Raw genomic sequence first — 57116 nt, 5'->3', positions numbered from 1 at the left:
ACCGTGCCGTCGGGCTGGGCCACGCATACGCTCGCGTCCTGGAGGCAGCCACACGTCAGTTGCAACTCGGCTGCAATTTTACCCGCCCCGCCGACATAGAAGTGCAGTGTGCAGAAACCTTTCTCGAGACCATCCCTGGTGCGGAAATGGTGAAGTTTTGCAAAGATGGATCAGATGCAACATCCGGTGCGGTCCGTTTGGCAAGAGCGGTGACGGGACGAGATATGATCGCACGCTGCGGCGATCACCCGTTTTTTTCCACAGACGACTGGTTCATCGGTGACACCGAGATGAACGCAGGCATCCCTGATGCCGTGCAGAAACTTACCGTCAGTTTTAAGTATGATGACCTCGACAGCGTACGGGCGCTATTCAACAGGTTCCCGGGGAAAATCGCGGCGCTAATCCTTGAGCCGTCGCGCGGTGATGATCCGAAGAATAATTTCCTTCATGCAGTGCGTGACCTTTGCCACAGCAATGGAGCCTTGTTTATTCTGGACGAAATGATCACAGGTTTTCGTTGGCACAAAGGTGGCGCCCAGCAGCTCTATCGCATCGAGCCTGATTTGTCTTGTTTCGGCAAAGCGCTAGGCAACGGATTCTCAGTCTCTGCGCTTGCTGGCAAACGCGAATACATGAAACTTGGCGGACTTGAACAAACGGGTAGTCCGCGCGTATTCCTGCTTTCCACAACTCACGGCGCGGAAACACATGCCTTGGCAGCAGCCATTGCTACAATGCGCATCTATCAAGATGAACCTGTCATCGAACACCTGTACCATCAAGGTGAGGCTCTGCGTACCGGCATAAATCAAGTTGTTGTTCGTCATGGTCTTAATGAATATTTCCGGGTCACCGGTCGATCCTGCTGCCTCGCCTATGCGACGCTGGATCAAGGCAAGACGCCGTCTCAAGCATTCCGGACGTTGTTCCTGCAGGAAACCATCAAGCGCGGGGTGCTTATGCCGTCGCTGGTAGTCAGCTATACGCACAGCGATGAAGACGTCGCCCGCACGGTCGACGCCGTCGATGGCGCGCTTGGTATCTACAAGCAGGCTCTCGAGAACGGTGTTGACAACTATCTCATAGGCAAGCCATCGCAAATCGTATTCCGGCGCTTTAATAGACCGCCGGTCGCCGAACGCGCGCTGGAACTAGCAGGCAATGGCTGACTGGGTTGAAAAGAGCTTTTTCTGGCTATTTCTTGTGTCGGCGATGTGTTGCTCATTCGTCGCCCAGGCACAGCAGCCGGCTTTTCCCCTGCAGATCTCCGAAAACCATCGCTACCTCCAGGATACATCAGGTCGCCCCTTTCTCCTGACAGGCGACTCGGTGTGGTCGTTGATCGGAGATTTGTCGCGCGAGGACGCGGACAGGTATCTCGCCGATCGCCAGAGTCGCGGTTTTAACACGATATTGGTGTCTCTGATCGAGCATCGCTTCAGCCGAAATGCCCCGCAAAATTACTATAAACATGCTCCATTTGCTTCCGGCGGAAACTTCACAAAGCCGAACGAGGCCTATTTTGCTGATGCGGACTGGATTCTGGAGCGCGCTCGAGAACGGGGATTTCTGGTTCTTTTGACACCAGCGTACCTTGGAACCAATGGCGGTGACGAAGGCTGGTATCAGGAGATGCACGATGCGGGTGCGGATGCACTCAGATCGTACGGGCGTTATCTCGGCCAGCGCTACCGCCACTTCGATAATATTATCTGGGTCCAGGGGGGCGATTGGGACCCGCCCACAAAAACCTTGGTGGATGCTCTTGCACAGGGAATCAAGGAGACAGATCCTGAAGCCCTCCAAACGGTGCATGCGGGACGCGACACTGATGTCCTTCACAATTGGGACGAAAAATGGCTCGGCCTCGATACGGTTTACACCTATGGCGATGTCCGCACTGCCACTCTTAAACGTTATCTTTCGGGACAAGCGCGCCCGTTTTTTTTCATCGAGGGTATGTATGAAGGAGAGCACAACACGACCGAGCAAAGCATTCGAGAGATCGCGTATGGCGCAATTCTTTCGGGAGCCGCCGGCCAGGTGTTTGGCAATAATCCGGTCTGGCATTTTGCAGGTCCGGCTCTTTTCCCAAGGCCGTTAACCTGGCAGAAGGCGCTTTCCAGTCGCGGTGCTCAAAGCATGAGTCATCTCAAGACCTTCTTCGACGCCATTGCCTGGTGGACGCTCGATCCAGAGCAGGGGAAACTTCTCGTCGCGCCGGATCCACCGCTTCCTGGATATGTCATTGGCAGTCGCTCGGCAAAGGGCAACCTTGCAGTGATCTACCTGTCCGACAGGAGCAGCGTCACCCTCGACAAATCAGCGCTAGCGCCAACAACGCAACACGCTCGCTGGTTTGATCCTTCATCCGGGCAATTCAGTGAAGCGCTCGCGAAAAGTGACTCCAAGGCTAACACCATCGCATTCGAGTCCCCACAGGCGCAAAATTCGGCGGGTTTTTCAGACTGGCTCCTTCTGCTCACCGATACCGACTGAGCGCGTTAGCGTTCAGATGATCGTATCGGACAAAAGGCGTAGCACATTTGCCGAAAGTGTAGTTCGCATCGTCGATGATCCTCCGAACTCCTCTCTCGCCGTTCTGCCCGCCCGCAAGTACCGTTTACCAGAAAAACATCTATGCGCAGAAGGACGATACACAATGAAAGTACTTGTGACAGGGCATCGCGGTTATATTGGAACGGTCATGGCGCCCTTCCTGATAAAAGCCGGCCACGAAGTTCACGGCTACGACGCCGAGCTTTATCGCAGTTGTTCCTACGCCCCAGGGGGCGCCATCGCCGACATTCCCGCGGTCTGCAAGGATGTACGTGACGTGACGGTAAGCGACCTCAAAGGCTTCGACGCGATTATTCATCTCGCGGCATTGTCCAATGATCCGCTGAGCAACCTCAATCCGGATATCACATATGAAATCAACCATCGTGGCAGTGTAAAGTTTGCCGAAACGGCAAAGAAGGCTGGCGTTTCCCGGTTTCTCTTTGCTTCGTCCTGCAGCAACTACGGCAAGTCGGGCGAGGGCATGATAGACGAGACCGGACAGCTCAATCCCGTTACGGCATATGGCTCGTCCAAAGTGCTTGCCGAGAAGGACATTGCAAAGCTCGCCGACGACAACTTTACACCTGTCTATTTGAGGCCTGCGACCGCATATGGCCTGTCTCCGATGCTGCGATTTGATATTGTCCTGAATAATCTCGTCGCCTGGGCGGTCACTGAAGGTGTCATCCTGCTGAAATCCGACGGGTCGCCCTGGCGTCCGATCGTCCACATCGAAGATATTTCGCGCGCCTTCCTAGCCGCTATGGAAGCTCCAAAGGACAAGGTGCACAACGAAGCATTTAACGTCGGTCAGTCGGCGCATAATTACCGCATTCGGGAAATTGCAGAGATCGTGGCGCAGGTCGTGCCTGGTTGCCGGCTTGAATTTGCAGATGATGCGGGTCCCGACACGCGTTCCTACCGTGTAAGCTTCGAGAAAATTGCCCGGGTTCTGCCAGCATTCAAACCGGTCTGGGACGCAAAGGCCGGTGCAGAACAGTTGCATGCAGCTTACATGAGTGCCGGATTGACCCTCCAGGAATTTGAAGGGCCTCGTTATCAACGCATCAGCAACATCCGGAAGTCGCTGGACGAGGGCACGTTGAACCAGAGCCTACGCCGTATTCCGTCGTCATCTCGGCATCCGGCCTTGGCCGATGCTGTCATATGACCATCCGTGTCTGCCATGAACAGCTTTATGGTATCGTTTGATACGATCAGGGCGACGGGCGACGTCGAGGTTGATGTGGGGATCCGCATCTACGCGCTCGCCGCCCGGCTTTTTCCGATCTGCCGGAGCATAACCGGGGACGGCGTGCGTGAAACACTGCAAGTTCTCGGTCAGCACATCGATCTGACACAATACGAGGTCCCGACCGGGACGCAGGTGCTTGATTGGACTGTGCCGCAGGAGTGGAATACCCGCGACGCTTATATCAAGGACCCATCCGGCCGGAAGGTTCTCGACTTCGCTGACAATAACCTGCACGTACTGGGATACAGCGCGGCCGTGCGACAGACGATGCCCCTCAGCGAACTGAAATCCCATATCCATACCTTGCCCGAACAGCCAGACCTTATTCCCTACAGAACGTCTTACTACAGCGAGCAATGGGGCCTGTGTATGGCGCACAATGAGCTCCTGCAACTGGAGGAGGGCGAATACGAAGTTCTGATTGATTCCGAGAAGCGCGACGGACATTTGACCTATGGCGAATATGTCCACAAGGGTCAGTCAGAAAGAGATGTGCTGCTTTCCGCCCATATCTGTCATCCATCCCTGGCCAATGATAATTGTTCCGGCCTGGCACTATTGGCCTGTCTGGCCAAAGCGTTACGTGCACGCAAAACACGCTACAATTATCGCTTCCTTTTCGCGCCCGGAACGATCGGTGCGCTCACGTGGCTTGCCGGCAATGAAGACAAGATCCCACGGATCGACCATGGACTGATCGTTTCTTGTGTCGGCGATGGCGGCGGACCCAACTACAAGCGGAGCCGCCGCGGCAATTCTCTCATAGATCAAGCAATGCAGTACGTACTGAACGCGGACGGCAGGCAGGGAAAGATTAGCGATTTCAGCCCTTATGGCTACGACGAACGCCAATATTGTTCGCCCGGATTCAATCTTCCGGTTGGGCTGTTCCAACGGAGCGCCTTTGGAACATTTCCAGAATATCACACCTCTGCTGACAACCTGGATTTCATCTCGCCAGAGCATTTGGGCTCGTCCTATCGGATGATCATGGATGCGATCGATATATTGGAGATGAACTGGACCCCGATTAATCTTTTTCCGAAAGGCGAGCCTCAACTTGGCAGGCGTGGTCTCTATTCTGCATTAGGCGGCGACAAGTCTGCCGGGGAAACCGCCATGGGGTATCTCTGGGTCCTCAATCTGGCCGATGGCAACCACACACTGCTCGATATCGCACAGAAATCGCACATGTCCTTCCGCGATATCGCCCGGGCCGCGCAGTTGCTGCTCGCAAACGGCCTGCTTGCCGAGGCGCCGGAACAAGATCAGGCGGGTGAGGCGTCCAGCAGCGGCCAAGCTTGATCTTTGTCAGATAGGACGGTTGGCTTCGCTGGCCAGTCGATTGCAAATGCCCGATCGTTCCACCTAACGCCGGTCGAGGCCTGCGGATTGTAAAACTCCGATATGAGATAGGAGACAGTCGCGTCGTCGCGCAGCGTCTGGAAACCGTGGGCGAATCCCTTCGGGATATAGAGCTGGCGGCAATTGCTGTCGGAAAGTTCGTAGGCAGCCCAGTGCCGGTACTGAGGCGAGTGAGGACGAAGATCGATGATCACGTCCAGTATTGCGCCCCTTATGCAGGAAACGACCTTCACCTCAGAGTGCGGTGCCGTCTGAAAGTGCATACCTCGCAAAGTATGTTTGGTTACCGAATGCGACATGCTGTGCTGAACAAATGTTGTTTCGAGTCCATGTTCTCTGAACTCGTCTACGCAAAACGTTCGGGCGAATGATCCGCGTGCATCCGAGATCGGAACCGTCTCGACGAGCCACGCACCATTCAGTTCTGTCTCGGTAAATCTCATTCTGTTCGCCTCATTTCAACCATTTCTGAACCACCAATTTTGTCAAACTCCGCGTACACGCGAAAGTCACAATAAGAGGTAGGCCAGCCATCGCCGATGTTCCTGCCACGTGGATTGAACGCTTGCGGAGCAGCAAGGGCCACACTCCGTTTGACGGACACCATATGGAGACGTTCCACCGTTCGGATGAGCCCACTGATCGCATTGTCATATCGCCCGCGCGTGTTGAAGGCCGTAACTTCATAGCCTGAGGATGCCGCTTGTCCCGAGAATCTCATGCGGACAGGGGAACACACGTGGTGATCAGGAGCCAAGGCATGAATATTCAAACCAGTACTCTCTTATTGGCGAACCGCCCAAGCGACAAAAAACATTCCTGTCGCCTGTGCGGCACCAGTTTGAAGTACACTTTCATTGATCTCGGAATGTCGCCTCCCTGTGAGAGCTTTGTTCCGCGCGAACTGATCGATTCGATGGAAGCATACTATCCGCTCCACGCTTATGTTTGCGAAGAGTGCCTGCTGGTGCAATTAAGCGAATATGTCAGCCCACAGGCCATTTTTGAAGAGTACGCGTATTTCTCTTCCTATTCCACCAGCTGGGTCGCGCATGCGAAGAAATACTGCCATCAGATGGCCGAGCAACTCCAGCTTGGTCGCGATAGCCTTGTCGTCGAGCTCGCCAGCAATGACGGTTACCTGCTTCAGCACTTCCTTCCGTTGAACATTCCCGTGCTCGGCGTCGAGCCGGCGGCCAATGTTGCCAAGGTCGCTATTGAGAAGGGTATCCCGACACGCGTTGAATTTTTCGGTGAAAAATATGCTCAGGCGCTGGTGAATGAAGGACTGCGCGCAGACCTCATCGCCGGCAATAACGTATTGGCGCAGGTTCCGGACCTCAACGATTTCGTCGCCGGCATGAAAATCCTGTTGAAGCCCGAAGGTGTTATCACCCTGGAGTTTCCTCATATCGAGAAACTGATCGCCGAAAACCAGTTCGACACGATCTATCACGAGCACTTTTCGTATTTCTCACTTCTCACAATTGAACTCATGGCCGAACGACACGAGTTGAAAGTCATCGATGTAGAAGAACTCGGTACGCATGGTGGCTCGTTGCGCGTTCACCTCGCGCATGCGGCTAGCGAGCGTCCGACTCAGCCAAGTGTGGCCCGAGTTGTGAAGAATGAGATCAATGCAGGCCTCGACAGGATCGAGATATACACTTCGTTCGTGGAGAATGCCCGCCAGGTAAAGCGTGAGCTTCTATCGTTCCTGATTGAAGCAAAAAAGGCCGGCAAGACCATCTGCGGATATGGCGCACCCGGTAAGGGCAACACGCTGCTTAATTATTGCGGTATCGGAACCGATTTCCTCGATTTCACTGTGGACCGGAATCCCTACAAGCACGGCCGCTATACACCAGGCATGCATATTCCGATCGAACCCGTTGAAGCCATCGACCTGGTGAAACCCGACTACATCCTGATCCTGCCTTGGAATCTCAAGGACGAGATCGTTGCACAGATGCGGCATGTCCAGGAATGGGGCGCAAAATTCGTTGTTCCCATTCCAGGTGTGGCCGTCATCGACCCGAAGGAGCTCAAGCCATGAAAGTTGTTCTGTTCTGTGGTGGTATGGGCACCCGCATTCGCGAATATTCGGAAAACGTTCCAAAACCCATGATCCCGCTTGGCTCTCAGCCGATCTTGCGGCATGTCATGCAGTATTACGCTGACTACGGACATGATGATTTCATCCTTTGCCTTGGCTACAAAGCCAACGTGGTCAAGGACTTTTTCCTCAATTGCCGCCCGCAGACATTCTCTGACTGTGTGGTTACCGGTGATGGCAATGTGGAGGTGTTGGGTGAGTCGCAAAAAGATTGGCGTATTTCTCTGATCGACACGGGCATCTGGCGCAACATCGGTGAGCGCCTCTGGGCTGTGCGCAATCAAGTCAGAAACGAAAAGATATTTCTCGCCAACTATAGTGACGGCCTGAGCAATGTCGATCTGGACGACATGATAGAAAAGTTCGAAGCCAGCGGAAAAATTGCATGCTTTCTCGCCGTTCGTCCACCGCTTACCTATCATCTGGCGGACATAGCCGAAGACGGACGTGTGCGGGAGTTCCGCTCCTCTGACCGTTCCGACATCTGGATAAATGGTGGTTACTTCCTCTTCCGTGGCGAGATATTCGATTACATGCGGGAATCCGAGGAACTCGTACTCGAACCCTTCAGCCGGCTCATCGCCGATGACATGCTGATGGCCTACAAGCACGAAGGCTTCTGGCGTTCGATGGATACGCTGCGCGATTGGCAGGCTCTCCAGGAAATGGTTGAGCGCGGTGAAATGCCTTGGACAGCTCATGGCGCTTTGAAAGATGGCTCCAACATCCGTCTGGTCAAGGCGTTATGAGGCAGTTGCCTTTGGCGAGACGCGGAGAGCGCCTTTCTGTCCTTTGTCTTGGAGCGCATTCCGACGATATCGAAATAGGTGCAGGGGGCACGATCCTGCGTCTTATTGCCGATGGTGTTCTGCTTGACGTCCACTGGTGTGTGCTAAGCGCACCCGGAATCCGCGCGGGTGAAGCAAATGCTTCAGCTGTTGCTTTTCTTGAAGGCGCTGCCAAGAGCAATATCGAACTTGCCGAGTTTGAAGACAGCTATTTCCCCAGCCAGTCCCGTGAGATCAAACAATGGCTCAATGCTGTACGCGAACGCGTCTCGCCCGACGTGATTTTCACGCATGCGCGCGACGACTCGCACCAGGATCACAGGGAAGTGAACCGTCTGACAACCAATGTGTTCCGCAATCATTTTGTGCTCGAATATGAAATTCCAAAATGGGATGGGGATCTCATGCAGCACAACACATATATGCCCTTGCCGTCCAAAATCATGGACCGGAAAACCGAACTTCTTCTGGAGCACTTCGGGACGCAGCGCTCGAAAGACTGGTTCGATGAATTGACTTTCAAAGGCTTGGCTCGCCTACGGGGCATGGAATGTCGCGCTGAAGAGCGTTTCGCCGAAGCCTTCACAAATCGCAAATTGGCATTGACTATAGGATAACCCTTGGTCGCTCCAGCTGCGTTAAAAATGCAGCCCGTTCTTCCATTCTCGACAACATCTCAGAATCTAACGAATCACGTGTTTAAAGCGATGCGAATCACTGCGTTCGCGTCGTTCAGCGCCCTGCGCGACACTAATCTCAAGTATAAGCCTTTCTTTATATGTTTAGTTCACCGACCCCTGCGGGGGAAACGAACTAATAAGCATCCTCGACGAATTAATCCAGCCTATGGGATCGGGCTATAGCTGGCTACACCGTCAAATTTTTTACAATCGAAGGAATTATAAGAGGATTAAAGACACTAACAAATAAAGAGCGTAAATTAATATTCGTGAAAAAGAAGTGCGGCTGGACGTGTTTAGGTGCGTTCAATAGATCAACTCGCAACAAAAGATAAAAATTGGGGTTAATACAATGGAGAATATTCATCCATCCCGTTTGGGCAACAATGAACAAGAGCCATATGATCGTGAGATCATTGTAAATAACAGCCAACAATCCAACGATAAATACAACGGTAATCGTCAATTCCAAAAATACAGTACAGAAGATTACTTGGCTATTGTCGACAAGCGCGCTTTGGAACGCGAATGTCTCGCTCAGGCTTTGATCAACCATCACATAGGCCTCAAAGTATTTACATTTGGTAGCCTGGAAGAATGGCAAGCCTCTAAAAAAGAACTATCCAATTTGCGCGCCGTGTTGATCAACACTGGCAATCGCACGCTGGACGATGCCAATCTAACCGCTGAAATCAGCGAGCTTGTCGCGACTTTCCAGACTGCAGCTGTCGTTGTCGTTGCCGACAATGATGATCTGACCTTTATTCTGAAGGCATTGGAACTCGGCGTTCGTGGATATATCCCGACAACAGTTGGCATCGAGATCTGCATGCAGGCAATTGAACTGGCAATCGCCGGTGGAAAGTTTGTACCGGCAAGTAGCGTTCTAACTTTGCGTAAGCTCCTGGGTGGCCGAAGCGACGAGTTTCGTCACATCACCACTTCGTTTACAGCGCGGCAGTCGGCCGTTGCGGAGGGTCTTCGTCGTGGCAAGGCAAACAAGATTATCGCCTATGAGCTCAACCTCTGCGAAAGCACGGTAAAGGTCCATATTCGCAATATCATGAAGAAACTGGGTGCTACTAATCGGACGGAGGTTGCGTACAAAATTAGCGACATGATTCCGCATGAATCCAGATTCTGAACGGCCTACCAGCTAACCGATATCTGATTTTCAGAGGTATTGATCATGATCGTTTCTGAAGTTTTGCCTCCCCAGGGCGGAATGCCATTGTCGCGAATCCTTTCGCTCCTGATGAACAGATGGCTTACAGTTCTATCAGCCATTGTTCTGTGCTTGGGGTTGGCGATAGTGGGCTATATGACCGCCCCGGCCAAGTACAGCTCCGAAGCGATCTTGGCCCTAAACGTTCGCAAATTGCAGGCACTTCCAAATGAATCGGTCGTTTCACCGCTTCCGCAGGAAAGTCCGGTTTTGCGGACGGAACTCGACATTATCAGCTCGCGCTCCATGGCCGAGAAGGTACTCGCCGACCTAGACCGTCAAGGTTTTGACTCCAAGGGCAAAATCATTGTGCCCGGCCAAGGAAATCTTGTCGCGACAGATGAGGAAACGCCGTCCGATCGGTCAAGAATTGACGAGCTTCTGTCAAATCTTAATGTTCTCAACGATGGCAGATCATACACGATTTACATCAGTTACCGTGCGAATAATCCGGAATATTCTGCTGCCGTCGCGAATGCGTTCGGTGAAGCGTACCTCAACTATCAAATCGATTTGCAAACCTCGGCCACACGCCGTGTTAGTGATTGGCTTGGCGGAAAACTCACCAGCCTGCGGGCAACGCTCGAACACTCTGAACGCGCCGCCGCCGATTTTCGCGAGCAATCAGGACTCGTGAAGGCCAACGGTATGACGCTGCAGTCGCAGCAAATTGCTGCGCTGAATGCGGAACTCGCGACCCTGCGGGGAAAACTTGCAGGTGCTGAAGCCCGGCTCTCAACCGCAATCGAAGCGTCAAAGAATAACTCTGGCGTGGCTTTGTCGGAGATTCTCAATTCCCCGGCCATCTTGGCACTTCGGACGGAACAATCCCGGATCGAGAGGAATATTCAGCAAATCAAGGAGAGCGGGGCAACTCAAAGCGTCCAGCTCCCGCAGTTTAACTCGCAGCTTGAATCGCTGAAGGGCCAGATTGGTGCGGAGGTTCAACAAATTCTGGATAGTCTCCGAAACGAGATAAATGTCACGCATCTTCAGCAAGCGTCGGTTGAGGCAAATCTGAAAGAGCTACAGGACAGCATGTCGACGGCCAACAAAGCCACTGTCCAGGCCGATCAGCTGGATCGCGAAGCTTCGGCAAACCGCGCTATATATGAAAGCTACCTGACACGTTACAAACAAACGATCGAGCAGGACGGTATCGCCACTGCCGAAGCGCGTATGATTTCGCGTGCTGTTCCGGCAAGATCGAAGGTAAGTCCGCGTCTTTCGTCATGGCTTGCGTTGGGTGGAATTGGCGGCATCTGTTTCGGGATGGCGGGCGCGTTTCTTATGGAATTGCGTGACAAATCCATCCGATCGAGCGTGGCTCTCGAAACAGCGGTGCGGCTGCCCATTATCGGCCGGATACCCCAATTGTCAGTTCGGGAGCGGAAAGAAGCCGCACGAATGGTTACCGACGGCAATTCGGGCTTTGGCCGCGCGATCGCCGACCTTCAGGCCCAGCTATTGCTGTCGGCGTCGACGAAAGCTGCTCGGGCAATTGCTATTACTTCTGCTGGCGACCAGGAAGGCAAGACGCTGATCGTAGCAGGCCTTGCGAGATCACTATCAGCTACAGGGATACGGACTGTCGTCGTGGACGCCAATTTCCGGAATCCGATGGTGGCCCATGAGTTCGGCGATCAATTCGGTCCCTATCTGGAAGAAGTGATCCGCGGCCGGCATACACTTGAAGCGGCGGTGCAGCACGACGCGGAATCCGCAATCGACTTTGTGGCGACGCAGACCTGTCAGGTTCCGGCAGAATTCTTGCTAGGCCACGAGCAATTCGCGAAAATGATTGCAGAGCTTAAGCGACAGTACGACATCGTTCTTATTGATACGCCAGCTATCGCCAACAGCGCGGATGCCATACGTGCGGCGTCGCTTGCCGACACGACGGTATTGGTCGTGCGCCGTGACGTCGCCAGGATGGAGGACGTCGTGACCGCCGTTACGAAACTACGCGCCGACGGCCGGAAAGTCAGCGGTATCGTTCTCAACAGCGACCACGAAAGCCGAGGTCCGGTCGCCTTGAGCGCCCCGCTTGCTCCCACCAAACTCGTCTCCGGGCGTGTCGTCAAGGAGCTTGCCGATTACGCAAAAACCCGCTCTTCCACCGCAAAGGCATGAGGTCGACAATGTTGATCAAACAAAAAAATAGCCGCCCGGGATTTGCTTACCGGATCAACAAGCTGATGACCGCTTGTGCGTTTTCTTCGATCCTCTTGTTGTCGCCAATGGCTTCGGCGGCGTGGGCGGACGAGCCATATAAAGTTGCATCGGGCGATGTCCTCCTGATCACCGTTTATGGCGATACTGGACTGTCAGGGACATTTCCCGTCAGCGTGGAAGGAACGATAGGATATCCCATTCTTGGCAATATCCCAGTAGCAAATCAAACCATTGCGGAAATCAGCAGCACCATCAGCCAGAAGCTGCTTCAACACATTCCGGGTCTCTCAGTTTCCGTGGCAATGAAGGAATATGCGCCAGTGTTTGTCATTGGCGATGTCCAGAAGCCCGGTAAATATGAGTTTCGCCCCGGCATGATTGCGCTCGAACTGTTCGCACTGAGCGGTGGGTTGAAAGAGGCGTTGGACAAGATGGACACAGCAGGGACCCAGCTGGTCACTGCGCGTCAGGACTATTCGGACACGTCTCTGCAATTGTTCGCCCAAGACGTGAGGCGTGCGCGCCTCCAGGCGGAGCTCGACGAGAAGCCGTTTGAATACGTTCTGGACAAAGAAACTATTACGGATGATTTGCCGGCCCGCCAACAGGTGGTCGACTCCGAGCGTCGGGTTTTCGATTTGCGTTTGGCAGCCTTGCACAGCGAAGAAAAAGCTCTTCAGGACCAGAAACAGAATTATCGCGAAGAGATCGATACACTGGAAAAAAGTACCAAGCTTCGTAACGAGGAAATTTCTCTTCTGGAACAGAATGTAGGATCTTCCGAGAAGCTTGTATCGCAGGGGCTCACGGCACAGTCGACATTGAGGGACAGCCAAAGGCAACTTTCCGCCATGCGCCGCGATGCCCTTGAATTCGGTTCATTTCTCGCACGCGCCCGGCAAAACGAAAACGCTATCGGGCAGCGCTTGCTAGCTCTGAACGAGCAGCGGGCAAACGACGCCGCCAATCAATTGCGTGACATTGAGCTGGATCTCATTCGCCTGAGAAAGCGACTGGCCTTCATCGTCCAGACGATGGCTGAGATTGGTGCGACGGCGCAGCGCGCAACAACGCGCGACCAGTCTGTGAGGCTGACTTTCTCCGTCGCGCGGATTGTAAACGGTGAGTATCAGGAATCGGAGTTGACCGAACATGATCCGATCAAGGCGGGCGATATTCTACGAGCCCAATTGGCAGTTCCGAAAGATGTGGCAGCAAACAGCATCAACCCGCCCGGTTAGATCAGCCACGAGCGGTCCTTGTACACAAAAAAGCAGCCAGGTCATGACCTGGCTGCTTTTTTAATCCCTGGCGTTAATCTAACGTGCGGCCGAAGCAATAGGCGCGACGTTGGTTGATGTGAGCATCGACTGTTGCCAACGCATATAGAGATCGGTCAGTCCGGTCTCGAGGTCGATGCTCGGCTTCCAGCCCATATCCTGCAAACGTGTAGGATCGACCAGCTTTCGCGGTGTACCGTCCGGCTTCGATGTATCGAACACGATGGACCCGTCATAGCCAACAATCTTCGCAATCAAGATCGCGGCATCATGAATCGAGATTTCGTGTCCCGACCCGATATTGATAAATTCAGGCCCAGTATACTGCTTCATAACGAATACGCAGGCGTCGGCCAGATCATCGACATGCAGGAATTCGCGCCGTGGTGTCCCCGTACCCCACACAACAACTGTCGGACTTCCCGAGATTTTGGCCTCATACATTTTGCGTATAAGCGCCGGAAGAACATGGGAATTCTGCGGATCGAAATTGTCGTTGGGGCCATAGAGACTTGTCGGCATCGCGGTCAGGAAATTCTGTCCATATTGCCGCGCATAGGCTTCGGCAAGCTTGAGTCCAGCGATCTTTGCTACCGCGTAAGCTTCGTTAGTTGGCTCTAGCGCGCCGGTGAGCAAGGAACTCTCCCGGATCGGCTGCTCGGCATATTTCGGGAAAATACAGCTCGACCCCAGCCACAGTAATTTTTGAACGCCAAGCTTATGTGCGGCATGCATGATGTTCATGCCGATCATCGCGTTGTCGTAGAGAAAATCAGCTGGGTATGTCGAGTTTGCAATGATTCCGCCAACTCTCGCCGCAGCGATGAAGATGGCATCGGGACGCGCGCTGGCCATCCATTCTTCCGTTTCAAGCTGCCGCGTCAGATCGAGATCATCATGGGTAACTTCAAGCAGTTCACAACCTTCGGACTGCAGGCGCCGTGTCAGCGCCGAGCCCACAAGGCCGGTGTGCCCGGCTACCCATACTCGTTTACCCCGGAGATCGAAGTGGTGATTTTCTGACTCAACCATGGAGATCATTCCGCCCTTCTTCGTGCGTGATGTTTCGCTTTTCGAAGACAGCTCATCGAATGTGGGCCGTGACCATGGTCCATTGCACACTCTCGAAATGCAGTCGGAGGAAGCGAGTTGTTGGATTCCAGTATATATGGCGCACAGCGCGACACACTTCGGCAATAGGGATAAGATCGGCTCCCAACCCGAGGGAATACAAGGCATATCGAGCACGTTGGGGCCTCTAAAAGGGGTGGAAATTGAGCGTGACCTCTCCGGAAGGAGTAGGCGGGATGATCAGTCGCGAAGGGCCGTAGTGCCTTTGTTGAACTTGTTCGCCAACTGCGAACTGCGACAATCAAGGCCAAGAATCTGTGTCTGACAGACGGCCCGGGCTTGAGGCATCCACAAATGAAGATCGTATTCGCAAACCGCTATTTCTCACCTGATCAATCAGCGACCAGCCGAATGGTATCGGGGTTGGCGTTCGCATTGGCGCGTCGCGGTTTTGAAGTCGCGGCAATCGCTAGCCGCACACCGCACGATCAACCTGACGTGACATTGCCGGCGGAAGAAATGGTGTCAGGGGTTAAGGTAAGTCGTCTATGGGCTACACGGTTCGGACGGAGCAATGTTCTCGGGCGGGCTATCGATTATCTCACCTTCCACGTCTCTGCATTCCTCTGGTGTTTGTGGAACCTCAAGAGCGGTGACGTCTGCGTAGTCTGCACCGATCCACCCTTGCTCTCCGTCACTACTTCCTTGCCCATTCGCTGGCGTCGCGCGCGAATGGTCAATTGGATCATGGATCTTTTCCCTGAAGTCGCCATGGAACTTGGCATGCTGTCGAATAAAAGCTTGTCAGGGACGGTCAGCCGATCAATGCGCAACTGGTCGATGCGCAAATCGGCCATGATCGTTTGTCCGACCGCAACGATGGCAGCCTATCTCACCGACCGCGGTTTCTCCGAGAAACAGGTTTTTGTCATGCACCATTGGTCCGATGGCGATGAGATCTATCCCGTAGAACCGGCGTCCAACAGCCTGCGGACGAACTGGGGTTTGCAGGACAAGTTCGTTGTTGGCTACTCGGGCAACTTTGGTCGCGCCCACGACTTCTCGACGCTGTTGGAAGCGGCGGTGCTTTTGAGTGGGCATGACGATATTCAGTTTCTAATGATTGGCGGCGGCCAGCAGAGGGCCCACGTCGAAGAGGTTGTGCGGAATCGTAATTTGACGAATGTAGTTTTCAAGCCACTTCAGCCCGCCGAACATATCGCTGAAAGCCTGAGCGCGGCCGATGCTCATATCGTGTCGCTTTTGCCTCGGCTCGAACACTGCATCGTTCCGAGCAAGTTTTATGGAATCCTGGCGGCTGGCCGGCCAACTCTCTTCGTCGGCGATCCAAACGGCGAGGTAGCGCGCGTGGTGGCCGCTGAAGACTGCGGCGCGGCTGTAGAAATTGGCGAGGGAAGAAGACTCGCGGATGTCATCCTCGAGATGAGAAACTCCCCCGAACGTCGTTTGCAGAACGGTCAAAACGCAAGACGTGTCCTGGAGACTCTGTTTTCACGGGAGAGCGCCGTGGCTGCATGGTCGGACGTCATGCTCAGATTCGATAGACCGACGGGGCTTCCATCAAAATCTTCTGTTTATGAGCCCGCAGAATGAGCGGTACTGTTGTCGTTAGCCAACTGGGTGCTCGCATGCATTACGCCGTGCCCCGCATCTTTGCATCCGAAAATCAGCTCGCGCATTTTTACACTGACATTTGCGCGACCAAGAGCTGGCCGCGCCTTGTCAATGGTCTCCCAAAAAACCTCCTTCCTTCTTCGGTTAAGCGCCTCGTTGGACGCGTCCCAAAAGGTGTAGCACCGGAATTGATCTCGACCTTTCCTGGTTTCGGTCTCCGCTCGGCGGTCCGCAGGCTTCGCCTTGCGAACGTTGTCGAGGAAACGGAACACGCCGTGTGGGCCGGATCCGAATTTTCGCGTTTGGTGGTTGCAAGCGGCTTTCATGGCGCAGCGGGCCTTTACGCTTTTGCCGGCGATGCGCTGGAGCAAATGGTTGCGGCAAAACAGCAAGGCATGTGGACTGCAGTCGAACAGATGATTGCCCCGCGTGAAGTTGTTGAAGAGCTGGTTGGGAGCGAGCAGCAAAGTTTTCCTGATTGGGCCGGACCACATACTGACAATGCACATGCCAAGATTTTTGCAGAGCGTGAGAAAGCCGAGTGGGAGCTCGCGGACATTATCATATGTCCTTCGGAATTCGTCCGACGCAACGTCATTGCACGCGGCGGAAAAGCTGAACGATGTGTGGTCGTTCCATATGGCATAGATCCGCAATACCCGCCTCAGGACATTATTCGAATTGGCGGGCCTTTGCGCGTGTTGACCGTGGGACAAGTCGGTCTTCGAAAGGGTTCACCTTATGTCGCAGAGGCAGCGCGTTTGCTCGGCCCATCGGCGATCTTTCGCATGGCAGGCCCGAGCAGCCTTCCCGAGCGTGTTACGACTCATCTTTCGAAGCATGTCGAACTCCGGGGAATCGTCCCGCGTGCAGAGATGGCTGCAGAGTATGAGTGGGCCGATGTCTTCCTTCTTCCCTCCATTTGCGAAGGCTCGGCAACTGCTGTTTATGAAGCGCTTGCCGCCGGACTCCCCGTCGTCTGCACGGAAAATGCGGGCAGTGTGGTCCGCGACGGGATCGATGGCTTCATTGTTCCTATTCGCGACGGCACGGCGATAGCAAAAGCGATCACTACGTTGGCAGACAATGTCGGGATGCGCGCGGCAATGTCGGAAAGCGCTGTGGCGCGCGCCGCGGACTTCACTGTTGACCGTTACGGCAAACGGTTGCTTTCCGCACTATCGAGCCTTACTGAGCAGCGCGTGCCCGTGTGTGTCGCATGAAAATTGTCCATGTCATATCTTCGATCGATCCTGCCCAAGGAGGCCCGCAGAGTGCCTGTGTGCGATTGGCAGCTGCCCAGGCGGCACTGGGTCACGACGTTCACATCATGAGCTATGGCGGCATCGAAGTTGAAAAGCGAGCATTCAAATCTGCCCAAGATGTTCCATTTGTTGCGCTTGTTCACTGGCACTTGCTGGACGATCCGGACCGGATGGAACAGATATTGTGCGTCGAAGGTTCCCGCCAGTTGCGCCAGGTGTTGAAGGGCGCGTCGTTCGTCCACATTCACGGCGTGTGGGAGCCTATTCTCAGAAAGGCTGCAAACACGGCAAGATCGAACCGCATCCCGTACTGCGTCCAGCCACATGGTATGCTCGATGCCTGGAGCATGAAGCAAAAACAATTGAAGAAGCGGATCGCGTTGCTTCTTGGGTATCGCAAGATGCTTGATCAGGCAAAATTCTTGGTGACGCTCAACAACGACGAATCCCGGCTGCTTGAGCCACTTCGTCTTAAGGCACCGACTCTCACTATACCGAACGGCATATTCCTGGAAGAGTTTTCTGATCTTCCAGGGGCAGGGTTCTTTCACGAGCGGCTTTCTCTTGCCCGTGGAAAGCGTGTCATTCTCTTCCTGTCCAGACTTCATACCAAGAAGGGTTTGGACATTCTTGGGGATGCTTTCAAGCTGATCGCTGAGTCTCACCCAGACGTCGATCTTGTTGTCGCTGGCCCGGATGGCGGAGCCCGGGAAGGCTTCGTATCCCAGATCGATCGGCTGTGTATCGCCGATCGGGTTCATTTGATCGGCCCTATCTACGGCGAGGACAAATTGCGCGCATTGGTCGATGCCAGCTGCTTTTGTCTTCCGAGCCGCCAAGAAGGTTTCAGCGTCGCTATTACCGAGGCTCTGGCCTGTGGCCTGCCAGCAGTAATTAGCGATGCGTGTCACTTTCCAGAAGTGGAAACGGCAAATGCTGGCTTGGTGGTTCCACTTGATCCGGCCGAGGTTGCTTCCGCGCTCGCAAGTGTCTTGGACAATCCGGCAATGGCATCGACTATGGGGCAGAATGGTCAACGGCTTGTGCGCGAGAATTACACATGGCCGCGCATCGCCGAATTGACGATCCAGGGATATGCTCCCAATCACAATCCAAAGACTCTATCTAGAACAAGTAGACTTGTGGCTGTTACGGATCACTGAGCTGCAGCATCCCGGTTGCGCGTTTTGACAGCTTTTGCCGGATTTCCAACGTAAATCGTCCATGGATCGAGCTTGCTGAAGGCAACTCCCCTGGCACCGAGCACCGCTCCCTCGCCAAAGACGACTCCGGGTCCCACAAACGCTTCGGCTGCGATCCAGGCATTGGATCCAATTGAAATGGGCCTGCTCTTCAACGGAAATCCTGGATCATTGACGTCATGGGTGCCCGTGCACAGATGGGAACGCTGTGACACGATAGCGAAGTCCTCAAGCGTGATTTCCGCGACGTTGTAACAGATAACACCCGGTCCCATGGAAGCGTGCCGTCCCATGGTGAGGTTTCCGGGCCACCATATCTTCACGCTGCTGCGCACGATTGCGGTCGAATGAATGCGCGCGCCGAACCGCCGGAGGAGCCAGCCTCTCCAGGGATATAAAAACGATGGCGTCCAGGCTGCAAGCAATATCCAGCAGATCGTCCAGAATAGTCTCATCAGCCGGAAGCGAAATGCAAACGTGGCACCCCCCACGCGCGGCAGGGGCTGCGCCGTGCTGTCGAATGTTGGATCGCTGTAGCGTGACCGCATGATATGACTTTCCTTATCGGGCTGTTGCCACGCCAAAGTTAGCAGGAAGCGACAATCCGCTCGAATAATACGGATGGAGATCTGGCGAACGACTCCGGCACCACACCAATGTCGGCAGCAAGAATATCAGCATGTGAACCCAAACAGTCAGAACCCAGTCCGTTTGGTGTGATATGGCATGAATGGCGGGTACAATCGAAAATATGTAGACGAGTTGCGCCGACATCTCTCCGCTCTTCGCCGAGGCCCACAAGCGGCTCATCAGATAGGCGAGGAGAAGAAACTTCAGGGCGCCAAAATACCAGAAGGACTGAAACGCATCGGCCATACCCGTTTCAGTCGTACCTGTCAGCGGATCGTAATCGCGTGCCGCGACAGGCATTGTCATCATGAGTGACTCTTTGAACTTCGCTCCGACGAGCTGTGCTGGTACATAATTGAAGACCAGCCTGTTCCAGTGGAACTTGCCATAGTCGAAGTCCATCGTCTCTTCTGTATGATGAAGGCGCCAAATGGCATTCCGCATTTCCGGACCACCATTTTTCAGCAAATCATCGAAATTGGCGGCAACGTTGATTTGAGCGATGTCCTGCCACACAGGTGCCGAATTGGCCCTCGTAATCGTGCGATAATCACCCATGCTATTCAGCAGGACCGTACCGATAAGAACGCCCGCCAGCATGATGGTGCGCGGTATGACCCACCCCTTATAATACCAGAATGCCAGCGCAAAAATGATAATTAGCTCGACTGCTTCTGCGCGCTTTCCGGTAACGACAATCCGGTCAAAATAAAATATCAGATCGACGCCTATGATGAACGCAGCGGTCCACGAATAACGGCGGGCAAAACACAGAACGGCGATGGCCATGCCATAGCTCATGAAGCGTGCGAAAAAGAGCCACGCGACCGGCGCGCCGCTGATCTGCACGCCAACCATCATCTCACCCGGCAACCGGCTGAGCTTGTAGTAAAAGTACGCGCCTGTGAGAGAAAGAAAAAAAGCCGCGATTAACAGGCGTTTTTCATCGAAATCCCAGCGAAAAAAGGCAAAGGGCCTGGCGTTTGAAGACCACCCCAACCAGCACATCGAAAGACAAAGGATCGTGAAAGCGATCGTCTTCGCATACCCGCCCTCCGGAAGAAAACGATCATCCGCCAGTGCCGGAATCTGCGGAAGAATAAAAGCGAAGGTGATAACGCCCACCAGAAAAGGAAACTGATAGATGCGCTCTGGCTTCAGCATGCCCCACAATAGCAGCATCAGCACCGTTCCCAGCATTAGCCATGTCAGTAGCCAGTTCATGTTCTCGCCTCCCGCGAGGGAAATGCAGCAGGGATACGGGTGGATTCCAAGCCGAGAAAATGGCGAATGGCGTACCAGACCGTCTTTGGATACTCTTTCATGATCTGAATTCCATCGGGACCAAATGCGACCTTCTCGAGTGGCTGGCGTGGTTCCACCGGAACCGACATCCAGCGGATATCTTCGGACGCGGCCTCAAAGCTCGCTATGGCTCGGCGCGAGTGATACCAGCTCGTCACGAGAACGGCGCTGCGCACATTCATCTGCTTGAGGATCGGTGATGAGAAAAGCGCATTCTCCCAAGTCGTTCCCGACTGGCACTCGACGGCAATGGCGCTTCTGTCAACTCCTTGGTCGATCATTGCCTCCCGTATCCAGTAACAGTCGCCGTCACCGCTGACCAAGACCTTTGGCGCGACACCCGTCTGCCACAAGCCTGCGGCTCTGGTGGCCCGTGAGGGACCATCTCCGCCAAGAACGACGATCACGTCAGCTTTGCCGATTGGATCGCGAATCGTCAGGAGCGGGTCGGCCAGGAAAAGCGCCAAGGGGGCGGCGGATATCGCCAGCACCGCGGCGAGACCAAGGCCGGCGAAGAACCACTTGCGCGATCGCTTGCGAGCGCGCCGTTGCCGAATGCTCAATCCAGGGTGAGTTTGGGCACGTGTCATACGGAAAGGCCGAGTTCTCGTCGCTGCAATTCTCTCATCTTGATAACGATCATGTATTCATATGATGCGATGAGCCGACAGTAATGATAACCCTGCCAGCCGTCGAGGAAACCGCCGCGGAGAAAATACATATAGGCGAATCTGGCAGCCGGACGAAATGGCAGGCGATACGAGAACTCCTTGAGCGCCCGCCGTCTGGCTTCTGGTGTGGCGCTGAAGAAAGAGGTCCATGGAATTTTCTTGCTGCGCAAGATCTGCAAGGACTCGCGCGCTTCGAAACCCGAATAGCGGTTATGCTTGTCGAACCAGGCGGTCATTCCCTTGTTGAAGCTGTAGTGAACGAAATGCGACTGCAGACGCCCGGTCGGACCATCGCCAACGGGACGCGAATGGCATTCGCGCTCATACTGGATACGTTCCGGTCGGGCGAGACGCGTAATCCACGTGGGGTAAAGGCTGCTATGCTTGATCCAGCGACCCATGAACATGTTCTTGTAGCGAGCGCTGAACATTGCTTCGGGTCTGTCCGGATCGGCAGCTATCGCCAGCATTTCGTCGCGTAGGTCCTCGGGAGTGATCTCGTCAGCGTCGGGCATATAGACCCATTTATGCTTGAATTCGATTTCCTTCAGTCCATACATGCGCTGTTTTGTTTCGGTCTCATACTTGTGTTGATAGACGCGCGCGCCGGCGGCCTTGGCAATCTCGAGGGTTTTGTCGGTACTATAGGAATCCAGCACGACGATATCGTCGCACCATGTCAGCGAAGCCAAACATGCCGGCAAGCTCTCTTCTTCATTCAAGGTCATGATCAGGACGGATATTGACAAGGGATTACTCCACACTTTTGGCTAATTTAAACGGCGTCTGAAAACATGCCGGCGTTGTTGTTGGCATTAGGCGGCGGAGGCGTGTGAACGATTTCTGCACGTATGGGAGCAGGCGGCATCGGGTTCAACTGGGCGACCGCCACTGAACGCGACTGCTGAACCCAATCTGTGCCCGCCTCGCTCGAGAGAAACACGAAGGCGGAATGCGCAGCTAACGGTATCAGCAAGGCCACCGTCATCAGATAGTTTGAAGCTTCGATAATGATGCCGAAAGATCCTATCCCACCGCACAGTGCCGAAGCTGCAAGAATGATATTGGTCGTCGTCCGTGGCGAAATCGACCTGTCGAGCAAGAGATGATGAAGGTGCGAGCGGTCAGCCGCCAACGGGCTGCGGCCTGCATAAAGCCGCCGGACGATCAGGCTGAGCGTATCGATCACGGGAATTGCGACGATCCACAGGAGCACGGAAAACGCGATGTGGGTATGGGTCGACAAGCGGATTATCAGATAGGCGATTGCGGCGCCCAGCGTCGTGCTGCCGGCATCTCCCAGAAATATCTTGGCACGCGCGATCCAGGGGCTGCGCATATTGAATGCAAGGAAACCGCTGACTGCAGCCAACAGCACGACGATCGGCAGCACCAATTCGCCCGCGCCTTTCCATCCGGCGACCACAGCGAGCCAGAAAAGAGCCACGGCCGCACTCCCGCCCGCCAAACCATCTATGCCATCGATCATGTTCCAGGAATTGATCAGGCCAACTACGAACAAAATAGCCACGACCGTAAGGAGCAGGAAGGATATGTCGAGAAGGACAGGCGGAAGTGCGATGCCGGTCACAATGGTCGATCCTGACAGCGGATTGACCAGTATAATTGCTGCAACAAATTGCGCGGCGAGCCGCTTCGTTGCCGAGAGTTCGTTGCGATCGTCGATCACGCCAACAATGATTGTGATAAGGAGGCCGACCCAGAAGTTCAGGGCGAGCAGCGGCTCGTTTCCCTGAACGAGCATGACCATTGCGAAGGCGGCGAATATCGCGATTCCGCCGCACAGAGGCACGACGCCATCATGCAATTTTCTCCTGTCAGGATAATCGACGAGAGAACAGGCGTGCGACACCTTCTTCAAAACAACGATCAGCAAGGCACTGACTGCCATAGCTGCGAGACAATTGGTGATCCAAACAAACAAGACACACCTCCAGCTGATTGTGCATCCCTCGTGCAAGATGTTTTCACCTCGTCACGGCCGTACGGAATGCTTTTCATGGAGAATACCGCTGCCATTCACGCGGCACCATTTAGGAGAAGTGAGAAGCAGTTCCTCCTGAAGGATGAGCCCCGCTGTGTCCCTTTGGACTAATAGAATCGCGCGTATAAAGGGCTATTCTGGGTAAATTGGGTACTGTAAGGCTGCCATCGTTACTCCGTGTCACGGTCGCGTCACGTTTGGTTACATAGCCTTGCTGATCCGCAAGTATTTGCAGCATAAAACAGAATTGAAGTAGCCTTTCAAAAATTCCTTTCGAAATAAGACAAGTACAAGGGGAATACTTCTTTCACCAGGTGGCGTAGGGTATGAACATGAGTGTAACAGTTGCGCGTAGGGGAACTGACCTTATTCAGCAAGGATCCCCGGTTGACGGCGGATCGAAATTTCGTGGCGGCATATTTATTCACGCCGAGGCCGGAGTTGTTTTCCAGGGGTTGATGCAATCTCTCGAAAGAACATTCCCGGATATTCAGGTCAGCCTCTCGAATAACGTTGGGGACACGGGCACACCCGATCCCAATGTAGGCCTTGTGCTGCTTCACGCCGACTTTGCTTCCGACGTGGTCGACTGCATTGCCCGTTGCAAAATGCGGTTCCCGAATGCATCGGTTACGCTGATGATCGATGAGAACAGCCCTTCCACCCAGGAACTCACTGGTCTTTTTGACAGCAAGACAATCCAGGGGCTTCTGCCCTTCAGCTTGAAACTTGATGTTTGGCTCGCGGTCGTCTGGCTATTGCTTAACGGGGGCGATTACTATCCCTCCACCATCATCCGTTCGATGGAAAAGTCACCCAGCGTGTCTGGTAAGGTACCGCAGCTCTATACTCAGCCAGATAATGCTTCCAACAGGGCGTGGCCCGTCAAAACGCTGACATTGCGGGAACACGAGATTCTGCAGCTTTTATCGGAAGGCCTGCAGAACAAGATCATTGCAGATCGCCTCACACTCTCGATCCATACGGTCAAGGTTCATGTGCATAATCTGATCCGCAAGTTGCGGGCGCATAACCGCACACAAGCGACGGCGATTTATCGCAACAGCATGAACCATCATGGAATGAAACCCTTCGACACGACAGTCGTGCACTGACCCAACGGTCAGTCCGGCTACCCCTAATGCAGGACTTCTACCTCAAATTGGCGCCTTGTACGGTCTCATACCAGATGTAAGATCATAGCATGACGCTATTCCAGCCACATAGATTCGATGATCAATCGAACAGAACCAACGAATGCAAGAACGCCCTCCGGGCAGCATTTGAGGAACTGGTGGATGACGCGTTGACCGCCGGTTGGGACAGGTATGAGGTTTCCCTCGCTTTGTCCGAACTTGGCGAACAACTGGTCCAGGCGACAGCTGAGAGCGCCGGTTCGGAAGCCGACATCGCGATCGCCAAGGCCATATTCGAAATCAAGCGCGCGTTCTAAAACCCCATTGGAAATGGATCAGCGGCCATCATGACTATTGCATGACAGTGCTTCCATTCTCTTATATTTCTCCACTTGAATTTTCTCTTGTGTATAGCTTTTTGAATATTGCGATCTGTAGTATTTTAGTGACTCAATCGAATTTATTATTTACTAATCAGTTCTCTTCGGAATGACCGCAGCCATGGCCGCGTGAGGAAGGAAATTGACGGCAAAGTCTCGAATTTCAGCGCTTTATCGGGTGATTGCGCTTGCCATGAGGAATGCCTTAATCCATAGTTATTAGACTTTATGCTAATACTCCCTCTAGTGAACTATTTGAAGCTATAGTAGAGTTAATGGCAAGACAGAACGGCATTAATCGATTGACAGGGCTACGTATACAGAAAATCAAATAAAATCCGGGGTTTAGGCGGAATGAAGCTGGCGGTTTTTGGAGAGGCGACTGTTAGTCTGGGCGGGCAACTCGTCCCACGCGTACCCGCGAATTTTCTTCGCATAATAGTCTATTTGCTTCTCGAGAGTTCCAATCATTCTGTTTCCCGCGGAAAGCTTTCTCAGGTTTTCTGGTCCGATACGGATCAGGCCCATGCTTCCATGAATCTGCGCCAGAGCCTGGCGCGCATCCGTAAATTTCAGGAACAGTACGGCCTCAACCTTGTCCAGGGCGACGCCACATATGTCTATCTTAACCTGTCGCAGGTGAGAGCAGAGCTGCTCAGCATCGATCTTCTTGAGTATCTGGAGTTTGCGCAGTTGGGCGACATAGAGTCTGTCCTCAGCCTTGCCGGCCTTTATACTGGCGATCTGCTCGCACATAACGAGCCACAGAATTCCGATTTCGATGAATGGCTGGATGTCCAGCGCGTCAAGCTGCGCGATGATCTGATCACGACGCTCTTGAGGATGGTCAACCAGCCGGTTGGCGTCAGCATCGACGAAAAGCGCCAATGCGCCCGCAAGCTGATCGAGATCGATCCCTATCAGGAGGTCGGCTATCGCACTTTAATGCAGACCGCATCGCAACTGGGTTTGATCGCGAAGGTCGAGCGAACATTCCGCGAATGCGCCAAGAAGCTCCGTGACGACCTCGATGTCGATCCGGAAGAAGAAACGATCGAGCTTTACCAGAAACTGCTGCCCAAACTTTCACCAGCGACAACGCGAGCCCTTATCCTGCCGCAGCCGGCTCCTCCGCTCGTTGCCAATGGCGTGGAAATCCAGACCCCGCAATCAATCCTGGCGACAACCCAGCTTGAGCAGAACAAAAGGGCTGGCCTGCCGCGAGTCATGGTCCTTTATATGCCGCACAATGCAGCGGATCCGATGGAGCAGCTTGCAGCCTCGCTCGTAGACGATATTACCATCGGGCTTTGCCGTCTGCGTACGCTGTCGGTTGTTGCGCCCTATACATCGAAGAGGGTCGTCTCCGAATCTCCCATTGACAGTTTCGAAGGGCTGAATGCGCAATTCGGAGTCAACTATGCCGTCGACAGCAAGATCGTGCGCCGCGATGGTTTCTGTTTCCTGTCGGTGAAATTGGTCGATGTTGCTACGCAGGAAATCGTCTGGGCCGAAAAGCAGAAGTTCGATTATGTCCTGCCCGAGCAGCAATACCGCCAGCTGTCGATCCGCATCATACTCTCCGTTGTTTCGGTCATCGAGAAGTCCGAACTCGACCGCTACAACAAGCTTTACCAGGACCCGAATGCTTACTACTGGTATCTCATAGGCAAGAAGGAAATAGACAAGTTCGACCTCCCCAAATTGCATCAATCGCGCCAGGCCTTCAAGAATGCCCTGACGGCTTCGCCAGATTTCGTGCCGGCTTTAAGTGGCATCGCGCGAACGATGCAGAAGGAATGGTTGATGCGTGCTCGAAGCGAGAAGGATATCCTGCTTGAGGGTGAGCAGATCGCCAAGCGGGCCGCACCAGCCGACCCGGATGATGAACGGCCTTTGCGCGAACTTGGCACCATCAGCATGTATCTTGGTAAATTCGACGACAGTCTCGAATATTTCGACCAGGGCGAGTCCATTAATCCGCAGCACGCCGATCTCTTGGCCGACTATGCTGACGCACTCAACCACTACGGCTATCTCGAGCTGTCATTTGAGAAGATTGAGCAGGCCATCGCTTTGAACCCGTTGGCCCCTGACTACTATTATTGGGTAGGCGCGGGCACGCTTCACGACCTCGACAGGTACTCTGAGGCCATCGACTTTATACAGCGCATGCAGAACCCGCGCGTTGCTGCGCGTCCTATGGCAGCCTGCTGGGCCATGCTTGGCGAAAAAGAGAAAGCGTTCGAATGCAGAGATCAAGCACTAGAGGACAATCCAAACTTTAGAATTGATGACTGGATCAAGGGCATGTGCCTGAGAGTTCCGGAACAGCGTCAGAAATACGAAGACTCGCTCCGGGAAGCAGGTTTTCAATAATCAGCAACATTCGAACTTCAAGTAAAGGGACCATACTATGGCGAAATATTTTATCCTCGGCGAAGCCGGGCAGGCTGAGCTTTGGCTGGTTGACGTGGAAAATGGAACAGTTGTGCCGGCGGCGGGAGCCGGCGACGCTGGTTTGGTCAAGGTCATTGAGACCGCAAGAAAGCAAGGAATAACGACCATAAAAGGTGTGGATGTTGCGATTGCGACCAATAATAGATCCGATAGCGCAACGAAATCGCATATTGTTGATCCAGCCCCAGTTAAAAAGTAAGTTAAATTTTGAGAAAAAGGGGTCGTTTTCATACTTCTTCTTGATCTAAAATAAAATCGTCATACGTTCGCCATGTGGGCTCTCCTTCATAGAAAGGTTATTCGCATGGCAACTTTTTACATCTTGAATGATCCAGAGACGAACGCGCTCTGGCTCGTTGACTCTGAAACTCAAACGATCGAGCCTCTCGATCGTGATTTAATCGCCTCTTCCGGACTGGCTGGCAGTGAATTCATTGATTCGATTGCCAATCGACCCGGAAATATCATTGCTGCCGATGCAAGCCGGAGTGACGCTACTGGCCGCGCTCATTCTAGCGGTATGGTAATGACGGCGGGCAGGCGGAATGATCCGTCGGACCGCGCGCATTTCTTTGGTCCTGCATCGAAAGAAGCAGAGATCTTCTTAACAGTGAACGCACGGGATGAAACATCTGATCGTGCTCACTCGAGCAGTCCGGTTGTGGCCACTGGGTATCGCAGCAATCCATCGGAGCGTGCGCATTCTGCCGGTCCGGTTGTGGACAGCGTGTACCGCAGCAATCCATCGGAGCGTGCGCATTCTGCCGGTCCGGTTGTGGACAGCGTGTACCGCAGCAATCCGTCGGAGCGTGCGCATTCCGTCGGTCCGGTTGTGGACAGCGCGTATCGTAGCAATCCATCGGAGCGTGCGCATTCCGCTGGTCCGGTTGTTGCCAGTGGGTACCGCAGCAATCCGTCGGAACGGGCGCATTCCGCTGGGCCCGCGGCAATAAACTAAACACAGTTGCAAACGCGTTATCCAGCATTTGGATAGTTTGCAATAAATGCGTGCTTTGCGGCCTGATGGAGTGGCAATGAAACCATTGGCCGAGATTCCGGTTCTCGACCGGCTGACGGCAGACGAAGCGAACCTTCGTTCTGCTTTCCGCCCGGGAGAATTGTCATCGACAAGACTGATCGATGCGGACGAAACCGTTAGCCGGTTGCGGCCGCACTTTCCGCGTTTGGGCATCGTCCGGATGGCCGAGGTGACCGGCCTCGACCGGATCGGCATTCCCGTGTGGATGGCCGTGCGCCCCAACAGCCGGACATTGGCCGTCAGCCAGGGTAAAGGCATCAGCGCCGCCCATGCCCGCGCTTCCGCCGTGATGGAAGCCGCCGAAATCGCCGTTGCCGAAGATATTCCATTGGCTTCCTTTGCCGCCAGCCGCCGCGAGCTACGTGACGCCGGTCACGATGTTTTTGACGGGCGCGTGCTGTTGATGCGTGGCGCGGACGAGGCCGGGGCCGATGAAAACGATTATTGGCTCGAAGGCTTCGACCTTTTGAAACAGAAGCCGGTTTTTGTGCCGCGCGAACTCGTCTCGCTCGATTTCACCTCGGCACGGCAATCCTGGCATTATTGCCAGTCGACCGATGGCCTTGCCTCGGGCAATTGCCTGCTGGAAGCGGTCATTCACGGATTGTGCGAGCGTGTTGAACGCGATGCGACTGAGTTATGGCGCTTTCAACGTGACGCAGGTGTACAGGCCCATTGCGTCGATCCGGCGGTTTTCGACGATAGCGGCATTGACCGGCTGGCCGAACGGATCGCTGCGGCAAACTTTGTCCTGCGGCTGTTCAACGTAACGTCGGATATCGGCCTGCCTGTCTTCATGGCGACGATCAGCCCGGCGACACAGCATGGCACGTATCTGCATTTCGATCTCGCCGCCGGTTATGGTTGTCATCTGTCGCCGCGCGTTGCGGCAATGCGGGCCATAACCGAGGCGGCACAGACACGGATCACCAATATTTCCGGTGCGCGCGATGATTTTGACCCCTCCGAATATGCGCAGCGCCTTGCGCCGGATCTCGGCGTCTACATCCACGCCGAACCGGCCGATCATTGGCGGTTTGACGAGCCAGAACCTGCGGACCGCGCCAGCCTCGAAACCTATCTCGAACCCTTGCGCCGGCGCGGTATCGGCAGCGTCGTAGTCGTTCCAATGGGCGGCGAGGACTACGGGATGTCAGTCTGCCGTGTTTTGGTCAACGAGCTGGAAAGTCCGGCCGGTATCCGTAAGCATCGCTTTGGCGGGCGCGCGCTCAACGCCATGCTTCGGCAATAGGAGAGGGCGATGAAGATCCTGTTCGCGGGCCCAAGTCTTTCCGGAACTGAATTTGTACCGGTGCGAGGCGGTGAAGACCGCCTTCTGCCGGAATACGGGTTGACCTGCCGAGGTCCGGCCAAATGCGGTGATATCACCCATGCGGTAGATCAAGGCTTCCGCGTCATCGCACTGGTCGACGGGCGATTCGAAGACGTTGCCGCGGTCTGGCATAAGGAAATTCTCTATGCGCTGTCGCGCGGAGCCACTGTCTACGGCGCAGCCAGCATGGGCGCCTTGCGCGCTGCCGAGTGCCATCCGTTTGGCATGATCGGCATCGGCGAAGTGTTCGAGCGCTACGCCTTTGGCGGCCTGGAAGACGATGCCGCCGTCGCACAGGTTCATGCGCCCGCCGAATTCGGCTACATCGCCTTCAGCGAAGCCATGGTAACCATCGACGCAACGCTTGATGCGGCACTTGCCGCGGGAACAATCGATACCGGGGAATACGCTCTGATTCGCACGCGCGCCGATGCCGTGTTTTTCAAGGAACGGACCTGGCGGCGGGTATTCGAGGTTGTCTCGTCCGAGATCGATCGCGCGGCTGAACGATTGAAACCACATATCCGCAATATCAAGCGTGAAGACGCCTCGATGCTGCTCGACGTTCTTCTCGAGCGTAAAAGCGCTGCCCCGGTCAGAGAGCTGCAGCCTGATTTCGCCGGATGGCAATTCAACGAAACCACGCAATGGAGCAAGCTTCGGGCTTGAACCTATTGATTATTTCGTCCTGATTGCGCCTAACCCCAATTAATTATCGGACTTCTCGAAAAAACACGCAAAAAAGGCATTTGAGTCACGCTTGCGTAACGGTGTGAAACATAATCTCATCCCATGGTCGCAAGTTTAACGCATGAAAACAAAACAAAAAAGCATTCAAGCGTGTGGGAGCAAGCGGGCAGTCAGTGGGGGACCTACGCCGGAATTCTAAATATTATATAAACAGTAAACTCAGAATTTCGGCGTAGCACTGGTCTAGTTGGGGGTTTAGTTACAAAATAAAGTTCAGAAAACGACAGGTGAAAGCCACGCATTGCGCGCCCCCTCCAGGGCGCGTTTTTCTTTGCTGGTACCTTGCTCAAAATTTCTAGCAGAGTGTTATTCTGCGCCCCCCGACCGTTCAGTGTCATCGTTGCTTTCGTCATCGTCGTCGGCGGCAAGCCATTGATCGAGAATTGCGACGGACATCGGGCCGAGATTGGGAATCAGCGTCAGGTCAAGCTGTCGCGCCCACGCACGCTCGGGCTCCCAATCTGGCGGCATGTTCCATGGGGTTCCGCCAAACTCGATCCACAGCGCATTCACGATGCGTGAATGCACTGTCTTTGAGGGGCAGAATGTCTGCAGGCGATTTCGCATGAATACCCTTGGCAAATGTTGCGTGAGATTGCTTTTCCTGTTCGTTGGCCTGGGGCAGGGCCGGCGCTATGCTCGGCAACTGCCTTCTGCCTCAGATCGGGATGCGCAACGGAGAAACTCTTTGCCACGCGTGGCCAGGAAAGTTCTGGCCGATGCCGGGAACTGGACGGTGAGCCCGGCAATCGCAGGGATAAAGGACGCCATCTCATGGAGAAGGCGGCCCGTTCCCATTGTGTTTTTTCTCCGCTGTTCGTTCAGCGGTTTTCTTCTATACGGCATAACTCGGGCCCCCCAACGACCCCATTCAATTCTCTATCTGCCTCGGTAGTTCAGGAAAACTCAAGGCATTACTTCCAAGTTCGTGGTTATATGCCATATAACCTGAGCTCCCCTTGTCCCACCAAGAAGTACCGGTAGTTACTACGCAGTACAAATGCGGATTTTCGGAAAAAATACTATATTTGTATTTATAACTCTTCTTCGTTTCGTAGTTTTTTTGATTCGCTTTTGACAAATAAGTTATAGTATATTGACTTTTCGTCAATAATTAAAATTGATTAACAGTACTAGCAAAACCATAGTAATAATTATTATAGCTCCAGAAACGGAGCCTTCACGTTTGAAGTGAGCGATTAATTCCAGATATTACTTGTGGCACTTGTGCAGGCCTGGCGCGTCAGACCTGGATATTTTTGAGCTTTATGAATGCCCAGATCGATTTGTTCACGTCGATGACAGCGTCGATTGTCGCTTGAATTCGCTTCATCTCGGCATCGTCCAGCGCTTCGACTTTTCCATATTTCAAATTGTCGTCCATATCGACGATGCGCATCAGTTGGGTCGATGCAATGCTGCCCGTCTCGTCAAAAGAATAAATACAATGGTTGTATTTGTTGCGCAGGCGCTGCTCGCGCGTCATACGGTTGCAGCTTCCTTGTTGGTGTTGAGCAGGTGGGCAATAAGGTAGATGAACAGGCTTTCGGTGTTCGTCCACGTATAGTTAAGTTTGCCCACCAGCATCAATACGTCATTAATGCGGGACATTTTGACTTATACGGCCCGGGCCATCTCAAGCGAGCCGTCCACGCGACCCATCCCCGTACCGTACGCTTTAAAAGGGGGCTGGTACGCCTCCTGGTCCATGCTGTTCCGGTATACCGCTGCAGCTTGGGTGCGATTGTGAACCCGAAGCTTGCGAATAAGATTGTGCACATGAACCTTGACGGTGTGTTCGGAGAGCGACAGCCGATCCGCAATGATCTTGTTCTGCAGACCTTCCGACAGAAGCTCCAGGATCTGAGTTTCGCGGAGCGTCAGCGTCTTGATCTGCTTGACGACACCCGAACTATTTTTTCCTTGGTTGCCGAAAGCATTCGCGTGACCGCCGGCCGAGTTCTTCTCGATTGAACGTATGATAGCCGAAGGATAATACTCACCGCCATTCAGCAGCAGCCAGATTACGGCCAGCCAGATATCGAGTTTGAGACTGAAAGGGAGAAGTCCCTGGACCTGCCGGTTGTCGAACAGGCTGTTCAACTCTTGTAAACCGGCGCTGTTTTCATCAATCATCATTGTGATCGAGGCGCTGGGAAAGCGCTTTTTGAAACGTGTAATGCACTCGGCTACATCGGCGACGAAGCCGCTGTGAATAAGCACGAGACCAACATCTTCATCAAACTTTTCGAATTCGACGAATTTGCTGGAAAGGTGAACATCGATATCGGGAAATGTTCTTTCCAGGGATTGAACCAGGCCCTGAAATACCACTCCCGATTCGGCATAGATGAATATGCCACTTTTGAATTTTGAGTCGCCCTCAATCTTCGATGCATAATGAATATGGTCAGGTGCTGTTCCACTCATAATAGTTCCCTACGCCCTTTGATGAGAAGAGTATTTCTCTTCAGGATTTATTTGCGTTTTCGCTTAGTCCAATAAGTTCTTTTATTCATTTGCCTCAACCTGACAGTAAGCCCCCGCTACCCGTGTTGATTAATAGAGGATTAATAAATGCCGCGTGACGCGGTCGTGACATAAGCAGGGAATAAATGCTGGGCTGATTCGAACTCTTAAAACCGATTCCGCATGCAAAGACAGTGGTTGTCCGGATCTTGGCCTCCCCAATATTACTTATGTAGAACTCGTAGTTGCCGCTCCCTTGTCCCCATTTTGGGTACCGTGCTTAGAAAAAGCGACCGTAAACACTGATAACCAGGAAGCTGGCCAGAAGGACGATTCGCCCAGTCGGGTGCAATCAAGGGGTCTAAGCAAAATTGGTAGCTTTCGATTGGAGCCTTCGCGGCATAACGTCCGCTGGCTTGGATTTTATAATAGTAGTTTAGGGTAGTCCAAGTATCAATTGGTAAACATAAGTACTGAATATCGATATGGAGTATTTTTCCTATCGCAAAATCCTGCATCGACAGTTTTTGTTTGCTTGAATCTGAAGGCATATGAAGCGGGCATCGTAACCCCGTTTGAAATGCATAGAGGTTTTGCTCGCTCCGATCAAAAATCGGAGAAATAATCATGAGTGGAAACAAAAACAATTAATACAACTGGCACCCAGGTAACAATGGCGATCCGTCGGCATCGGCCGATTCAGATGCCGCTACACCCGCGGCTGCAGCGCTGGCTCTCCAGTTGCAGGCCCAGGGCCAGGGACAGTTGGATGCACAGGGACAAGGCCAAGGCCAGAGTCGGGCGTTCCGGGAGTACTGAGTCTATGAATCTAATGAAAACAGCGCCGGCAGCTATGGGCTGCGGCGCTGTCAATTCAACGGCACGAATGTCTGATTAGATGCAGGCCATCCAGGCAATACGGCGAATGTCGGTGCGTGCGATCCCAAGATCAGCAAGGTTGCGATCGGTGCACGAACGCAGTTCGTGAAGGTTCTGCCGGTACTGACGATATTTGTGAATACGGTTGCGAAGGCTCATTGGTCTTACCCCTTTTATTGCCCTCCCTTAAAACAACTATGCTTCGATTTGTATCGATTTAAAACTGCAAATGTTGCAGAGCAGCATTGCTTATGGTGCATAGCGGTAAAGGGCCGATATGAGCGCTCGCTGTCAGCTGTCGATGCGGGGCTTTTCATCGACAGATACTTGCGGCTATACAAGGAAGAGCACGATCCTTCTGTCTGTTCAGGATAAACCATTGTCACAGCCGGTAACGACCACTCGAGACAGGCTTGAGGAAAGACTGGCGCGTCTGACGGCACGCGACAAAGATGAGCGCGTCTTCGTCAAGCTCTACACCGAGACTGCCCGCCGCGAGGCTGACGCCGCAGATCGACGTCGGCGCGAGGGCGCGGTTCTCGGACCGCTCGACGGGCGGATTGTGTCGATCAAGGATCTCTTCGACGTCGCCGGTGAGCCGACCTTGGCGGGTTCTATCATCCGGCGCACCGCCAATCCGGCAATTGCCGACGCTCTCATCGTTGAAAGACTACGTGTTGCCGGGGCGGTGATCATCGGCAAGACGATCATGACCGAATTTGCCTTCACTGCTGTCGGCCTGAACCCGCACTATCCGACAGCGCCGAACGCTGTCGATCCGGATCGCGTCGCAGGCGGATCGTCCACCGGCGCAGGCATATCGGTGGTGGAGGACACCAGCGATATCTCCATAGGCTCGGATACTGGAGGGTCGGTTCGTATTCCTGCAGCGCTGAATGGCGTCGTTGGATTTAAACCCACAGCCAAGCGTGTGCCGCTGCAAGGTGCCTTCCCGTTATCGCCAAGTCTTGATTCCATCGGGCCATTGGCGTGGTCGGTTGCTGATTGCGCGATCGCCGATGCTGTTATGGCCGGGGAAACGATCCCGGTCCCCGAGGCGATTTCCCTGAATGGACTGCGGATAGGTGTGCCGCGAGGGCAGCTGTTTGCGGAGATGGAAAAGCCGATTGCCGATGCCTTCGAACAATGCCTGCAGGCTTGCGCAAAAGCGGGAGCGATCATTATCGATTGTTCGGTTGATGATCTGATCGATGGGTTGGCCGACGCGACGTCGATTGGTTCTATCGCCGGCATTGAAGCCAGCCGTATTCACGCTGAGTGGCTGCATGATGAGACGCTCGACGTTGATCAGCGTGTCCAGCGTCCGCTGTTGCGCCGTCTTGGCGTTCCCGAATCCGATTATATCAAGTTGATGCGGAAGCGGCAGGCGCTCGTGCGGCAGATGGATCAACGTATTTCCGCCTTTGATCTCTTCGCTTTGCCCACGACACCTATTGCCGCGCCAACGATCGCCTCGGTGAGGGACGAGATCGTCTACAAACAGATTGAGACGCTGCTCCTGCGAAATACGCAGATCGCCAATCAGTTCGATCTGACGGCGATCAGTCTGCCAATGCCGGGCCTGACTTTGCCGGGCGGACTGATGCTTGTCGCTCAACATGGTGCGGACAGACGGCTGCTGGCCATGGCTCTGTCCGTGGAACAGCTTCTATCCTGAGCTATATAGTCGCCGGCTCATTTGAAATGATAATCATGAAACAACTCGAAATAGCACTCGCAATTTCCGGGAATCTCGTCAGGATGCGCCACGCCTCACAAGGAAAGTTACTTCTATGATCCGTCATTGTGTGTTTATGCGTTTTCGAGACGACGTGCCGTCGTTGGACCGCCAATCCATTTACCGCGATCTTCAAACTTTGTGCGCAAAGCTGCCGGGCGCGCTGACCATCACGTCCGGCGCGAATGTCAGTCCTGAGGAGGGCATGGACAAGGGATTTTCTGAAGGCTTTATCCTCGATTTTGCCGATGCGGCAGCGCGTGACGCCTATCTTGTTCATCCGGAACACCAGGAAATTGCAGGGCGGATCGTTGCTTCGACCGCAGGTGGCACTGACGGTGTTTTTGTTTTTGATATGGAAGTTTGAGACCGATGCAGGATAAGGAATTTTTCACGAAGCTGTTTCAGGCTGCAGTCGAAGCGGCGGATCCGGAGCGGACCATTGCAGAGCATCTCCCGCCAAAGCCAAAAGGACGGACCATCGTCATTGGCGCAGGCAAGGGCTCGGCGCAAATGGCCAGCGCTTTCGAGAAAGCGTGGGCAGCGAAACATGGAGATACTCCGCTCGAAGGTCTTGTCGTCACGCGATATGGATTCGGTGCTCCTTGCAAACATATCGAGATCATCGAAGCGTCGCACCCGGTTCCGGACGCTGCAGGATTAGTGGCTTCCAAGCGCCTGCTTGAAATAGTGTCGGGGCTGACAGAAGACGATCTTGTCGTCGCGTTGATCTCCGGCGGTGGTTCTGCGCTGTTGCCGTCTCCGCCGCAAGGCATGACGCTTGAGGATGAGATCACCGTCAACAAGATGCTCCTTGCGTCCGGCGCGCCGATCGCGGCGATGAATGCTGTACGCAAGCATCTGTCGACCATAAAGGGCGGGCGTCTGGCAGCGGCGGCTCACCCGGCGCGTGTCTATTCGCTGATCGTGTCAGACATTCCCGGCGACAATCCCGCCTTCGTGGCTTCCGGCCCCACTGTGACCGATGAAATGACGCGGGAGGATGCCTTGAAGATCGTCGAGCGCTACAGTCTTGACCTGCCAGCAGCAGCCCTCGCGCATCTACACTCTGCAAACGCCGATGCCCCCAAACCTTCCGATGCGGTTTTTGCCGGCCACGAGCATCATGTGATTGCCTCAGCCGGTGTGTCGCTTGAGGCAGCTGCGAAGGCCGCTCGCAATTTAGGCGTCGAGGCAGTCATACTCTCCGACGCAATCGAGGGCGAAGCACGTGAAGTCGCACACGTCCATGCGGCAATGGCGAAACAGGTCCTTGCCAAGGATCAACCTTTCAAAAAGCCCGTCGTCATACTCTCCGGCGGAGAGACGACTGTAACAGTGCGGGGCAAGGGCAAGGGTGGTCGCAACAGCGAATTCCTTCTGTCGCTTGCGATCGATATTGATGGAGCAGACGGGATCACCGCCTTTGCGGCAGACACCGATGGCATCGACGGTTCCGAAGACAATGCCGGCGGATTTGCCGATAGCACCAGCATTGCGCGATTATTTGCCAAAGGGCAGGACGCATCGGGCCTACTCAACAAAAATGATGCCTGGACAGCATTTGATGCGATCGACGATTTGTTCGTCCCTGGTCCTACCGGCACCAATGTCAACGATCTGCGGGCCATTCTCATTCGTTGATTGTCGGCCGACGGACGCTTAATCGCCATCTTTGGATGGTCAACAGTGGCCGATTCATGCCAGCGTGAACTTGGCATGCAACACAACGATCCGCGCCATCGTCCGGCGCAATATCCAAAGGAAAGTCGAATGCGGATAGCACTGTCCCTGATCGCTCTGTCTCTCATGGTCGTCACGGGTTGCACAACCACACCAAAGACGACCACTCCCGCGGGGCCTTCACCTGCCAAGGATACGCATTTTGTCCCGCCACCCAAATCCCTTACACAGCGCGCAACTCCCTCCAAGGAGCCCAGCCTGAGTGAGTCTGCCGCCGCGGCTGCAGCGAAGCCTGCCGCGCAGTAACCACTTTTTGCCCACCGACGCCGTCTCCGACTACATGCGTCGGGGCGGCGTTTTTGCATTATACCGCAAGTCAATTTCTGGAGAAGAGAACAGGGCTTAAAACAACAAAACCCACCGCGGGAGGAGGTGCGGTGGGTTTCGTTGGTTATGGAGGGCCTTCTGGGAGGAGAAGAGGCCATCCGTTTCGACAGGGCCGGGAGGAGGTGACGCTGTCGAAAATTCCTGATTTGAGAATAACTCAACTGTCCTGATTTAATACAGACAATATTGCATAGCAGCAATGCATTTTGTGCAACGCAGCAATCTCATCGCCGAAGCGTCACGCTCCGATCACGGCCAATTGACTATCTATTAGGAACGGAACCAGTCCCCATCCGTTAATAATCCATGAACGAGGCTTATATGGCGATAAACGCTGGCCTCCAGATGTGGTTGGAAGGGGCAGGAAAATGCGCTTCTACAAATCATCGATACCCTTTTTCGCAGCTGCGCTTGTTGCGTCGGCTGCTGTATTGCCGGCCAATGCTTTCAACATCGAAAATCAGGCACAAGCGTCAGAGGACGTTAGCGAGGTCAGCAACAGACAATTCGAACGGGCTGCCTTGCTTGAAGCCAGAGCCTATATTTGCGGAACCGATGAAGCCAGCGAAGCGGCGATGAAAGCGGGGATGCGGGAAACCGGACTGCCGGAAGATATAGCGGTCGAAATTGTTTCTGATCTCGCTTCTGGCCACATCGACAAGGCAGAAGAGTCCGGATCGAAAGAAATATGCGGCAAGGCCAAAGTGCAACTTTCTGGTTTTTAGCCGAGATTATTCGGTGGTCGAATAAAATATCTCAATGCATTCATTCACTTGCAAATCAATCAGTAAAATTTTAGAATAAATTTATAGATTGAAGCCATTTATTCACGAATATTTGTAGTAATTAAAGGGCTTTTCAATTCGCGTATTTTGAGATTAGTGTTATTTGCGCAGTCTTGGTGGAATCAACAAACACAATTAACCATCGCTAGAAATTCTTTCGAAAGTATCGGGGAATTTGTTGATAAGCACATTGGTCGCATGGCTTTTGTCCTTGCACTAATGCGAGAAGATTTTAGTGGGATACAACTCACTATTGCGGTTCACGGGATATGGAGAGAACAGCATGAACAAGAGAGCACAAACACTCGAAGTATTAAAAACAGAACTCTCAAAATTGTGCACCCTGGCGGACAATGCAGGTTTCGAGATGATTGCCTATTTCATCGAAACTGCGATCCGTGAATCTGATGAGCAGTTGTCACAGGAAACCCGCGCCGTGGTCGGCATGGAACTACGCCTGGAATCCTCCCGCTCCCGCCACCTCTGAATCTCACCTTCTTATTCAATCAAGCTTCAATTTTTGTGAATCATGAAATCGCACCCTGTTATTGTGCGCCTTCACTGATCGCCTATATGAAGGCAATGACCCCGCTATCTGTCCTTGACCTTTCACCGATTGTCGCCGGCAGCGATGCCGCACAGTCCCTTCGCAATTCGCTGGATCTCGCGCAAAACGCGGAGCGCCTTGGCTATAACCGCCTTTGGCTAGCCGAGCATCATAGCATGCGCGGTATTGCCAGCGCGGCGACAGCCGTTGTCATCGCGCATGTTGCGGCTGGCACGTCGAAAATCCGGCTTGGTGCCGGTGGTATCATGCTGCCGAACCACTCACCGTTGATGGTGGCAGAAGCATTCGGCACTTTGGCTTCCCTGCATCCGGGCCGTATCGATCTCGGCGTCGGCCGTGCGCCGGGCACGGATCAGATTACTGCCCAGGCATTGCGCCGCAATCTCGATCAGGACATCAACGGCTTCCCGCAGGATGTCGTCGAGTTGATGGGGTATTTCCGCGATCCCGAGCCGGGCCAGCGCGTCATAGCTGTTCCGGGTGCGGGGACGAAAGTGCCTGTGTGGATATTGGGCTCCAGCCTCTTCGGCGCACAGCTCGCAGCGGCACTCGGCCTGCCTTATGCCTTCGCATCGCATTTTGCACCGGCTGAAATGGAGCGGGCGATCGAGATTTACCGAACACGGTTCGAACCGTCGGAATATCTCGACAAGCCGTATGTGATGCTGGGACTTAACGTCTTCGCCGCAGAAACCGATGACGAGGCAAAGCTTCTGCAAACCTCGCAGCAGCAGGCCTTCGTCAATCTACGTACTGGCAATCCCGGACCATTGCCCGCGCCAGTGCGAGGCTATGAAGAAACGCTCGACCTCCACGCGAAGGCGATTTTGCGTCAGGCCCTATCCTGCTCGGTCGTCGGCTCGCCGGAAACCGTCAAAGCCGGCGTTCAGGATTTCATTGTGCGCACGGGAGCAGACGAGATCATGGTGACAGGCCAGATTTTCGATCATCCAGCAAGAATCCGCTCATACGAGATTCTCGCTGAAACTATGATCAAGCGGCCTGAAGCTGCACCCCTAAGCCGCCTCGCGTAGACCGCCTGCAGCTTCGATAAAGGCGATCACATCGTCAAGGCCGTTCCTGCGCAGCATGTCGGTGAACACATAGGGTTTTACTCCACGCTGAACCTTGGTATCCGCATCCATCACATCGAGATCAGCGCCGACATAGGGCGCTAGGTCCTTCTTGTTGATGATCAGCAGATCCGAACGCGTGATGCCCGGCCCGCCCTTGCGCGGTATTTTTTCGCCTTGGCAAACCGAAATCACATAGATGGTCAGGTCGGCGAGATCCGGTGAAAACGTCGCGGCCAGATTGTCCCCGCCGGACTCGATAAAGACGATGTCGAGATCGGGATGGCGCTTGTTCATCTCGGCGATAGCTTGCAGGTTTATCGTCGCGTCTTCCCGGATGGCCGTGTGCGGGCAACCGCCTGTCTCGACACCCATGATCCGGTCCTCGGGCAGGGCTTGCAGCCGGTTGAGGATCAGCGCGTCTTCCTTCGTATAGATATCATTGGTGACGACAGCGATGGAATAGCGGTGGCGCAGCGCTTTGCACAACATTTCGGTGACAGTGGTCTTGCCGGAGCCAACCGGCCCGCCAATCCCGATGCGAAGCGGTCCGTTTTGCGAAATCATGAGCGAAATACCCTCGAATATTGTGTTTCATGTTGCATGGCCATGATGTCGGACATGATGGCCGCCGAGCCAAGATCATCAAGGCTGGAACTCGCGGCACGCTCAGTGACCGCCAGGATTTGTGTTTCCATTGCCGCCATCAACGATACGCCATGGCTTTGTCCGAGCGGTACCAACCGGACGGCGCCTTGAATGAGGTTGGAAACGACGGCGTGAAGATAGGCGGCAAGCGCTGGCTCACATGCAACCTGGTTTCGGGCCGCAACCATGGCGACGGCGACAGGATAGGGCATTTCTCTTGCCGCGCCGGATTCTGCGTTGCTCCAATGTCCAATAGCCTGCAGGAAAGCGTTACCTTGCAGCATGGTCTCCATGTGCCGCTCTTTCGAACCTGCCATTGCCTGGCCGAGCGCTGATTCTTCCACGCAACTGCCACCCGTATCCGCATCCCTCCAGCTTGCGGCAAATAAAACCGCATCGTTCCAGACCGAGCCGTGGTTCATGAGGTCAGCAAGCCAGCCCTGCAATGATGCCTTGTCGTGGATCAAACCATCATGCACTGACCGCTCGATGCCATGACTGTAGGAAAACGCCCCGACAGGAAAAGCTGGGGAAAGCCATGTCATGAGGCGCAGAAGCGCGGTGTTTGGGGCAAGATCAGCCATGGGCATGATCGTGGTGTTGATGATCATGGCCATTATCATGCGCGTGCGAATGCCCGTGCCCGCTATGATATGCGCCGTGCAATGGATGGAATGGGGCAGTGATCTCGGTAACCTTCGCCCCAAGACCTTGCAACATCGCCTTGATCACGTGATCGCGTAGGATGACGATGCGGCTTTCTTCGAGTTGCGCTGGCAAATGACGATTGCCAAGATGCCAGGCTAGTTCCGACAGATGCCGGCGATCCCGTGGCGTGACCTCGTAGAGCGCTTCATCCGCCGCAATGATCTCGGCCATTCTCCCATCTTCAAGAATGAGCACGTCGCCATGCTCGAACGCGATAGCCTCGGGCAAATCGACAAGGATTTGTTCGCCCTGCTCTAGTGCCAGCACCTTGCGCCGCAAATGCCGCTCGTCATGGGCCAGTACAACGCGATCGAACGGCGTGCCGTGATAATGCCCGGCATGGCTATGGCTGGTGACGCGCTTCATCACGCTTGGCCTTTCTCATGAAAATCATCGTTCATGCATAGGAAGAAATCGATCGGCGGCGCGTCACCTGTCAGTTGCGAAAGCAGCGTATGTACCTGACCGCGATGATGCGTCTGGTGGTTGAAAATTTGCGTCAAAGCACGATCCAAGGTCGAGGTATATGGCTGGCCTTCGGTGGTGATCCAGTGAAGGACGCCATTGATCGATGCCTCATCCATACCGTTGACCACGTCGATAATGTGATCGTCCAGGGCGATGCGCGCCGCATGCAAGTCATTGAAGTTATCGTGTAGAATCACATCCATGGAAGGGATGGCGTAAAGGTCCCCCGTGAAGCGACCGAACCATAGCTTGTCGATAGCCAGGATATGGTTGAGTGTCCCATGCACCGATTTGAAGAACGCACGTCTGTCGGCGAAATAATCTTCGTGGTCCAAGGCGCCTGCTGCCGCGTAAATGCGCCCATTGGCCCATTTGTTATAGTACGCAAGCCGCCCGAATTGATCCTTCACTTTGTTCCTCCCCCTCAGAACAGAAAGTAGCGCTGTGCCATCGGTAGCAGCGTTGCCGGCTCGCACGTCAACAACTCGCCATCCGCGCGAACCTCATAGGTCTCCGGATCGACCTCCACATGCGGCGTGGCATCGTTATGGATCATCGATGCCTTGGAAATGCCGCTGCGCGTGTTTTCGACGCCGACCAGCTGTTTGTCGACACCGAGCGACTGGCGCAAACCTGCCTCGACCGAAGCCTTGCTGGCAAAGACGACCGACGAGTTGCTGACATTCTTGCCATAGCCGCCGAACATATAACGATAATGGACCGGCTGCGGCGTCGGGATCGACGCGTTGGGATCGCCCATCGGCGCGGCAACAATCGAGCCGCCAAGCAGGACCATGTCAGGCTTGACGCCGAAGAAGGCCGGGTTCCACAGAACGAGATCGGCACGCTTTCCGACCTCGATTGAACCCACGTGCCGGGAAACACCCTGTGCAATCGCCGGGTTGATCGTATATTTCGCGATGTAGCGTTTGACGCGAAAATTGTCGTTGTCGCCGGTTTCCTGCGGCAGGCTCCCGCGCTGGCGCTTCATTTTATCGGCGGTCTGCCACGTGCGTATCAGCACTTCGCCAACACGGCCCATGGCCTGGCTGTCAGAGGAAATGATCGAAAACGCGCCGATATCATGCAGGATATCTTCGGCGGCGATCGTCTCTTTGCGGATACGGCTTTCGGCAAACGCCACATCTTCCGGGATCGACGATGAGAGGTGATGGCACACCATCAGCATATCGAGATGTTCCGCGATGGTATTTTTGGTATAGGGCCGCGTCGGGTTGGTCGAAGACGGAATGACGTTGGGAAGCCCGCAAATCTTGATGATGTCCGGGGCGTGTCCACCGCCAGCGCCTTCCGTATGAAAAGCGTGAACTGTGCGACCCTTGAAGGCGGCCACCGTGTCCTCGACAAAGCCGCTCTCATTCAGCGTGTCGGTGTGGATCATCACCTGCACATCGTACTGGTCGGCAACCGAGAGGCAATTGTCGATCGCCGCCGGTGTGGTACCCCAATCCTCATGCAGTTTCAGCGAGCACGCCCCGCCAAGGATCATCTCCTCCAGCGCTTTCGGCAGCGATGTATTGCCCTTGCCTGAAAGGCCGATGTTCATGGGTATGGCGTCGAAAGACTGAATCATCCGGCCCAAGTGCCAGGGCCCTGGCGTACAGGTGGTCGCCAGTGTCCCATGGGCTGGTCCTGTGCCGCCGCCAAACATTGTCGTAACGCCTGACATCAGCGCTTCCTCGATCTGCTGCGGGCAGATGAAATGAATATGGGCATCCATACCGCCGGCGGTGAGGATTTTGCCTTCGCCCGCGATGATTTCCGTGCCGGGACCAATGATGATCGTCACGCCGGGTTGCGTATCGGGGTTGCCGGCCTTGCCGATTCCGGCAATCAGCCCATCTTTTAAACCGACATCGGCTTTATAAATACCACTGTGATCGACGACCAGTGCATTGGTAATGACTGTGTCGACGGCACCGTCTGCACGGGCAATCTGGCTCTGGCCCATGCCATCGCGAATGACCTTGCCACCGCCGAATTTCACTTCTTCGCCATAGATGGTGAAGTCCTTCTCCACCTCGATGAAGAGTTCGGTGTCGGCAAGGCGCACCTTGTCGCCGGTCGTTGGCCCAAACATGCGGGCATAGGCCGCGCGGGTGATTTTAGCGGGCATGGAATTTCCCTCTTGTATGAATAACCGAATGGGCGACAGCGGGTGCCTGCTGCCACATTTCTGCCGCGATATTGCCTTGGAAAAACCCGATCAGCGACCGCTTGAGATCGAATTCCGCATGTGAAGTGCGCGCATCATCAGTAGATGATCGTTCGCCAATCTCGTGAAAGGAAAAACGATGCGAAAGATGATAGCCCTCGCGCTCTGTGCGGCATTCCCGCTTGCGACTTCGGCTGCCTATGCGCAGTCCGCGGCGCCGCAGACTCCGAGCGCCGAGCAGCCCGCTCCAAAGAGCGAAACTCCAGCCAAGCCTGGTGCTACGGCCATTACCACCATCAATATCGTGGATATCAATGAGCTGCCGGATGCGACCAAGACCCAGGTCAACGACGCCCTTGCCAAGCGCAGCGACGCCGACATGCAGAAACTGCGCACGTCGATCGATAAGTCGCCACAAGTCTCCGCTGCCCTGAAGGAAAAGGGGCTGACATCCGCAGCGGTGGTCATTGCTAGCCTCGATTCCAAAGGCCTGCTGACCCTCGTGACCAAGAAGCCAAGCTGACAGGCAGACCCTACCTGACCCATATCTGGGATATGCGCAGCGATCGGTGTTTCTCCGGTCGCTTGTTGTCGTGGAAATGAGGTCAAGCGGAGCGGTCACAGCTTTCCCATGATCTTCTGCTGAAACCCGTAAACGGTCCGGTTCCCGCTGAGCGGCACGAGCGTAATATCACGCTCCTGTCCCGGCTCGAACCGGACCGCCGTTCCGGCAGCAATATCGAGACGCATGCCGCGCGCTTGATCGCGGTCGAATACCAGCGCCGAGTTGGCTTCGAAGAAATGATAGTGCGACCCTACCTGCACCGGACGGTCGCCAGTATTTGCCACCTTCAGCATGATGTTGCTGGCACCGGCATTCAGTTCGATTTCGCCTTCAGCCGTTATGATTGCACCGGGGATCATCTGCGGTTTCCTACCTTATCGGTTCGTGCACGGTGACGAGCTTTGTCCCGTCCGGAAATGTCGCCTCGACCTGTATGTCGTGGATCATCTCTGGAATACCTTCCATCACCTGTTCCCGGGTGATGACATGTGCCCCTGCCTGCATCAGATCGGCGACTGATCGGCCATCGCGGGCGCCCTCGACGACGAAATCGCTAATCAATGCAATGGCTTCCGGATGATTGAGCTTGACGCCGCGTTCGAGTCGGCGGCGGGCGACCATCGCCGCCATAGAGATGAGAAGTTTGTCCTTCTCGCGTGGTGTCAGGTTCATGCTTTTCCTTTAGTCATACTCAGTTTTGCGTCTAGATTGACCAGACTTTAGGCACGCCTGCCTTTTCATTGAGCAGTTCTATCAATGGTACCAGCCGCTTCCTCAATGAATAGGCGTCACCATCGACGAGCCTCGCAAGAAGCTTGCCAGACCAGAAGGAAGCGCCGCCTTTTGTTCCAATTATTTTCCGGGTTGGCTCAAAATGACGTTCGGCCTCGGCATCGAGAAGCAGGACAGTGGCCATGGTGCGCATTCCCCCGAACAGGGCAGGGCGGCCCAGCATCGATGCCGTGTCGGGTCCGATTGTGAAATCTTCCGCATGGATCAGTTTGCCTTCGCGGCGAATGCGCCAGCGATCCCGGAACAGACAGTTCTGCACGTCCTCACCCATCGCCTTGCGACCGAACACAACGGGCTCCACGATCAAGGCACGGCTTGTCTCGGCAAGATCGACGGTAAGAGTTCGCTTCAGTGCCGCGCCCTCGAACAAAATAGTCTCCTGCGGCAACCATGCGAGCGAGGCCCGCTTCCCCACCTTCAAGGTGCTTGCCACGTCCGCGATACCAGCAGATGCCTTGTAGACGCGCTCGCATGCCTGAGTGGTGACCTGCGCCCGGCAATTGTCCGCGACGTCGAACCTCCAACGCATCTCGTCGCCCCCCGTCAATCCGCCCGATGTGTTGATCATCACCGCCTCAAGCGACCGATCATCAATCTCAGGCAACCGAATCTTGGCGCAGCCTTCCTGATAGAGTGTGTCGATACGCGTACGGCCATTGACGGGTTTTACAGCGAGATGCGCCGAGCCAAAGGCACGTTGCGGTCTTGCTTCTATGGCTGGATCAGATGGATGCACGCTCATTTCGGCACGCTATCGCAATGATCCAGCGCGCGAAAGCTCAATAGGTGCCAAGTTCTATTGCGCGCTGGTGTGCCTTGAAAACAGCCCGGATCATAAGCCGTTTGAGTTTGTCATGGCCCATCAATACGTCGAGCGCGGCGGCAGTGGTACCCTTCGGGCTCGTCACCTGTTCGCGCAGCGTCGTTGGCGTGTCTTCGCTCGAAGCGGCGAGGACGCCAGCGCCGTAGACGGTCTGCATCGCCAGCAGCTCCGCGGTCTTTCGTTCGAGGCCAGCCACAACAGCCGCTTCGGTCAGGCATTCGATGAAGTGAAAAACGTAAGCGGGGCCCGAGCCCGAAACCGCGGTTGCCACGTCGATCAGCTTTTCATCGTCCACGGAGGCAACTTTTCCGCTGGTTTTCAACAAGGTATCGACAAACGTGGCATCCTCGTCGCTCACGTTCGAATTGCGGAATGTGACGATCATGCCTTTACCGATCGCTGCAGGCGTATTCGGGATAGTGCGGATAATCGCGGTCTTTTCACCAAGAAATTCTTCGAACAACGCAACCTTGACGCCCGCGGCGACACTGACGAAAGTTGACCCGGCCGCGAAACGCTCATAGGCGGGCAGCACATCGCGCATAACCTGCGGCTTGACCGCGATGAGTACAATGCGTGGCGACAGATCGTCGTCGAGCCGGCTTGCATTAGCATGCGCATGAACACCAAGCGTCGCCGCCCGTTCACGCAGCGCATCGGTTGGCTCGATCACTGTGACCTGATCTGGCTGCAATATTCCTGCGTCCAGCCAGCCCTTGAGCATGGCAAAGCCCATATTGCCGCAACCGACCAGAACCACATTATCCATTTCATTCTCCCGCTGATGTCGCGGCACTTTGATCTGGCCGGGTGCGCCCGGTCAACTGGTCTTGTGGGAATTTGTGCGCGTGAGGATTGGAACGCGGGCGGTCATGCGCAGACCAAAACATGCCATGACCACGAGCAGCCACACTGGATCTGCACGCCGGAAGAAGAAGCTCTCAAGAAAAGCGTTCATCAGCGAAAATGTCAGGCACATCATGAAAAAATCGGCCATGAATACGTTCTCCCGCTTTTTCAGGCAGCGCGCATAGTCAAAAAGCGGCAGCACAATCAAGACGATGAGCGCGCATATCATGGCCGGATATCCCATGGCGATGGCAATATCGAGATAGCCATTATGCGCATGCACAATGCCGCGAACGTCCCAGTCGAGGTAGTAGCTCGGATTTTCCGCCTGACGCACAACCGGCGCTTCCCAGAAACTTTCAAAACCATAGCCGCGCCACGGTGTTGCGGCGAGCTTCTCCAGCCCGAACTGCCAGATTGATGTGCGGCCGGTAAACGTGGTGTCCGCACCGAGCTGAACGAGGAGATCGTGCGTTGCCGGGAAAAACAACGTGCCGATGGTGAAGAAGAAGAATCCGATTAGTGCTGCGGCAATCAGCATGGCAGCGATCATACGAAAGCCGAACATTCCGGGGAACATGACGAGGAAAATCACAATCGGCACCAGCGCCGTCGCGGTCTTCGAACCGGTGTGCGCAACGAACCAGAGCGCGAGCACCAGCAGGACAATGCCAGTCCCGCGCCAGCCGCGACGCAGCAGATATATGCCAGCAAAGGAGAACGCCGCCATGACCGGTCCAGCAATATTCTTATGCGCGAAGATACCGCGCCAAAGTCCCGCATGTTCGGCTTCAATCTCATTGGCGGTATGCTTCGCGAGGTCCGGAACGAGAACCAGACCGGCATACGAGAGCGTCAGCACGGCAAAGGCTGCGATCACCAGTGCCAACGAAAATCCATCGGCATCGCGTGGCAGCGCCAGCACCGCAATCATGCAAAGCGCGGCGATCACAGTGAAGAGCACAGCGCGTTGAGCGGCTCCGGGATCGATGGCAACAAATGTCGACAGGAAAAGAAAGCCGAACATGACGATCCACATCGGGCTGATGAGGGCAACAAGCGTACGCGGATTACCAAGCAACGTCATGGCAAGCACGGAGACGCCGCCCAAGGCACCGAAACCGAGCTGATTGACGAGATCTCCGCCGCTCCCGGCGATTGCCGTACTTGCCGGTTGGAATGGGCGGAACGAAATCAGCAGCACGCAAAGGATGATCGCCGCAATAATACTGGCGACCAATCGCATTGGGATCGAGGATACCGCGTCAGTTCTTTTCAGGTTGTCGATACTGCTCATTCGAATATCCGAATTCCGCCAGAACGCGGCCAACGCCAACATAGATCTGATAAGCCCCGATGGACAGAGATCCCGTTTGTACGACCTTGACCGCGGCTCGCAGCGGCGAGATAGCGAGAAGTGCCAGACTCTTCAGGACCGTCTTCACTCCCCCAAAAGGTTCGCCGCCACGCTTGCGCTTTTCGATCAAAGTGGAGATCACGCCATTGCGCAGTGCCCGTGCCCGGATCCAGTCAGCCTCGACGCGCCTTGCCGGGATGGTTTCGTAAACGGGTGCTTCCGCGCACCAGGCAATGGTGAAGCCCTTGACCACGCTGCGGCTAATGAAATCCGAATCCCCGCCGCCCATGAAGTTGAAAGCGAGATCGAGAAACGGAAATGGCATGGTCTCAAGCACATTGCGCCCGACCAGCAGATTCCCGGATGAATAAATGATCGGTACGCGACCCGTGCGAGTATGGTGGGGGCTGAAAACCGGGTGTGTCGACCATTTGGTATGTTCCGGCTTGGCGAAAACCGGAAGTTGAGGCCCGCCGACAAAGTCGACACCATAAGTCTCGCGCGTCTTGCACATGTTCTCCAGCCAATTCGGATCGGCGACTTCATCATCGTCGATAACCAGCAGTGACTTGAAATTTGGAAAAGCCTTCAGCGCGGTCAACCATCCTGCGTTGTAGGCATTACAATTGCCGCGATCATGCGCGATGATCAGCAGGCCCGGAAGTTCGCCATTCTCGAACAGTGGCTTCGCTGCTTCCGCTCCCTCACGTTTTTCGGTCTCGTTCTCCATGACGACGATGGCAAAGCGCCGTGTGGTCACCTGGGCCTTGAGTGACACAAGGGTTTTCAGCAGATGCTCCGGACGTTTGAACGTCGGCAGCGTCACGACGATGTCAATCGTTTCCGGCTTGAGGCCGGGTGATTGTGCCACGACGCCGATATTTTCTGGGAGATCGAGATTCATCGCCGGAGTATTTATCCGTTATCCATGGTTACAACTTATAAGAGTCGGTTATTCAACATTTCATTACATTCTGCGATCAAATCAAATATTGAGAAATAAATCGTCGTGGAGAGCATCAGCCTTTGCATTTGCTGTTCGTAACATCGCTGGTACCGGATGGTAAGCCGACGACCGGCTATGAGATTGCCAACAAAGCGATCATCGATGGCCTTGTGCGTGCCGGCGCTCGCGTCACCGTGATCGGATTTGTCTGGCCCGGGAGCAAGCCGCTCGATCCGGAGAACACAATCGTCCTCGGTGAAGTGGATGTGCGCAACGACACAGCGAACTTTGCGCAAAAGTTGCGTTGGTTCGGCAAAGCAATGATGTCAGGCCTCACTGTTTCATCAGTAAAGCTGCGCGTCGTCACGAAGGACACGTTCCGTGCCGCAATCGCCTCGGTGGAGCCTTTCGACGCTTACGTGCTCAACGGAGTGCCACTGCCCGGGGCATTTGAAGACTGTTTCCACGACAAGCCGCAAATCTTCATCGCACACAATGTCGAACATCGCTCGGCGCGCGAGAATGCCGAAGCGGCAACCAGCCCCGTACAGAAATATCTGTTCAGCCGGGAGTCCCGGCTTCTGATGGGTCTTGAGAAGCGGTTGTGCAGCAAGGCGTCGTTCGTCTTCACGTTGGCCGATGACGATATCGATGCGCTGGGTCTATCCGGAACCGGACGTGCCGCAGCACTTCCTCTCGTGACCGGCGCCGATACGGCAAAAAGCAAAGGCCGCAAAATAGTACGCGATCTTGGCTTGATAGGAACCTGGACATGGCAGCCGAACCGCATTGGTCTTGAATGGTTCCTGCGTGAGGTCGTACCGCATCTGGACAAGGATATCGGTGTTACCATTGCTGGAAGTACCCCAGCCGATCTCAAAGCTGCGTGGCCGGATGCCAGCTTCGCCGGCCGTGTGGCGGACGCGACGGATTTTGTCTGCGGCTGTGCCGTGATCCCGTTGATCAGCCGCGCCGGAAGCGGTGTACAGCTCAAGACGATCGAAACATTCGAACTGGGCTTGCCTAGTGTCGCCACCGCGCTTTCTGTGCGAGGCATCGCAGATATTCCGGATAATTGCGTTGTTGCCGATGATCCCGTCGCCTTTGCCAAGGCGGTAAACGCCATGGTGGCCCGCGTGCGCGCAGGTGAGGACTTGACGTGCGAGGGAGACGCCTTCCGCGCCGCGCAGTTGGCACGCTTCGACCAGCAGATAAGATTGGGACTGGACCGGCTTGAAACCCGGATTGCAAATGGGCGTGCAGCCGCATGAGTTCGGGCGAAACGGATATTCCACGTCGTACAATTCTTGGCGTAGACGTTGTCGCGTTGCCTTGGGGGGACGCCATCGAAGTCATGCGGGAGCGTATCGCGCAGCAGCACTTTGCCCTGGTCACCTGGCTCAATGCTCACAACGCCAATCTCGCGCAGGAGAATATTGATTTCCGTCAGGCTTTGAACCAATTCCTCGTTCTCCCCGATGGCTTCGGAGTCGATATTGCCTCGAAACTCCTGCATGGCGCACCTTTTCCGGCGAATCTCAACGGTACGGATTTTACGCCCGCACTCCTTAAGGCAGAAACCAGCTCTCTGCGCGTTGGCCTCATTGGCGCACGCCGTGAAGTGGTTGAAAAGGCAGCGGAGAGCTTCAGGCAGCTTGCGCCTCACCATGAAATCCGCGTGATCAGTGATGGCTTCTTTAAAAGCGAGCATCAGCCGTACATTCTGCGTGTCCTGAAAGAATATCATCCGCATATCCTGCTCGTCGCCATGGGTGTGCCGCGGCAGGAGATGTTCATGGCGAACAACTTGACGGCCGAACATTGCACGTTGGCTTTTGGCGTTGGCGCGCTGTTTGATTTCATGGCGGGCGCTGTACCGCGCGCCCCGGTGATTGTGCAGAAACTGCGCTTTGAATGGCTTTATCGCCTTGCGCAAGAACCCGGCCGGTTGTGGTACCGGTACATTGTCGGCAATCCACTTTTTCTGCTACGCGTCATGCGGGCGAAATTTAAAGTCGGCGGGGGCGCATGACGAAAACGGCACTTGTTACCGCGAGTTATGCACCCGATTTTGAGCGCTGCAGATTGCTCTGCGAAACAATTGATCGTTTCGTCGCCGGCTACACCAAACACTATATTTTGGTCGAGCATCGTGACGTTGCGCTGTTCAAGCAGCTGGAAAGCTCGCGTCGTGTGGTGATCGACGAGAACGATCTATTGCCCCGCTGGATCAGGCCGTTTCCCGACCCGAGTAATTTCGGTCACCGTCGCATTTGGCTGTCGCCAAGAACGATGCCCTTGCGCGGCTGGCACGTGCAGCAGTTTCGCCGTATCGCCATTGCAGCACACACGAATGAAGACGCTTTCTTCTACATCGATTCCGACGTCGCTTTCCTGAAATCCTTCGATTGCGCCTCGGTCTGGCGTGGCAGCGATTTGCGGCTGTTCCGCCGCGATGGCGACCTTTTGCATCCTGTACCAGGAGACCAGCGTATCTGGTCTGAACACGCAGGCCAGGTACTTGGGCTCGTCCCGGTGAGCCCTGCTGGACACGACTATATCGGCACTTTGATCGCCTGGCGGCGGGACGCGTTGCTGACAATGTGCAACCACATCGAGAGGATCACCGGCCGCCATTGGATCGCGGCGATCGGGCGGTCGCGCCGGTTTTCCGAATGCATGATCTATGGCCGCTATGCCGATGAAGTGCTGATGGCCGAGGGGCACTATCATGACGCCGCTGAATTCTGCCGGGTCTACTGGTTTGCGCCTGCGCCAACGGACGCGGAGTTCCTTGCTTTTGTTGAAGCGATGACACCGGAACAAGTCGCGATCGGCATGCAATCCTTCATAGGCGACGATACGGCGCGCATCCGGAAATTGTTAGCGTAGCAAATTCTCACACGCGCCGCGCCGGCTTTTTTATGGCTCTATATGTGAGATATGCCGACAACAGATAGAGCACGGCGAACATGGCATTCAGCCAGATCATCCAGTCGTGGGTATCGAGAAACACGACAAGAATCCACGAAAGCAGTGCAGCCTTGGCGATGCCGAGCAAGGCCAGATTGAGCGCACGCAGGCCAGATTGGCCGCGCGCATAAAGGATTTCCGCCTGATATTCGATGAGATTGCGCAGTCCGGGCACGAGCAGGACCAAGGGCAGCAGCGAAACGACCGAAGCAACATTCGCTCCAAGCGCTCGCGGGAAAATGGCAAGGAAGATGGCAAGCGCCGCCAGTCCGAGTGTCGACACCAGAAATACGCCAAGCTCCAGCCCGCCTCGGATTTTGAGTGATTTCAGCATGTCCGGCGTTCGCATCAACTTCTGCACCAGCATCATGTTGAATGAGCGGACGGGAAGGGCCGTCAGATCGACAAGCCGCATGATGATGGCGTAGACACCGGCCGTCTGTGGTCCGCCGACTGCAAGCACCAGCAGCTTGTCCATTTCGGACTGGACGTAGAAAAGCACCTCGGCACCTGTGACGGCAAAGGAATCCGCTAGCCTGCGGCGGTAGAGCTTGGGAATAAGCCGCAGCCGCACACGCGGGTAGAAGAAGATGATTGCGATAACAAGCGCAACGCCGTTCGCCCCCGCATACCACCAGCTCCATATTGCGAGGTTGGTCACGCTTGAGAACGCGAACAGCACTGCCGCTGCTGCCCGCAATGCCGTACCGATAATGACCAGCAATGCTGCCCGGCCAAAGCGGTTCATACCGTTATTGACGATGACCACAACTTCCAGCGATCGCCAAAGCAATGCTTCCGCTGCAACGATCACTGCAAAGGTGCCAAGCGCAAGATCGGCGCCGAAGAAAATCAGATGCATCAGATAGGCTGCAAGAATGAAGATCGGCAACGATACGACGACCGCCGCGAGAAATCCGCCGGTATAGGCGCCAATCAATTGCGGCTTTACGGTGGAAATCCGGTAAAGCGGCGAAACGAAGCCAAAAGAGACAAGACGTGACAGCACGACACCGGTTGCCGACGCCGTGGCAAACAGACCGAATTCCGCAATCGAAAGTGTGTTGGCAAGCGCAACGAAATAGGCGAGCGAAATGACGAGCCGCCCCGCCGATCCACTGATCACGGAGAAATAGTCGCGGATAAGCCCCGCATTGGCTTTCAGATGGCGTGCAACCAATACCATGTCCTGCCGGATATGCCTGAATCAAAGCTGCGGGGAAAGCACTGTCTCAAGCGTGAATTCGCCGGATTTCTACATCAAAAGACTTAACGGCTTGTATTAGCCGTTTTGAAACGTGGTATAGATGACATCCAGGCAAGGTTAGCTTGCAGACATATGGGTGCTGATAATTAACGATTTATTTTCCATAGAACTTTAGGTTGAATTAACTGTGGTTGTGGTGCCGCAATTGAATCGCCTTGGTCGGGCGATCGTGGAGTTGAAGTGGGAATGAGTAATCGCGAAAACGAGATGGCAAAGCGGCCGCGGCGCTCGCTTCTCTCGTTTGCCAGTCAGCCGGAATCTGAAGGAGAGGCCCACGCCGATCCCGAACGCGTCACCACGTCCATTCGCGGCGAGGATAATCTTGATCACTATCACCGCATGCGCGCTTTGCGCCTGGCAGCCGGCAGCGAAATCTTGCAACCATCGTTGAGTGATATTCCCGAGGACCTCAGTTCCGAAGAAGCCGAGCAGGATGCGGTCAATCGCATGCGCGCCGACATGGCCGCGATCAAGGCAGAGCTCAACCGCCGCGTCGATGCCGCCGAACAAATTACGCCACAGCGCGACGAATCTTTGCCGTTGATTGAAAAACCAGTCCGCGCCGATCCGGAAACTCCAATCGTCACAGCGCGACCTGAACCCGAGCCAACAGAGCAGTTGCAGGAAAAGCCGGAACCTGTTTTCCGTCCGGAATTGCGCAAAAACAAAGAGCTAGAGCCGGACCCTGAACCTGTCATCACACCGGTTCCGGTGCGCCGGCAGGCTCCGCGCAAAGTACAGCCGGTCGAATATCAAAGCGATGAATGGCGGCCACTCGTTGACCCGCGTATCGTTATCAATCGCGTTGGCCGTTCCAAGGGATTGATTATCGCAACCACAATCATCGGTACGCTTCTTGGCGTCGGCTATGCGATGACATTGCCGAAGCTCTACGCCTCGACCGTTGAAGTGCTTGTCGATCCGCGCGATCTCAAGATCGTCGACAAGGAGATTTCGTCGAGCCAGCTGCCAGTCGATGCTTCGCTGGCCATCGCCGAAAGCCAATTGCGCGTCATTCAGTCGAGCAGCGTGTTGACCAAGGTGATCGATCGCACAGGACTTGCCAAGGATCCGGAATTCAATGGTGACCTCAAGGAGCGAGGCCTTTTTGCGTCGATACAGGACCTCTTTTCTACCGATAGTACGCCAGATGAGACAACGCGTGAAACCGTTCTCCTGCGCAATCTCTACGACCATCTTGAGGTGGAGCGAAGCACCAAAAATTTCATCTTCAACATCACTGTGAAATCAAGGGATCCGCAGAAGGCGGCCTTGATTGCCAATACCGTATCCGATGTTTTCCGCGAGGAGCAGGGCAATATCCAGTCCGATACCGCACGGCAGGCCACTGAGTCGCTGACGGCGCGCCTCAATGACCTTCGAGCAGGCGTTCAGGATGCAGAGAATGCCGTGCAGAAGTTCAAGGCGGAAAATGACCTTGTCGACGTACAGGGCAGGTTGATCAGCGATGATGAAATCACCCGCACGAATGACGAGCTCACTCAGGCTCGCAACCAGACGATCCGCCTTAAGGCGCAGGCCGACTCTATCCGCAATACCTCGGTCGAAGGCGTGCTCGGCAACACGCTGCCGGAAGAATTCCGCTCCGGTGTCATCGTCGCCCTTCGCTCGCAATATGGCGCACTGAAGCAACAGGCGGATGGCCTCGCCACCAAGCTTGGACCGCGCCATCCGCAACTCATTCAGGCCCAGTCGCAGGGGGTTGGTGTCCGCAATGAAATCCGTAACGAGCTTGGCCGTATTGCATCTTCGGTGCAGGTGGAACTACAGCGTGCCACCCAGCAGGAACAGGACCTGTCGTCACGGCTGGCGCAGCTGAAAACGCGTACCGCCACCAACAACGAAGACATGGTCAAGCTGCGCGAGCTCGAACGGGAAGTCACCGCCAAGCGCGAAGTCTATGAAGCCTTCCTGTTGCGCGCAAAGGAGACTGGCGAACTCGAAGGTATGAACACAACGAATATCCGCGTCATTTCCCCGGCGCGTCCGGCGCTTGAAAGCACAGGCGGTTCGCGCAAACTCGTTGCAATTGGCGGCCTGCTCGGCGGGCTTTTGGCCGGTCTCGGCATTGCCGTGTTGCTCGGCATGATCGAAAGCTTCCGCGCTGGCAATCGCGCTCCTGCTTATGCCGAGGATGAACCGCCCGTCGATCCGGTGCCGCCATCCGGTACGAAGCGTACCGTTTCGCCCGAAAGCACTGGCTCTGTCTCTGCAGTACCTTCTGAATCTCGGCTTGGCGCAGCAATCCGGCGTGCACAGACACGGTCCATGATGTCGGATAAATCCGAAATCGAGAATTCACCGCATTCCGCTGATGACGAGGCGGCAATTGCCGAGTTTCTCTACGAACATGCTGACGCGCTGACCGAGCCACGCCATCATGACAATTCGAACATCGAGGAGATGTTGGCCGAGATCGCCGCGTTGCGCGAAGTCCTGCGTCTGCGCGCTGAGCGGAAGGCCGGCTGACCACTCAGGTTAAAATTCAGCCTGATGAGGTAGCTGGTGCGGGATTTCGAGGACCGGAGCGGAATGGACCTGAACGTCCATGAGCACCGGAAGCGGAGAAAGACCGCATCAGATGGCCATCAGGGTGGATTTTCTTGGCCGGTTTAATGCAAGCTTGGCGTCGGGCCTTGCCCTTTGTCATCAATGACGTAGCCGCGATAAAACCGATCCAGCGTAAAGGGCGCGGACAATGGATGCGGCTCATCCTTGGCGATCGTCCAGGCGAAGCATTTTCCTGAAATCGGCGTCGCCTTGAAGCCGCCGTAGCACCAGCCGGTGTTGAGATACATGCCCGGCAGCGGGCCCGTTGTGATGATCGGCGAGCCGTCCATTGTCATGTCCATGATCCCGCCCCACGAGCGCAGTAGCTTGACGCGCGCCAGTGCCGGGATAAGCGCAACGAACTCGCTCATCACATCCTCCACCACCGGCAGGTTGCCGCGCTGCGCGTAGGAATTATAGCCGTCGATGTCGCCGCCAAAAACGAGGCCACCCTTGTCGGACTGGCTGAAATAGAGATGACCCCCGCCGAACGTCGCCACTGTATCGACCACAGGCTTCAGCGCTTCCGAGACGAAAGCCTGCAGCACATGCGATTCAAGTGGCAGGCGGTCAATACCGGCGCGCCGCATAAGCTCGCTGGTGTGTCCGGCGACGGCACAGCCAACCTTCTTGGCATTGATTGGCCCGCGTGTTGTCATGACGCCTGTGACCGTATCGCCATCCTTCAGGAAGCTGGTGACCTCGCAATTCTCGATAATATCGACGCCGAGTTGGTCAGCGGCGCGCGCGTAACCCCAGACGACCGCATCATGCCGTGCAGTTCCGGCACTACGCTGCATCAAACCGCCAAGAATCGGAAAGCGCGCATTAGTGCTGATGTCCAGTCCGGGGATAAGTTTCTTGATTTGCTGCGGATTCATCAATTCGCAATCGATGCCGTTGAGCCGCATCTGGTTGCCGCGCCGCGCATAGATATCGAGCTGCGGCAGCGTGTGAGCCAGATTCACCACGCCGCGCTGCGAGAACATTACGTTGTAGTTGAGGTCGTGCGACATGGTTTCCCATAGTTTCATCGACGCTTCGTAGAAATGCTGGTTCT

54 protein-coding genes and 1 pseudogene (2 of these 55 cut by a window edge) are annotated in these 57116 nt (G+C 54.9%); 31 read left to right on the top strand and 24 right to left on the bottom strand.

Annotated elements, in window-relative coordinates:
* The 4 genes from FHS21_RS20835 to FHS21_RS20820 all read left to right on the top strand — a co-directional run.
* Window positions 1–1172, top strand: partial view of a glutamate-1-semialdehyde 2,1-aminomutase gene (locus FHS21_RS20835; RefSeq protein WP_112526210.1) — the 3' portion only. The gene continues 199 nt to the left of window position 1, outside the view; 1172 of the gene's 1371 nt are visible here — the last part of the coding sequence; its start codon lies off the left edge, out of view; its stop codon occupies window positions 1170–1172.
* Window positions 1165–2502 carry a glycoside hydrolase family 140 protein gene (locus tag FHS21_RS20830; RefSeq protein ID WP_112526209.1) on the top strand — a complete coding sequence of 446 codons (1338 nt, stop codon included), beginning with the start codon at window positions 1165–1167 and terminating at the stop codon, window positions 2500–2502. Before FHS21_RS20835 ends, FHS21_RS20830 begins: the two co-directional genes overlap by 8 nt.
* A gap of 163 nt (window positions 2503–2665) precedes the next feature.
* Window positions 2666–3736: an NAD-dependent epimerase/dehydratase family protein gene (locus FHS21_RS20825; protein WP_112526207.1), complete on the top strand. Its 1071-nt coding sequence runs from the start codon at window positions 2666–2668 to the stop codon at window positions 3734–3736.
* A gap of 27 nt (window positions 3737–3763) precedes the next feature.
* Window positions 3764–5125, top strand: a complete 1362-nt coding sequence (locus FHS21_RS20820) for a DUF4910 domain-containing protein (protein ID WP_112526205.1) — start codon at window positions 3764–3766, stop codon at window positions 5123–5125.
* On the opposite strand, the gene rfbC is transcribed toward FHS21_RS20820, so the two are convergent.
* A complete protein-coding gene (gene rfbC, locus FHS21_RS20815; RefSeq protein ID WP_112526203.1) occupies window positions 5089–5628 on the bottom strand; it encodes a dTDP-4-dehydrorhamnose 3,5-epimerase in 540 nt (179 codons plus the stop codon). The genes FHS21_RS20820 and rfbC overlap by 37 nt on opposite strands.
* A 317-nt stretch (window positions 5629–5945) precedes the next feature.
* On the opposite strand from rfbC, the gene FHS21_RS20810 reads away from it, so the two are divergent.
* From FHS21_RS20810 to FHS21_RS20785, 6 genes are all read left to right on the top strand, one after another.
* Entirely contained in the window at window positions 5946–7241 is a 1296-nt protein-coding gene (locus FHS21_RS20810; RefSeq protein ID WP_112526199.1) for a class I SAM-dependent methyltransferase, read from the top strand.
* Window positions 7238–8050: a sugar phosphate nucleotidyltransferase gene (locus tag FHS21_RS20805; RefSeq protein WP_112526197.1), complete on the top strand. Its 813-nt coding sequence runs from the start codon at window positions 7238–7240 to the stop codon at window positions 8048–8050. Before FHS21_RS20810 ends, FHS21_RS20805 begins: the two co-directional genes overlap by 4 nt.
* Window positions 8047–8706, top strand: coding sequence for a PIG-L deacetylase family protein (locus FHS21_RS20800; protein WP_112526195.1), 660 nt, complete (start codon window positions 8047–8049; stop codon window positions 8704–8706). The genes FHS21_RS20805 and FHS21_RS20800 overlap by 4 nt, the downstream gene beginning before the upstream one ends.
* A 415-nt stretch (window positions 8707–9121) precedes the next feature.
* Window positions 9122–9913 (top strand): response regulator transcription factor, encoded by a 792-nt coding sequence (locus FHS21_RS20795; protein WP_112526193.1) that lies wholly within the window; start codon window positions 9122–9124, stop codon window positions 9911–9913.
* A 45-nt stretch (window positions 9914–9958) separates the two neighbouring features.
* Window positions 9959–12127: a GumC family protein gene (locus FHS21_RS20790; protein WP_112526192.1), complete on the top strand. Its 2169-nt coding sequence runs from the start codon at window positions 9959–9961 to the stop codon at window positions 12125–12127.
* Window positions 12128–12135: 8 nt separating this feature from the next.
* The gene (locus FHS21_RS20785) at window positions 12136–13410 is read left to right on the top strand and encodes a polysaccharide biosynthesis/export family protein (RefSeq protein ID WP_246411125.1); all 1275 of its coding nucleotides are present in this window, start codon (window positions 12136–12138) and stop codon (window positions 13408–13410) included.
* Window positions 13411–13488: 78 nt separating this feature from the next.
* Here the strand turns inward: FHS21_RS20785 and FHS21_RS20780 are convergent, their stop codons facing one another.
* Window positions 13489–14490: a GDP-L-fucose synthase family protein gene (locus FHS21_RS20780; RefSeq protein WP_112526190.1), complete on the bottom strand. Its 1002-nt coding sequence runs from the start codon at window positions 14488–14490 to the stop codon at window positions 13489–13491.
* A gap of 384 nt (window positions 14491–14874) precedes the next feature.
* Between FHS21_RS20780 and FHS21_RS20775 the strand changes: the two genes are divergently transcribed.
* From FHS21_RS20775 to FHS21_RS20765, 3 genes are read left to right on the top strand one after another with little or no spacing between them, the layout of a single operon-like run.
* Window positions 14875–16134 carry a glycosyltransferase family 4 protein gene (locus tag FHS21_RS20775; RefSeq protein ID WP_210283584.1) on the top strand — a complete coding sequence of 420 codons (1260 nt, stop codon included), beginning with the start codon at window positions 14875–14877 and terminating at the stop codon, window positions 16132–16134.
* Entirely contained in the window at window positions 16131–17378 is a 1248-nt protein-coding gene (locus FHS21_RS20770) for a glycosyltransferase family 4 protein (protein WP_112526186.1), read from the top strand. The genes FHS21_RS20775 and FHS21_RS20770 overlap by 4 nt, the downstream gene beginning before the upstream one ends.
* Window positions 17375–18583 carry a glycosyltransferase gene (locus tag FHS21_RS20765; RefSeq protein ID WP_112526184.1) on the top strand — a complete coding sequence of 403 codons (1209 nt, stop codon included), beginning with the start codon at window positions 17375–17377 and terminating at the stop codon, window positions 18581–18583. Before FHS21_RS20770 ends, FHS21_RS20765 begins: the two co-directional genes overlap by 4 nt.
* On the opposite strand, the gene FHS21_RS20760 is transcribed toward FHS21_RS20765, so the two are convergent.
* Genes FHS21_RS20760 through FHS21_RS20740 form a run of 5 tightly spaced genes read right to left on the bottom strand, consistent with a single transcriptional unit; the run spans window position 18577 to window position 23173 of the window.
* Window positions 18577–19170 (bottom strand): LbetaH domain-containing protein, encoded by a 594-nt coding sequence (locus FHS21_RS20760; RefSeq protein WP_112526182.1) that lies wholly within the window; start codon window positions 19168–19170, stop codon window positions 18577–18579. The genes FHS21_RS20765 and FHS21_RS20760 overlap by 7 nt on opposite strands.
* A gap of 13 nt (window positions 19171–19183) precedes the next feature.
* Window positions 19184–20476: a hypothetical protein gene (locus FHS21_RS20755; RefSeq protein ID WP_112526180.1), complete on the bottom strand. Its 1293-nt coding sequence runs from the start codon at window positions 20474–20476 to the stop codon at window positions 19184–19186.
* On the bottom strand, window positions 20473–21147 hold the full coding sequence (locus tag FHS21_RS20750; RefSeq protein WP_112526178.1) for a YdcF family protein: 675 nt from the start codon (window positions 21145–21147) through the stop codon (window positions 20473–20475). Before FHS21_RS20750 ends, FHS21_RS20755 begins: the two co-directional genes overlap by 4 nt.
* Window positions 21144–21977, bottom strand: a complete 834-nt coding sequence (locus FHS21_RS20745; protein WP_112526176.1) for a glycosyltransferase family 2 protein — start codon at window positions 21975–21977, stop codon at window positions 21144–21146. The genes FHS21_RS20750 and FHS21_RS20745 overlap by 4 nt, the downstream gene beginning before the upstream one ends.
* Before the next feature lie 26 nt (window positions 21978–22003).
* A complete protein-coding gene (locus FHS21_RS20740) occupies window positions 22004–23173 on the bottom strand; it encodes an MraY family glycosyltransferase (protein WP_112526174.1) in 1170 nt (389 codons plus the stop codon).
* Window positions 23174–23565: 392 nt separating this feature from the next.
* On the opposite strand from FHS21_RS20740, the gene FHS21_RS20735 reads away from it, so the two are divergent.
* The 6 genes from FHS21_RS20735 (at window position 23566) to FHS21_RS20710 (ending at window position 30250) form a co-directional block, all read left to right on the top strand.
* Window positions 23566–24348, top strand: a complete 783-nt coding sequence (locus FHS21_RS20735) for a helix-turn-helix domain-containing protein (RefSeq protein WP_183663827.1) — start codon at window positions 23566–23568, stop codon at window positions 24346–24348.
* Window positions 24349–24437: 89 nt separating this feature from the next.
* Entirely contained in the window at window positions 24438–24686 is a 249-nt protein-coding gene (locus tag FHS21_RS20730; RefSeq protein ID WP_112526170.1) for a hypothetical protein, read from the top strand.
* 597 nt (window positions 24687–25283) lie between these two features.
* Window positions 25284–27128, top strand: a complete 1845-nt coding sequence (locus FHS21_RS20725; RefSeq protein ID WP_162701820.1) for a BTAD domain-containing putative transcriptional regulator — start codon at window positions 25284–25286, stop codon at window positions 27126–27128.
* A 37-nt stretch (window positions 27129–27165) separates the two neighbouring features.
* Complete coding sequence (locus tag FHS21_RS20720; protein ID WP_112526165.1) at window positions 27166–27408, top strand: hypothetical protein; 243 nt, start codon at window positions 27166–27168, stop codon at window positions 27406–27408.
* A gap of 835 nt (window positions 27409–28243) precedes the next feature.
* Window positions 28244–29500: a YcaO-like family protein gene (locus tag FHS21_RS20715; protein ID WP_183663825.1), complete on the top strand. Its 1257-nt coding sequence runs from the start codon at window positions 28244–28246 to the stop codon at window positions 29498–29500.
* Window positions 29501–29509: 9 nt separating this feature from the next.
* Window positions 29510–30250, top strand: coding sequence for a TfuA-like protein (locus tag FHS21_RS20710; RefSeq protein ID WP_112526159.1), 741 nt, complete (start codon window positions 29510–29512; stop codon window positions 30248–30250).
* Between the two features lie 387 nt (window positions 30251–30637).
* Here the strand turns inward: FHS21_RS20710 and FHS21_RS20705 are convergent, their stop codons facing one another.
* The 4 genes and pseudogenes from FHS21_RS20705 to FHS21_RS20690 form a co-directional block, all read right to left on the bottom strand.
* Window positions 30638–30898: a hypothetical protein gene (locus FHS21_RS20705; protein WP_112526157.1), complete on the bottom strand. Its 261-nt coding sequence runs from the start codon at window positions 30896–30898 to the stop codon at window positions 30638–30640.
* Between the two features lie 676 nt (window positions 30899–31574).
* Window positions 31575–31942, bottom strand: a pseudogene (locus FHS21_RS20700) (hypothetical protein).
* Window positions 31943–31948: 6 nt separating this feature from the next.
* Window positions 31949–32761, bottom strand: a complete 813-nt coding sequence (locus FHS21_RS20695; RefSeq protein ID WP_112551433.1) for a helix-turn-helix transcriptional regulator — start codon at window positions 32759–32761, stop codon at window positions 31949–31951.
* Between the two features lie 933 nt (window positions 32762–33694).
* Window positions 33695–33838, bottom strand: a complete 144-nt coding sequence (locus tag FHS21_RS20690; RefSeq protein WP_112526153.1) for a DUF1127 domain-containing protein — start codon at window positions 33836–33838, stop codon at window positions 33695–33697.
* A 220-nt stretch (window positions 33839–34058) separates the two neighbouring features.
* Between FHS21_RS20690 and FHS21_RS20685 the strand changes: the two genes are divergently transcribed.
* The 7 genes from FHS21_RS20685 (at window position 34059) to FHS21_RS20655 (ending at window position 39874) form a co-directional block, all read left to right on the top strand.
* The gene (locus FHS21_RS20685) at window positions 34059–35357 is read left to right on the top strand and encodes an amidase (RefSeq protein ID WP_246411124.1); all 1299 of its coding nucleotides are present in this window, start codon (window positions 34059–34061) and stop codon (window positions 35355–35357) included.
* Window positions 35358–35472: 115 nt separating this feature from the next.
* Complete coding sequence (locus FHS21_RS20680; RefSeq protein ID WP_112526149.1) at window positions 35473–35784, top strand: Dabb family protein; 312 nt, start codon at window positions 35473–35475, stop codon at window positions 35782–35784.
* Window positions 35785–35789: 5 nt separating this feature from the next.
* Entirely contained in the window at window positions 35790–37061 is a 1272-nt protein-coding gene (locus tag FHS21_RS20675; protein ID WP_376772169.1) for a glycerate kinase type-2 family protein, read from the top strand.
* Window positions 37062–37190: 129 nt separating this feature from the next.
* The gene (locus tag FHS21_RS20670) at window positions 37191–37406 is read left to right on the top strand and encodes a hypothetical protein (RefSeq protein WP_158482243.1); all 216 of its coding nucleotides are present in this window, start codon (window positions 37191–37193) and stop codon (window positions 37404–37406) included.
* Between the two features lie 449 nt (window positions 37407–37855).
* Window positions 37856–38212: a hypothetical protein gene (locus FHS21_RS20665; RefSeq protein ID WP_112526145.1), complete on the top strand. Its 357-nt coding sequence runs from the start codon at window positions 37856–37858 to the stop codon at window positions 38210–38212.
* 343 nt (window positions 38213–38555) lie between these two features.
* The gene (locus tag FHS21_RS20660; RefSeq protein ID WP_112526143.1) at window positions 38556–38759 is read left to right on the top strand and encodes a hypothetical protein; all 204 of its coding nucleotides are present in this window, start codon (window positions 38556–38558) and stop codon (window positions 38757–38759) included.
* Between the two features lie 95 nt (window positions 38760–38854).
* Window positions 38855–39874, top strand: a complete 1020-nt coding sequence (locus FHS21_RS20655) for an LLM class flavin-dependent oxidoreductase (RefSeq protein ID WP_112526361.1) — start codon at window positions 38855–38857, stop codon at window positions 39872–39874.
* Here the strand turns inward: FHS21_RS20655 and ureG are convergent.
* From ureG to ureC, 5 genes are read right to left on the bottom strand one after another with little or no spacing between them, the layout of a single operon-like run.
* Complete coding sequence (gene ureG / locus FHS21_RS20650) at window positions 39857–40480, bottom strand: urease accessory protein UreG (protein ID WP_112526141.1); 624 nt, start codon at window positions 40478–40480, stop codon at window positions 39857–39859. The two genes, FHS21_RS20655 and ureG, sit on opposite strands and share 18 nt — an antisense overlap.
* A complete protein-coding gene (locus FHS21_RS20645) occupies window positions 40477–41172 on the bottom strand; it encodes an urease accessory protein UreF (protein WP_112526139.1) in 696 nt (231 codons plus the stop codon). Before FHS21_RS20645 ends, ureG begins: the two co-directional genes overlap by 4 nt.
* Window positions 41138–41635 carry an urease accessory protein UreE gene (gene ureE, locus FHS21_RS20640; protein WP_112526137.1) on the bottom strand — a complete coding sequence of 166 codons (498 nt, stop codon included), beginning with the start codon at window positions 41633–41635 and terminating at the stop codon, window positions 41138–41140. The genes FHS21_RS20645 and ureE overlap by 35 nt, the downstream gene beginning before the upstream one ends.
* Window positions 41635–42147 (bottom strand): DinB family protein, encoded by a 513-nt coding sequence (locus FHS21_RS20635; RefSeq protein WP_162713624.1) that lies wholly within the window; start codon window positions 42145–42147, stop codon window positions 41635–41637. Before FHS21_RS20635 ends, ureE begins: the two co-directional genes overlap by 1 nt.
* A 14-nt stretch (window positions 42148–42161) precedes the next feature.
* Window positions 42162–43874 (bottom strand): urease subunit alpha, encoded by a 1713-nt coding sequence (ureC, locus tag FHS21_RS20630; RefSeq protein ID WP_112526133.1) that lies wholly within the window; start codon window positions 43872–43874, stop codon window positions 42162–42164.
* A gap of 178 nt (window positions 43875–44052) precedes the next feature.
* On the opposite strand from ureC, the gene FHS21_RS20625 reads away from it, so the two are divergent.
* Window positions 44053–44436 (top strand): hypothetical protein, encoded by a 384-nt coding sequence (locus FHS21_RS20625; protein WP_112526131.1) that lies wholly within the window; start codon window positions 44053–44055, stop codon window positions 44434–44436.
* 95 nt (window positions 44437–44531) lie between these two features.
* Here FHS21_RS20625 and FHS21_RS20620 read toward each other — a convergent pair whose 3' ends face one another.
* Genes FHS21_RS20620 through FHS21_RS20595 form a run of 6 tightly spaced genes read right to left on the bottom strand, consistent with a single transcriptional unit; the run spans window position 44532 to window position 49203 of the window.
* Window positions 44532–44837 carry an urease subunit beta gene (locus FHS21_RS20620; protein WP_112526129.1) on the bottom strand — a complete coding sequence of 102 codons (306 nt, stop codon included), beginning with the start codon at window positions 44835–44837 and terminating at the stop codon, window positions 44532–44534.
* A 10-nt stretch (window positions 44838–44847) separates the two neighbouring features.
* On the bottom strand, window positions 44848–45150 hold the full coding sequence (locus FHS21_RS20615) for an urease subunit gamma (RefSeq protein ID WP_106715462.1): 303 nt from the start codon (window positions 45148–45150) through the stop codon (window positions 44848–44850).
* Between the two features lie 31 nt (window positions 45151–45181).
* A complete protein-coding gene (locus tag FHS21_RS20610; protein WP_112551435.1) occupies window positions 45182–46012 on the bottom strand; it encodes an urease accessory protein UreD in 831 nt (276 codons plus the stop codon).
* A 37-nt stretch (window positions 46013–46049) separates the two neighbouring features.
* Complete coding sequence (gene proC, locus FHS21_RS20605) at window positions 46050–46862, bottom strand: pyrroline-5-carboxylate reductase (RefSeq protein ID WP_112551436.1); 813 nt, start codon at window positions 46860–46862, stop codon at window positions 46050–46052.
* A gap of 51 nt (window positions 46863–46913) precedes the next feature.
* Window positions 46914–48239, bottom strand: coding sequence for an O-antigen ligase family protein (locus tag FHS21_RS20600; protein ID WP_112551437.1), 1326 nt, complete (start codon window positions 48237–48239; stop codon window positions 46914–46916).
* A complete protein-coding gene (locus FHS21_RS20595; protein WP_112551438.1) occupies window positions 48208–49203 on the bottom strand; it encodes a glycosyltransferase family 2 protein in 996 nt (331 codons plus the stop codon). Before FHS21_RS20595 ends, FHS21_RS20600 begins: the two co-directional genes overlap by 32 nt.
* A 122-nt stretch (window positions 49204–49325) precedes the next feature.
* Between FHS21_RS20595 and FHS21_RS20590 the strand changes: the two genes are divergently transcribed.
* The 3 genes from FHS21_RS20590 to FHS21_RS20580 are packed head-to-tail and all read left to right on the top strand — an operon-like array spanning window position 49326 to window position 52137.
* Window positions 49326–50516 carry a glycosyltransferase family 4 protein gene (locus tag FHS21_RS20590; RefSeq protein WP_112551439.1) on the top strand — a complete coding sequence of 397 codons (1191 nt, stop codon included), beginning with the start codon at window positions 49326–49328 and terminating at the stop codon, window positions 50514–50516.
* Complete coding sequence (locus FHS21_RS20585) at window positions 50513–51277, top strand: WecB/TagA/CpsF family glycosyltransferase (protein WP_112551440.1); 765 nt, start codon at window positions 50513–50515, stop codon at window positions 51275–51277. Before FHS21_RS20590 ends, FHS21_RS20585 begins: the two co-directional genes overlap by 4 nt.
* Complete coding sequence (locus FHS21_RS20580; RefSeq protein ID WP_112526116.1) at window positions 51274–52137, top strand: DUF6492 family protein; 864 nt, start codon at window positions 51274–51276, stop codon at window positions 52135–52137. Before FHS21_RS20585 ends, FHS21_RS20580 begins: the two co-directional genes overlap by 4 nt.
* A gap of 7 nt (window positions 52138–52144) precedes the next feature.
* On the opposite strand, the gene FHS21_RS20575 is transcribed toward FHS21_RS20580, so the two are convergent.
* Window positions 52145–53398, bottom strand: a complete 1254-nt coding sequence (locus FHS21_RS20575; RefSeq protein WP_112526357.1) for a lipopolysaccharide biosynthesis protein — start codon at window positions 53396–53398, stop codon at window positions 52145–52147.
* A gap of 273 nt (window positions 53399–53671) precedes the next feature.
* On the opposite strand from FHS21_RS20575, the gene FHS21_RS20570 reads away from it, so the two are divergent.
* Window positions 53672–55975: a Wzz/FepE/Etk N-terminal domain-containing protein gene (locus tag FHS21_RS20570; RefSeq protein ID WP_112551441.1), complete on the top strand. Its 2304-nt coding sequence runs from the start codon at window positions 53672–53674 to the stop codon at window positions 55973–55975.
* 143 nt (window positions 55976–56118) lie between these two features.
* Here the strand turns inward: FHS21_RS20570 and FHS21_RS20565 are convergent, their stop codons facing one another.
* Window positions 56119–57116: the 3' portion of a sarcosine oxidase subunit beta family protein gene (locus FHS21_RS20565; RefSeq protein ID WP_112551442.1), read on the bottom strand. It continues 256 nt past the right edge of the window; the window shows 998 of its 1254 coding nt (coding positions 257–1254); its start codon lies beyond the right edge, outside the window; it ends in the stop codon at window positions 56119–56121.

The sequence above is a fragment of the Phyllobacterium trifolii genome (assembly GCF_014192095.1).
Lineage (GTDB): Bacteria > Pseudomonadota > Alphaproteobacteria > Rhizobiales > Rhizobiaceae > Phyllobacterium > Phyllobacterium trifolii.
Note: the sequence above shows the minus strand (reverse complement) of the source record. Positions and strands in the feature narration are given on the sequence as shown.

Excerpts from the sequence above, each read along its gene's own strand:
- FHS21_RS20775 (WP_210283584.1), top strand. The coding sequence starts at position 14,875 with ATGAAGATCGTATTCGCAAACCGCTATTTCTCACCTGATCAATCAGCG.
- FHS21_RS20585 (WP_112551440.1), top strand. The coding sequence starts at position 50,513 with ATGAGTTCGGGCGAAACGGATATTCCACGTCGTACAATTCTTGGCGTA.
- FHS21_RS20695 (WP_112551433.1), bottom strand. The coding sequence starts at position 32,761 with ATGAGTGGAACAGCACCTGACCATATTCATTATGCATCGAAGATTGAG.
- FHS21_RS20790 (WP_112526192.1), top strand. The coding sequence starts at position 9,959 with ATGATCGTTTCTGAAGTTTTGCCTCCCCAGGGCGGAATGCCATTGTCG.
- FHS21_RS20715 (WP_183663825.1), top strand. The coding sequence starts at position 28,244 with ATGAAACCATTGGCCGAGATTCCGGTTCTCGACCGGCTGACGGCAGAC.
- FHS21_RS20595 (WP_112551438.1), bottom strand. The coding sequence starts at position 49,203 with ATGAATCTCGATCTCCCAGAAAATATCGGCGTCGTGGCACAATCACCC.
- FHS21_RS20755 (WP_112526180.1), bottom strand. The coding sequence starts at position 20,476 with ATGAACTGGCTACTGACATGGCTAATGCTGGGAACGGTGCTGATGCTG.
- FHS21_RS20725 (WP_162701820.1), top strand. The coding sequence starts at position 25,284 with ATGAATCTGCGCCAGAGCCTGGCGCGCATCCGTAAATTTCAGGAACAG.
- FHS21_RS20710 (WP_112526159.1), top strand. The coding sequence starts at position 29,510 with ATGAAGATCCTGTTCGCGGGCCCAAGTCTTTCCGGAACTGAATTTGTA.
- FHS21_RS20680 (WP_112526149.1), top strand. The coding sequence starts at position 35,473 with ATGATCCGTCATTGTGTGTTTATGCGTTTTCGAGACGACGTGCCGTCG.
- FHS21_RS20765 (WP_112526184.1), top strand. The coding sequence starts at position 17,375 with ATGAAAATTGTCCATGTCATATCTTCGATCGATCCTGCCCAAGGAGGC.
- FHS21_RS20820 (WP_112526205.1), top strand. The coding sequence starts at position 3,764 with ATGGTATCGTTTGATACGATCAGGGCGACGGGCGACGTCGAGGTTGAT.
- FHS21_RS20825 (WP_112526207.1), top strand. The coding sequence starts at position 2,666 with ATGAAAGTACTTGTGACAGGGCATCGCGGTTATATTGGAACGGTCATG.
- FHS21_RS20670 (WP_158482243.1), top strand. The coding sequence starts at position 37,191 with ATGCGGATAGCACTGTCCCTGATCGCTCTGTCTCTCATGGTCGTCACG.
- FHS21_RS20705 (WP_112526157.1), bottom strand. The coding sequence starts at position 30,898 with ATGCGAAATCGCCTGCAGACATTCTGCCCCTCAAAGACAGTGCATTCA.
- FHS21_RS20580 (WP_112526116.1), top strand. The coding sequence starts at position 51,274 with ATGACGAAAACGGCACTTGTTACCGCGAGTTATGCACCCGATTTTGAG.
- FHS21_RS20720 (WP_112526165.1), top strand. The coding sequence starts at position 27,166 with ATGGCGAAATATTTTATCCTCGGCGAAGCCGGGCAGGCTGAGCTTTGG.
- rfbC (WP_112526203.1), bottom strand. The coding sequence starts at position 5,628 with ATGAGATTTACCGAGACAGAACTGAATGGTGCGTGGCTCGTCGAGACG.
- FHS21_RS20665 (WP_112526145.1), top strand. The coding sequence starts at position 37,856 with ATGCGCTTCTACAAATCATCGATACCCTTTTTCGCAGCTGCGCTTGTT.
- proC (WP_112551436.1), bottom strand. The coding sequence starts at position 46,862 with ATGGATAATGTGGTTCTGGTCGGTTGCGGCAATATGGGCTTTGCCATG.
- ureC (WP_112526133.1), bottom strand. The coding sequence starts at position 43,874 with ATGCCCGCTAAAATCACCCGCGCGGCCTATGCCCGCATGTTTGGGCCA.
- FHS21_RS20675 (WP_376772169.1), top strand. The coding sequence starts at position 35,790 with ATGCAGGATAAGGAATTTTTCACGAAGCTGTTTCAGGCTGCAGTCGAA.
- FHS21_RS20780 (WP_112526190.1), bottom strand. The coding sequence starts at position 14,490 with ATGATCTCCATGGTTGAGTCAGAAAATCACCACTTCGATCTCCGGGGT.
- FHS21_RS20645 (WP_112526139.1), bottom strand. The coding sequence starts at position 41,172 with ATGATCATCAACACCACGATCATGCCCATGGCTGATCTTGCCCCAAAC.
- ureE (WP_112526137.1), bottom strand. The coding sequence starts at position 41,635 with ATGAAGCGCGTCACCAGCCATAGCCATGCCGGGCATTATCACGGCACG.
- FHS21_RS20810 (WP_112526199.1), top strand. The coding sequence starts at position 5,946 with ATGAATATTCAAACCAGTACTCTCTTATTGGCGAACCGCCCAAGCGAC.
- FHS21_RS20620 (WP_112526129.1), bottom strand. The coding sequence starts at position 44,837 with ATGATCCCCGGTGCAATCATAACGGCTGAAGGCGAAATCGAACTGAAT.
- FHS21_RS20750 (WP_112526178.1), bottom strand. The coding sequence starts at position 21,147 with ATGACACGTGCCCAAACTCACCCTGGATTGAGCATTCGGCAACGGCGC.
- FHS21_RS20770 (WP_112526186.1), top strand. The coding sequence starts at position 16,131 with ATGAGCGGTACTGTTGTCGTTAGCCAACTGGGTGCTCGCATGCATTAC.
- FHS21_RS20570 (WP_112551441.1), top strand. The coding sequence starts at position 53,672 with ATGAGTAATCGCGAAAACGAGATGGCAAAGCGGCCGCGGCGCTCGCTT.
- FHS21_RS20655 (WP_112526361.1), top strand. The coding sequence starts at position 38,855 with ATGACCCCGCTATCTGTCCTTGACCTTTCACCGATTGTCGCCGGCAGC.
- FHS21_RS20795 (WP_112526193.1), top strand. The coding sequence starts at position 9,122 with ATGGAGAATATTCATCCATCCCGTTTGGGCAACAATGAACAAGAGCCA.
- ureG (WP_112526141.1), bottom strand. The coding sequence starts at position 40,480 with ATGATTTCGCAAAACGGACCGCTTCGCATCGGGATTGGCGGGCCGGTT.
- FHS21_RS20690 (WP_112526153.1), bottom strand. The coding sequence starts at position 33,838 with ATGAGCCTTCGCAACCGTATTCACAAATATCGTCAGTACCGGCAGAAC.
- FHS21_RS20735 (WP_183663827.1), top strand. The coding sequence starts at position 23,566 with ATGAGTGTAACAGTTGCGCGTAGGGGAACTGACCTTATTCAGCAAGGA.
- FHS21_RS20625 (WP_112526131.1), top strand. The coding sequence starts at position 44,053 with ATGCGAAAGATGATAGCCCTCGCGCTCTGTGCGGCATTCCCGCTTGCG.
- FHS21_RS20760 (WP_112526182.1), bottom strand. The coding sequence starts at position 19,170 with ATGCGGTCACGCTACAGCGATCCAACATTCGACAGCACGGCGCAGCCC.
- FHS21_RS20660 (WP_112526143.1), top strand. The coding sequence starts at position 38,556 with ATGAACAAGAGAGCACAAACACTCGAAGTATTAAAAACAGAACTCTCA.
- FHS21_RS20785 (WP_246411125.1), top strand. The coding sequence starts at position 12,136 with ATGTTGATCAAACAAAAAAATAGCCGCCCGGGATTTGCTTACCGGATC.
- FHS21_RS20610 (WP_112551435.1), bottom strand. The coding sequence starts at position 46,012 with ATGAGCGTGCATCCATCTGATCCAGCCATAGAAGCAAGACCGCAACGT.
- FHS21_RS20730 (WP_112526170.1), top strand. The coding sequence starts at position 24,438 with ATGACGCTATTCCAGCCACATAGATTCGATGATCAATCGAACAGAACC.
- FHS21_RS20600 (WP_112551437.1), bottom strand. The coding sequence starts at position 48,239 with ATGAGCAGTATCGACAACCTGAAAAGAACTGACGCGGTATCCTCGATC.
- FHS21_RS20800 (WP_112526195.1), top strand. The coding sequence starts at position 8,047 with ATGAGGCAGTTGCCTTTGGCGAGACGCGGAGAGCGCCTTTCTGTCCTT.
- FHS21_RS20830 (WP_112526209.1), top strand. The coding sequence starts at position 1,165 with ATGGCTGACTGGGTTGAAAAGAGCTTTTTCTGGCTATTTCTTGTGTCG.
- FHS21_RS20615 (WP_106715462.1), bottom strand. The coding sequence starts at position 45,150 with ATGAACCTGACACCACGCGAGAAGGACAAACTTCTCATCTCTATGGCG.
- FHS21_RS20805 (WP_112526197.1), top strand. The coding sequence starts at position 7,238 with ATGAAAGTTGTTCTGTTCTGTGGTGGTATGGGCACCCGCATTCGCGAA.